Origin of the sequence: Massilia glaciei (assembly GCF_003011895.2) — a bacterium.
Lineage (GTDB): Bacteria > Pseudomonadota > Gammaproteobacteria > Burkholderiales > Burkholderiaceae_D > Telluria_A > Telluria_A glaciei.
On record NZ_PXWF02000173.1, the window covers coordinates 1 to 55,962 of the forward strand.

The 55,962-nt window shown below is 65.2% G+C and carries 53 protein-coding genes (1 of these 53 only partly in view); 33 read left to right on the forward strand and 20 right to left on the reverse strand.

The genetic code is table 11. From position 1 onward, the window contains the following. From C7C56_RS30685 to C7C56_RS10825, 4 genes are all read left to right on the forward strand, one after another. On the forward strand, positions 1 to 114 hold a 114-nt coding region (locus tag C7C56_RS30685; RefSeq protein ID WP_229458711.1), incomplete at its 5' end, for a UxaA family hydrolase. A 166-nt stretch (positions 115 to 280) separates the two neighbouring features. Beyond that, complete coding sequence (locus C7C56_RS10815; protein WP_106757416.1) at positions 281 to 1,087, forward strand: NAD-dependent epimerase/dehydratase family protein; 807 nt, start codon at positions 281 to 283, stop codon at positions 1,085 to 1,087. A gap of 7 nt (positions 1,088 to 1,094) precedes the next feature. Next, a complete protein-coding gene (locus tag C7C56_RS10820; protein WP_106757417.1) occupies positions 1,095 to 1,982 on the forward strand; it encodes an aldose 1-epimerase in 888 nt (295 codons plus the stop codon). Between the two features lie 64 nt (positions 1,983 to 2,046). Further along, positions 2,047 to 3,639: a glycoside hydrolase family 43 protein gene (locus tag C7C56_RS10825; RefSeq protein WP_106757418.1), complete on the forward strand. Its 1,593-nt coding sequence runs from the start codon at positions 2,047 to 2,049 to the stop codon at positions 3,637 to 3,639. 76 nt (positions 3,640 to 3,715) lie between these two features. Here C7C56_RS10825 and C7C56_RS10830 read toward each other — a convergent pair whose 3' ends face one another. The 3 genes from C7C56_RS10830 to C7C56_RS10840 all read right to left on the reverse strand — a co-directional run bounded on the left by C7C56_RS10830 (position 3,716) and on the right by C7C56_RS10840 (position 7,797). Continuing rightward, positions 3,716 to 5,794 (reverse strand): serine hydrolase, encoded by a 2,079-nt coding sequence (locus C7C56_RS10830; protein WP_106757419.1) that lies wholly within the window; start codon positions 5,792 to 5,794, stop codon positions 3,716 to 3,718. Between the two features lie 212 nt (positions 5,795 to 6,006). Further along, a complete protein-coding gene (locus tag C7C56_RS10835; RefSeq protein ID WP_106757420.1) occupies positions 6,007 to 6,780 on the reverse strand; it encodes a rhamnogalacturonan acetylesterase in 774 nt (257 codons plus the stop codon). Between the two features lie 228 nt (positions 6,781 to 7,008). Beyond that, the gene (locus tag C7C56_RS10840; protein WP_181373121.1) at positions 7,009 to 7,797 is read right to left on the reverse strand and encodes a substrate-binding periplasmic protein; all 789 of its coding nucleotides are present in this window, start codon (positions 7,795 to 7,797) and stop codon (positions 7,009 to 7,011) included. 386 nt (positions 7,798 to 8,183) lie between these two features. Between C7C56_RS10840 and C7C56_RS10845 the strand changes: the two genes are divergently transcribed. Beyond that, positions 8,184 to 8,447, forward strand: a complete 264-nt coding sequence (locus tag C7C56_RS10845) for a hypothetical protein (RefSeq protein WP_146204418.1) — start codon at positions 8,184 to 8,186, stop codon at positions 8,445 to 8,447. A 4-nt stretch (positions 8,448 to 8,451) separates the two neighbouring features. Here C7C56_RS10845 and C7C56_RS10850 read toward each other — a convergent pair whose 3' ends face one another. After that, on the reverse strand, positions 8,452 to 9,261 hold the full coding sequence (locus tag C7C56_RS10850; RefSeq protein ID WP_106757423.1) for an isocitrate lyase/PEP mutase family protein: 810 nt from the start codon (positions 9,259 to 9,261) through the stop codon (positions 8,452 to 8,454). 89 nt (positions 9,262 to 9,350) lie between these two features. Here C7C56_RS10850 and C7C56_RS10855 point away from each other — a divergent pair, with 89 nt between their 5' ends. Then, the gene (locus C7C56_RS10855; protein WP_106757424.1) at positions 9,351 to 10,259 is read left to right on the forward strand and encodes a LysR family transcriptional regulator; all 909 of its coding nucleotides are present in this window, start codon (positions 9,351 to 9,353) and stop codon (positions 10,257 to 10,259) included. Positions 10,260 to 10,261: 2 nt separating this feature from the next. On the opposite strand, the gene C7C56_RS10860 is transcribed toward C7C56_RS10855, so the two are convergent. After that, positions 10,262 to 11,230 (reverse strand): hypothetical protein, encoded by a 969-nt coding sequence (locus C7C56_RS10860; protein WP_106757425.1) that lies wholly within the window; start codon positions 11,228 to 11,230, stop codon positions 10,262 to 10,264. Between the two features lie 156 nt (positions 11,231 to 11,386). Then, positions 11,387 to 13,087, reverse strand: a complete 1,701-nt coding sequence (locus C7C56_RS10865) for a L,D-transpeptidase family protein (RefSeq protein ID WP_181373122.1) — start codon at positions 13,085 to 13,087, stop codon at positions 11,387 to 11,389. Between the two features lie 290 nt (positions 13,088 to 13,377). Between C7C56_RS10865 and C7C56_RS10875 the strand changes: the two genes are divergently transcribed. Further along, positions 13,378 to 14,517, forward strand: a complete 1,140-nt coding sequence (locus C7C56_RS10875; protein WP_370660199.1) for a polyamine ABC transporter substrate-binding protein — start codon at positions 13,378 to 13,380, stop codon at positions 14,515 to 14,517. A gap of 374 nt (positions 14,518 to 14,891) precedes the next feature. On the opposite strand, the gene C7C56_RS10880 is transcribed toward C7C56_RS10875, so the two are convergent. From C7C56_RS10880 to ppk1, 3 genes are all read right to left on the reverse strand, one after another. After that, complete coding sequence (locus C7C56_RS10880; protein ID WP_106757428.1) at positions 14,892 to 15,305, reverse strand: hypothetical protein; 414 nt, start codon at positions 15,303 to 15,305, stop codon at positions 14,892 to 14,894. A gap of 136 nt (positions 15,306 to 15,441) precedes the next feature. Beyond that, positions 15,442 to 15,894, reverse strand: coding sequence for a phosphohistidine phosphatase SixA (gene sixA / locus C7C56_RS10885; RefSeq protein ID WP_106757429.1), 453 nt, complete (start codon positions 15,892 to 15,894; stop codon positions 15,442 to 15,444). Between the two features lie 54 nt (positions 15,895 to 15,948). After that, positions 15,949 to 18,033 (reverse strand): polyphosphate kinase 1, encoded by a 2,085-nt coding sequence (ppk1, locus tag C7C56_RS10890; RefSeq protein WP_106757462.1) that lies wholly within the window; start codon positions 18,031 to 18,033, stop codon positions 15,949 to 15,951. A 323-nt stretch (positions 18,034 to 18,356) separates the two neighbouring features. Here ppk1 and pstS point away from each other — a divergent pair, with 323 nt between their 5' ends. From pstS to phoR, 7 genes are all read left to right on the forward strand, one after another. After that, the gene (gene pstS / locus C7C56_RS10895) at positions 18,357 to 19,394 is read left to right on the forward strand and encodes a phosphate ABC transporter substrate-binding protein PstS (protein WP_106757430.1); all 1,038 of its coding nucleotides are present in this window, start codon (positions 18,357 to 18,359) and stop codon (positions 19,392 to 19,394) included. Positions 19,395 to 19,510: 116 nt separating this feature from the next. Continuing rightward, positions 19,511 to 20,551, forward strand: a complete 1,041-nt coding sequence (gene pstC / locus C7C56_RS10900; protein ID WP_106757431.1) for a phosphate ABC transporter permease subunit PstC — start codon at positions 19,511 to 19,513, stop codon at positions 20,549 to 20,551. Then, positions 20,548 to 21,426, forward strand: coding sequence for a phosphate ABC transporter permease PstA (pstA, locus tag C7C56_RS10905; protein WP_106757432.1), 879 nt, complete (start codon positions 20,548 to 20,550; stop codon positions 21,424 to 21,426). The genes pstC and pstA overlap by 4 nt, the downstream gene beginning before the upstream one ends. Before the next feature lie 18 nt (positions 21,427 to 21,444). After that, entirely contained in the window at positions 21,445 to 22,233 is a 789-nt protein-coding gene (gene pstB, locus C7C56_RS10910) for a phosphate ABC transporter ATP-binding protein PstB (protein ID WP_106757433.1), read from the forward strand. A gap of 91 nt (positions 22,234 to 22,324) precedes the next feature. Continuing rightward, positions 22,325 to 23,035 (forward strand): phosphate signaling complex protein PhoU, encoded by a 711-nt coding sequence (phoU, locus tag C7C56_RS10915; protein ID WP_106757434.1) that lies wholly within the window; start codon positions 22,325 to 22,327, stop codon positions 23,033 to 23,035. A gap of 4 nt (positions 23,036 to 23,039) precedes the next feature. Beyond that, positions 23,040 to 23,729 (forward strand): response regulator, encoded by a 690-nt coding sequence (locus C7C56_RS10920; protein WP_106757435.1) that lies wholly within the window; start codon positions 23,040 to 23,042, stop codon positions 23,727 to 23,729. Positions 23,730 to 23,736: 7 nt separating this feature from the next. After that, positions 23,737 to 25,017: a phosphate regulon sensor histidine kinase PhoR gene (gene phoR, locus C7C56_RS10925; RefSeq protein WP_106757436.1), complete on the forward strand. Its 1,281-nt coding sequence runs from the start codon at positions 23,737 to 23,739 to the stop codon at positions 25,015 to 25,017. A 568-nt stretch (positions 25,018 to 25,585) separates the two neighbouring features. Here the strand turns inward: phoR and C7C56_RS29305 are convergent. Beyond that, positions 25,586 to 25,927 (reverse strand): carboxymuconolactone decarboxylase family protein, encoded by a 342-nt coding sequence (locus C7C56_RS29305; RefSeq protein WP_219933138.1) that lies wholly within the window; start codon positions 25,925 to 25,927, stop codon positions 25,586 to 25,588. Next, entirely contained in the window at positions 25,893 to 26,129 is a 237-nt protein-coding gene (locus tag C7C56_RS29310) for a hypothetical protein (RefSeq protein WP_219933139.1), read from the reverse strand. Before C7C56_RS29310 ends, C7C56_RS29305 begins: the two co-directional genes overlap by 35 nt. Before the next feature lie 89 nt (positions 26,130 to 26,218). On the opposite strand from C7C56_RS29310, the gene C7C56_RS10935 reads away from it, so the two are divergent. The 3 genes from C7C56_RS10935 to C7C56_RS10945 all read left to right on the forward strand — a co-directional run bounded on the left by C7C56_RS10935 (position 26,219) and on the right by C7C56_RS10945 (position 28,664). Beyond that, positions 26,219 to 26,572, forward strand: a complete 354-nt coding sequence (locus tag C7C56_RS10935; RefSeq protein ID WP_106757437.1) for a winged helix-turn-helix transcriptional regulator — start codon at positions 26,219 to 26,221, stop codon at positions 26,570 to 26,572. Positions 26,573 to 26,813: 241 nt separating this feature from the next. Further along, complete coding sequence (locus tag C7C56_RS10940; RefSeq protein WP_106757438.1) at positions 26,814 to 27,308, forward strand: hypothetical protein; 495 nt, start codon at positions 26,814 to 26,816, stop codon at positions 27,306 to 27,308. 69 nt (positions 27,309 to 27,377) lie between these two features. Next, positions 27,378 to 28,664, forward strand: coding sequence for a GNAT family N-acetyltransferase (locus tag C7C56_RS10945; RefSeq protein ID WP_106757439.1), 1,287 nt, complete (start codon positions 27,378 to 27,380; stop codon positions 28,662 to 28,664). A 175-nt stretch (positions 28,665 to 28,839) separates the two neighbouring features. Here the strand turns inward: C7C56_RS10945 and C7C56_RS10950 are convergent, their stop codons facing one another. From C7C56_RS10950 to C7C56_RS10965, 4 genes are all read right to left on the reverse strand, one after another. After that, a complete protein-coding gene (locus C7C56_RS10950) occupies positions 28,840 to 30,093 on the reverse strand; it encodes a DUF2252 domain-containing protein (RefSeq protein ID WP_106757463.1) in 1,254 nt (417 codons plus the stop codon). Positions 30,094 to 30,353: 260 nt separating this feature from the next. Then, positions 30,354 to 31,976, reverse strand: coding sequence for a choice-of-anchor I family protein (locus C7C56_RS10955; RefSeq protein ID WP_106757440.1), 1,623 nt, complete (start codon positions 31,974 to 31,976; stop codon positions 30,354 to 30,356). Between the two features lie 129 nt (positions 31,977 to 32,105). After that, entirely contained in the window at positions 32,106 to 32,474 is a 369-nt protein-coding gene (locus C7C56_RS10960; protein WP_146204420.1) for an HMA2 domain-containing protein, read from the reverse strand. A gap of 92 nt (positions 32,475 to 32,566) precedes the next feature. Then, the gene (locus tag C7C56_RS10965; RefSeq protein ID WP_370660200.1) at positions 32,567 to 33,763 is read right to left on the reverse strand and encodes a benzoate/H(+) symporter BenE family transporter; all 1,197 of its coding nucleotides are present in this window, start codon (positions 33,761 to 33,763) and stop codon (positions 32,567 to 32,569) included. Positions 33,764 to 33,859: 96 nt separating this feature from the next. On the opposite strand from C7C56_RS10965, the gene C7C56_RS10970 reads away from it, so the two are divergent. Then, positions 33,860 to 34,462: a helix-turn-helix domain-containing protein gene (locus C7C56_RS10970; protein WP_106757442.1), complete on the forward strand. Its 603-nt coding sequence runs from the start codon at positions 33,860 to 33,862 to the stop codon at positions 34,460 to 34,462. Between the two features lie 99 nt (positions 34,463 to 34,561). On the opposite strand, the gene C7C56_RS10975 is transcribed toward C7C56_RS10970, so the two are convergent. Continuing rightward, entirely contained in the window at positions 34,562 to 35,158 is a 597-nt protein-coding gene (locus tag C7C56_RS10975; RefSeq protein WP_106757443.1) for a hypothetical protein, read from the reverse strand. Between the two features lie 8 nt (positions 35,159 to 35,166). Then, entirely contained in the window at positions 35,167 to 35,832 is a 666-nt protein-coding gene (locus C7C56_RS10980; protein ID WP_106757444.1) for a hypothetical protein, read from the reverse strand. Between the two features lie 236 nt (positions 35,833 to 36,068). Here C7C56_RS10980 and C7C56_RS28765 point away from each other — a divergent pair, with 236 nt between their 5' ends. The 7 genes from C7C56_RS28765 (at position 36,069) to C7C56_RS11010 (ending at position 43,336) form a co-directional block, all read left to right on the forward strand. Then, positions 36,069 to 36,497, forward strand: coding sequence for a hypothetical protein (locus C7C56_RS28765; protein WP_181373124.1), 429 nt, complete (start codon positions 36,069 to 36,071; stop codon positions 36,495 to 36,497). 104 nt (positions 36,498 to 36,601) lie between these two features. Beyond that, positions 36,602 to 37,294 (forward strand): RNA polymerase sigma factor, encoded by a 693-nt coding sequence (locus tag C7C56_RS28770; protein WP_181373125.1) that lies wholly within the window; start codon positions 36,602 to 36,604, stop codon positions 37,292 to 37,294. Next, on the forward strand, positions 37,291 to 37,926 hold the full coding sequence (locus C7C56_RS10990; protein ID WP_106757446.1) for a hypothetical protein: 636 nt from the start codon (positions 37,291 to 37,293) through the stop codon (positions 37,924 to 37,926). Before C7C56_RS28770 ends, C7C56_RS10990 begins: the two co-directional genes overlap by 4 nt. Beyond that, positions 37,923 to 39,305 carry a caspase family protein gene (locus C7C56_RS10995; RefSeq protein WP_106757447.1) on the forward strand — a complete coding sequence of 461 codons (1,383 nt, stop codon included), beginning with the start codon at positions 37,923 to 37,925 and terminating at the stop codon, positions 39,303 to 39,305. The genes C7C56_RS10990 and C7C56_RS10995 overlap by 4 nt, the downstream gene beginning before the upstream one ends. Before the next feature lie 176 nt (positions 39,306 to 39,481). Next, the gene (locus C7C56_RS11000; RefSeq protein WP_106757448.1) at positions 39,482 to 41,899 is read left to right on the forward strand and encodes an AAA family ATPase; all 2,418 of its coding nucleotides are present in this window, start codon (positions 39,482 to 39,484) and stop codon (positions 41,897 to 41,899) included. Between the two features lie 98 nt (positions 41,900 to 41,997). Beyond that, entirely contained in the window at positions 41,998 to 42,315 is a 318-nt protein-coding gene (locus C7C56_RS11005) for a metalloregulator ArsR/SmtB family transcription factor (RefSeq protein WP_106757449.1), read from the forward strand. 37 nt (positions 42,316 to 42,352) lie between these two features. After that, positions 42,353 to 43,336, forward strand: a complete 984-nt coding sequence (locus tag C7C56_RS11010; RefSeq protein WP_106757450.1) for an acyl-CoA desaturase — start codon at positions 42,353 to 42,355, stop codon at positions 43,334 to 43,336. 99 nt (positions 43,337 to 43,435) lie between these two features. Here C7C56_RS11010 and C7C56_RS28130 read toward each other — a convergent pair whose 3' ends face one another. Then, a complete protein-coding gene (locus C7C56_RS28130; protein ID WP_146204421.1) occupies positions 43,436 to 43,663 on the reverse strand; it encodes a hypothetical protein in 228 nt (75 codons plus the stop codon). Positions 43,664 to 43,894: 231 nt separating this feature from the next. Continuing rightward, positions 43,895 to 45,511 carry an alpha-amylase gene (locus tag C7C56_RS11015; protein WP_219933140.1) on the reverse strand — a complete coding sequence of 539 codons (1,617 nt, stop codon included), beginning with the start codon at positions 45,509 to 45,511 and terminating at the stop codon, positions 43,895 to 43,897. A 309-nt stretch (positions 45,512 to 45,820) separates the two neighbouring features. Between C7C56_RS11015 and C7C56_RS11020 the strand changes: the two genes are divergently transcribed. The 6 genes from C7C56_RS11020 (at position 45,821) to C7C56_RS11045 (ending at position 53,182) form a co-directional block, all read left to right on the forward strand. Next, a complete protein-coding gene (locus C7C56_RS11020) occupies positions 45,821 to 46,726 on the forward strand; it encodes a patatin-like phospholipase family protein (RefSeq protein WP_106757451.1) in 906 nt (301 codons plus the stop codon). A 322-nt stretch (positions 46,727 to 47,048) separates the two neighbouring features. Next, positions 47,049 to 47,456 (forward strand): GlcG/HbpS family heme-binding protein, encoded by a 408-nt coding sequence (locus tag C7C56_RS11025; RefSeq protein WP_106757452.1) that lies wholly within the window; start codon positions 47,049 to 47,051, stop codon positions 47,454 to 47,456. A gap of 270 nt (positions 47,457 to 47,726) precedes the next feature. Beyond that, entirely contained in the window at positions 47,727 to 48,890 is a 1,164-nt protein-coding gene (gene carA / locus C7C56_RS11030; protein WP_106757453.1) for a glutamine-hydrolyzing carbamoyl-phosphate synthase small subunit, read from the forward strand. Further along, positions 48,891 to 52,121: a carbamoyl-phosphate synthase large subunit gene (gene carB, locus C7C56_RS11035; RefSeq protein ID WP_106757454.1), complete on the forward strand. Its 3,231-nt coding sequence runs from the start codon at positions 48,891 to 48,893 to the stop codon at positions 52,119 to 52,121. A gap of 126 nt (positions 52,122 to 52,247) precedes the next feature. Then, complete coding sequence (greA, locus tag C7C56_RS11040; RefSeq protein WP_106757455.1) at positions 52,248 to 52,727, forward strand: transcription elongation factor GreA; 480 nt, start codon at positions 52,248 to 52,250, stop codon at positions 52,725 to 52,727. Continuing rightward, complete coding sequence (locus tag C7C56_RS11045; RefSeq protein ID WP_106757456.1) at positions 52,727 to 53,182, forward strand: DUF4149 domain-containing protein; 456 nt, start codon at positions 52,727 to 52,729, stop codon at positions 53,180 to 53,182. Before greA ends, C7C56_RS11045 begins: the two co-directional genes overlap by 1 nt. Before the next feature lie 338 nt (positions 53,183 to 53,520). Here the strand turns inward: C7C56_RS11045 and yhbY are convergent, their stop codons facing one another. Beyond that, complete coding sequence (gene yhbY / locus C7C56_RS11050) at positions 53,521 to 53,991, reverse strand: ribosome assembly RNA-binding protein YhbY (protein ID WP_106757457.1); 471 nt, start codon at positions 53,989 to 53,991, stop codon at positions 53,521 to 53,523. 41 nt (positions 53,992 to 54,032) lie between these two features. Here yhbY and C7C56_RS11055 point away from each other — a divergent pair, with 41 nt between their 5' ends. Then, the gene (locus C7C56_RS11055; protein WP_106757458.1) at positions 54,033 to 54,728 is read left to right on the forward strand and encodes an RlmE family RNA methyltransferase; all 696 of its coding nucleotides are present in this window, start codon (positions 54,033 to 54,035) and stop codon (positions 54,726 to 54,728) included. Between the two features lie 175 nt (positions 54,729 to 54,903). Beyond that, a protein-coding gene (gene ftsH / locus C7C56_RS11060) for an ATP-dependent zinc metalloprotease FtsH (RefSeq protein WP_106757459.1) crosses the window boundary here: on the forward strand, positions 54,904 to 55,962 show its 5' portion. 828 nt of this gene lie beyond the right edge of the window; the window shows 1,059 of its 1,887 coding nt (coding positions 1-1,059); it begins with the start codon at positions 54,904 to 54,906; the stop codon falls past the right edge of the window.

The window sequence follows — 55,962 nt, forward strand, 5'->3', positions numbered from 1 at the left end:
GGCTGGGAGCTGTTCGAGATGATGCTCGCGGTCGCGAGCGGGAAGAAAACCTGGGCGGAGCACTGGAGGTTGCACAACGCGCTGACGTTGTTCAACCCGGCTCCGGTGACATAACAAACACGTCGTTCCCGCGGATGCGGGGATCCATACTGTGCACGCAGTTGCGCGCATCGCGAGAGACTGGAAAAAAGGTTCGCGTTGCGCGTACGGGCAAACTCAGCATGGGGCAAACGCATGCGTTTGCGCGTTCGCGGGGATGACGTTGGTACGAAAGCAAACAATGACAAAACCATTCAAACGCATTTTACTGACCGGCGCCGCCGGCGGCCTGGGCAAGGTTCTGCGCGAGCGCATCAAACCATGGGCCGACATCGTGCGCCTGTCCGACCTGTCCGATATGGGCGAGCCGGGCGAAGGCGAGGAGATCGTGCGCTGCGACCTGGCCGACAAGCAGGCCGTGCTGGCGCTGATGGACGGCGTCGACGCGGTGCTCCATTTCGGCGGCATTTCGACCGAGGCGCCGTTCGACGCCATCATGCAGGCCAATATCCTCGGCGTGGCCAACCTGTACGAGGCGGTCCACAAGGCCGGTGTCAAGCGCGTGGTGTTCGCCAGCTCCAACCACGCGGTCGGCTACTACCGCACCACCGACATGGTCGACGCCAGCATGCCGACCCGCCCCGACAGCATGTACGGCGTGAGCAAGTGCTTCGGCGAGTCGCTGTCGCGCTATTACTACGACCGCTTCGGCATCGAGACTGTCTGCCTGCGCATCGGGTCGAGCTTTCCGGCGCCGCTCAACAAGCGCATGATGACCACCTACTTCAGCTACGACGACCTGGTCGAGTGCCTGCGCTGCTGCCTAGCCGCGCCGCGCGTCGGCCACACGATCGCGTTTGGCATGTCGGACAACGCGAGCGCGTGGTGGGACAACCGCCACGCCGCCTTCCTCGGATACAAGGCGAAAGACAGCTCGTCCCGGTTCGACGGCATGTTCCCCGATTCGGGCGACTACCCCGCCGCCGACGACATCACCGCCACCTACCAGGGCGGCAAGTTCCTGCTGGACGGCCCGCAGTACAACTAGGCCGGCCATGACTGCCGTCTCTCTGCGCAACGCCCACCTGCACGCGCAGGTGTTGCCGGACATTGGAGGCGGCCTGGCCCGCCTCGACGCGATCTTTGATGGGAACGACCACCAGGTGCTGCGCGGGCTCGAGCGGCCGCCGGGCGCGCCGGCGCCCACGCCGTCCCAGTTGGCCTGCTTCCCTTTGCTGCCGTGGTCGAACCGCATCGGCGGCGGCGGCTTCGTGTTCGAGGGCAGGGCCATCGCGCTGGTGCCCAACCGCGCCGGCGAGCCTTGCCCGATCCATGGCGAAGGCTGGCAGCGGCCGTGGGAGGTCGCCTTCCAGACCGGCACCAGCGTCCACCTGGCGCTGGACCGGCGCCACGGCGCGCCGTTCTCGTACCGCGCGCAACTGCGCTACACGCTGCGCGACACCATGCTCGAGGTGGCGCTCGAAGTGCAAAACTGCGGGTCTGCGGCGCTGCCGTTCGGTCTGGGCCTGCATCCGTGGCTGCCGCGCACCGAAGGCGTGACGCTGCGCGCGCGCGCGCACGCCACGTGGCGGCGCGGCGACGACGGCCTGCCTCTGGAGCGCATCGCCATCCCCGGCGACTGGGACTTCAACTCCCCGCGCCCGCTGCCCGCGCAAGGCGTCGACAATGTGTTTGACGGCTGGGACGGGGAGGCCGAGATCTCGTGGCCCGAGACCGGCGTGCGGCTGCGCATATGCGCCGGCATGGCTTACTACATCGTCTACACAAAGCCGGGCGCCGACTTTTTTTGTTTCGAACCGGTCGACCATCTGATCAACGCCCACAACCTGCCGGGTGGACCCGCGGCCAACGGACTGAGCCTGCTGGGGCCGGGGCAATCGCTCGCGCGCACGGTGACATTCTCGGCCGGCGCGCTGGCCTGAAGTTGGTCCTGTGTCTTGCGATCGACACATTCTTTAACCAAAATATGAAACAGGGACAGGCCCGATGAAACCGCACCGTTTTGCGCTCGCATTGCCCATTTTGCTGGCCGCGTGCCAGGCCGCGCCGCCACAACCGTGGATCGCCGACCTGGGCAACGGCAGCTACCGCAACCCGATCCTGCATGCCGACTATTCCGATCCCGATGCGATCCGGGTCGGCGACAGCTACTACATGACGTCGTCGAGCTTCAGCAATGTGCCCGGCCTGCCGCTGCTGACCTCCAAGGACATGGTCAACTGGACGCTGGTGGGCCACGCCTTGCCACGGTTGGTGCCGGCCGCCGCGTTCGCGGCGCCGCAGCCGGGCAAGGGCGTGTGGGCGCCATGCCTGCGCTTCCATGATGGCAAATTCTGGATCTTCTATCCCGACCCCGACTTCGGCATTTACGTGATAACCGCCGAGCGCTTCGACGGGCCATGGAGCGCCCCGCACCTGCTGCTGCCGGGCAGGGGCATCATCGACCCGACCCCCTTGTGGGATGACGACGGCAAGGCCTGGCTGCTGCACGGCTGGGCCAAGAGCCGCGCCGGTTTCAACAATGTGCTGACCCTGCGCCCGATGTCGCCGGACGCGCGCCGCATCACGGGCGAGGGCAGGGTGCTCATCGACGGCAACCGGCTGCCCGGCTACACCACGCTCGAAGGTCCCAAGTTCTACAAGCGCGACAGCTACTACTACGTGTTCGCGCCGGCGGGCGGGGTCGAGGCGGGCTGGCAGTCGGTGTTCCGGTCGCGTCGGCTCGACGGTCCGTACGAGGACCAGATCGTGCTGGCGCGGGGTGGCACGAACGTCAATGGCCCGCACCAGGGCGCATGGGTGAGGGCCGCCGACGGCAGCGACTGGTTCCTCCATTTCCAGGACAAGCGCGCCTACGGGCGCGTCGTGCACCTGCAGCCAATGTCGTGGAACGCGGGCTGGCCTTTGATCGGCGCGCCGTCCGCCAAGCCGGGCGTCGGCGAGCCGGTAGCGGTCCACCGCAAGCCGCAAGGCTCGGGCGCCGCGGCTGCGCCGCCGACCGGCGACGAGTTCTCGCGCAGCGCGCTTGGCCTGCAATGGCAATGGAGCGCCAATTGGCAGGCGCACTGGTATTCGTTGGCCGCCCGTCCGGGCTTTTTGCGCCTGATGGCGCAGCCTCCCGCCCGGCAGGGGCTGCGCGCAACGGCGTCGGTGCTGTCGCAAAAGCCGCCCGCCCCCGAGTTCGGCGCCGAGGCGCTGGTCGAATTGCGCGCGCAGGGCGATGGCGACAGCGCCGGCCTGCTCCTCAATGGCTTGACCTATGCCTGGCTCGGTTTGCGCCGCAGCGGCGGCGCCACGCAGATCGTGTTTGCCCGCTGCGACACGCCGGCCACAAAATGCATCGAGGTGGTCGAAGCGCTCGGACCGGCCGGCACCGGGCCGGTCGCGCTTCGCGTGCAAGTGGCAGAGGGCGGTGTGGCGCGCTTTTCGTACAGCCTGGACCGGGGCAGTTTCACACCCGCGGGAGAACCGTTCAAGGCGGGCATGGGGCGCTGGGTCGGGGCCCAGCTGGGGCTGTTCGCGCATGGCCAGCCCGGCGCGTTCGCCGATGTCGATTATCTCCGGGTGGCGCCGCCCTGAGGCACCCTGGGGCCTGTGGACCAGCAGCGCGTCGCCAGCACTTTTTTCGCTTCGACTCCCTAAGCCGGACAGCCTTTTAGGGCGTCACCGACACGGAGATCTGCGGCACTCTCGGTTCCGCCGTATCGAGCACGAACGCGTAGGTCGCCTTTGCCGGCGCCTCGATCACCATGTTGGCGCCAACGGCTTCGAGCCGCTTCGGCTTGCCGAGCGCGATCGACTGGTCCTGGTGGAAGGCGCCAAAGTCGATCTGCTGGAAGTCCTCGGACCCGACCTTGAATTCATGGCGTCCCTTGTCGAGAACGAGCTTCGCCTCGAAGCGGCCGTTGCCCGCCTTTTCCAGCTTGTTGGCCAGGCTCCAGCCGTTCATGCTGCCGCGGACGTAGACCGCCTGGGTCGCAAACGGTGGCGCCGGCTCGGGTGCCAGCGGCGCCAGCGCAGCGATGTTCCTGCTCGCTTCGGCGGCGCCCGCGGCGCTGATGTGCACCTTGGTGAACTGGAGGTTGCGCACGCGCCCATTGCTGATCGTGAAACCGGTGCAGCCCTCGCCGTCGCGGCACTGGTATTCGACGCGCCCGAACGGATAGTCGCCGTTGAACGATGTCGGCCCCAGCTTGTCGAGCGCGACCTGCCCGCGCGAAAAGCTCAGCGTCAGCTTGCCGTCCTTGGCCGCCATCGTGTACAGCACGTGCAGCTCGTCGCTGTAGTATTCGCCCTCGAAGGCCCGCGCTTCGGCCATGCTCATGGTCGCACGTTCGACCCGCTTTGCCGGCATGGCGCGGCCATGCTGGTGCAGCACGCCGGAAGCGACCACGCCGCCGGCCGCTGGCGCGTCGAAAATGAACCGTGCATCGGCCGCCTTCAGGAAGAAGGCGCGCTCGCCGGTTGCGGCCAGCCGGTACTTCGGCTGCCCCGTCGCTTGCGCCATCAACTGGCCGTTCTCCTTGGTGAAAGTGATGACGAACTGCGGCGCGAGCGCGAAAGCGCCGACGAAGGCGTCGAGTTTCGCCGGGTCGATGGCAACTTCGGCGGGCGCCGGTTGCTTCGCTGGAGTCGCGCCGGCCGGTTTCGGCCCGAGCTGTTTCGCAAGGTAGATGTCGGCGACTTGGTTGACCAGCGCGGTGAAGTCGAAGTCGCCGGCATTGGCCAGGACCGCCACCGAAAAACGCTGGTCGGGGAAGCGCACCAGCTGGCTGCGGTAGCCGGCGTCCCCGCCCGCATGCTGGACCACGTTCAGGCCCCGGTATTTGTCGATGTCGAGGCCGGCCGCGTACCGGAGCGGGCGGCCGCCGGCGAGCGTGCCGACCTTTTGGACGTCCGCCAGCAGCGCTTTGCCGCCTACCTTGCCGTCGTAGAAATTACGGTCCCACAGCGCCAGGTCTTCGACCGTCGTGAACAGGCTGGTCGCGCCCACGTTCGAATACGACAGCGCGATGTACTGGTAGCCGCCGGCGGGCAGCGGGTCGTACGACATCGCGCGGCCCTTGACCAGCGTGCCGTAGTTGTCGTGGAAGTGCGTGTGCTTCATGCCCAGCGGGCCGAAGATGCGCTCCTGCGCGAACGCCGGCAGCGCCTTGCCCGAGACGCGCTTGACGATCAGCGCGAGCAGGGTGTAGCCGGTGTTCGAATACGCGAACTCCCTGCCCGGCGCGAAATTGAGCGACTGCTGGCGCTGCAGCAGGCGGAACACGTCGTCCTCGGTGATCACGTCCTCGAGGCGCCAGCCGGCCATGGCCAGCAGGTTCCACTGGTCGCGCAAGCCGCTCGTGTGGTGGATCAGTTGGGCGATCGTGATGACCTTGCCGAAGTCGCGCATCTCGGGCAGGTGTTTGCGGATGTCGTCGCCTAGCGACAGCTTGCCGTCCTGCGCCAGCAGGTGGACCGCGAACGCGGTGAACTGCTTCGACATCGACGCCACGTGGAACACGGTGGTCGGCTTGTTCGGCGCATCGTGCTCGATGTTGGCCATGCCGACGCCGCGCCGGTAGACGATTTTTCCGTCCTGGATCACGGCGACGGCGGCGCCCGGCATGCCGGGCTTGTCCCACTTTTCCAGTAGTTGGTCGACTTGCTTCGATGGGGGCAGCGGGGCGCTGCATGCGGCAGGGGTGATGGCGAGGAACGAAACGAGGAGCGAAAGCGTGAGTTTTCTCATGGTGCCGGATGGTTGGATTGGTCTGTCGCCCGCATGCGCTCATCAAAAGACATGCGGTGCAACACGACTATACCGCTGCGCGCCGGCTCAAGGCATGAAAATTTTCACTGGGCCGGTCATCCCACGTATGCATGCGACGCCTCCCCGCTGGCCGGTCCAGCCGTGCGCAAACTGGCCCGGGCGGCGCCGCGCCGGCCAGCGCCGCAGCGCGTTCACGGCTGGCGCAGCGTCGCCGCCAGCTCGGGGCGCAGGCGCACCAGTTCGCCAGCCACCATCGCCGAGAACAGCGCCGAGCCCTTGGCGCCAAGGTGGGTGCGGTCGAATTTGCTTTTTGGCGCGCCTTGCGGTTCGACGCCGGCTGCCGCCGCCTCGGCCGCCGCCGGCACCACCGGCGGCGGCTCCTGCGCCAGCAGGTCGGCTTGCCGCGTGCCCATCGCCTGCACCGCCGCGATGCTCATGGCGTTCAGGTCGAGCAGGTCGACCCCGGCGCCGCGCGCCACCCGCCGCACCGCCGCCGACCATGGCGCCAGGTCGTCGTGCAGCCAGCGTCCGCGGAAGCTGCGGCGCGTGAGCGGCGTCACCAGCACCGGCACCGCGCCCAGCGCGCGCACCTCGTCGGCATAGCGCGCCATGTTGGCGGGGAACTGGTGCACCAGGTCGGTCGAGCGGCCCGGCTTGCCCGGCTGGTCGTTGTGCCCGAACTGGACCAGCACGTAGGTGGCGCCGGGCGGGGTGCCGTCGGAAAGCAGCGCCTGCACCTCCTTCCACCTGACCTCGGCGCGGAAGCTGCCCGAACTGCGCCCGCCGCGCGCCAGATTGATGCAGGCGACCTCGGGCCGGAATCGCGCGCACAAGGCGTCGCCGTAGCCGGAGCGCGTGGCCATCGTCGAGTCGCCGACGAGGATCAGGCGCACCGGGGCGGCCGTTTGGGCGTGCGCCGCGGGCGCGAGGAGAAATAATGACAACCACAGGGCGGAACGGTGCATGCTGTCCTTCGGGGTGAGTGTGGCGGAAGGCGCGCGCGGCACGCCGGTTCGGTCGTCCTGGCGTCCGGTTCTGCATGCGGGGCAGAAACGGTGGCGCCTGGATGGTCGACCAATTTTAAACTGGTCGGACCACTCAGGCAAGCCTGGGCGGGGCGCAGTCGGCCGCGCGAGAAGGTGCGGGCGAGCAGCTGTCGTGTGTTGGCGCGCCAAAACATCGCCGGCGCGGCATCAGGGGCAGCCGAGCACCTTGATGTCCGGCGTGCAGCGCAGGTAGCGGGCGCGTATTTTCCGGTAGTTGCCGTCCGCGATCATGCCCTCGATGGCATTGTTGAAGTCGGCGAGGAAATGCGGCGAGACCGATTGTTTGCTGAATGCGAACATGGCCGTGTTGGTCGACACCACCACGCGGCTCGGACGCAACACTTCGCCAAGTCCCAACTGGCGTAGCTCGAGCTCGGCGCTGGCCTGGTCCGCGATCAAGCCGTCGATGCGTCCAAGCGCCATTATTTTCCACGCGTTGCGCCGCAAGGTGATGGGGGAAAGATTGCCCTTGAAGCGCGGGTTGGCCTTGATCGCATCGAATTTGTCGCCATACGAAACGCCGATTTGCACGCCTAGCCTGAAATTGGTGCCAAGCAGATACTCGAGCCGCGCGAAGCGGTACTTGGCGGCGACGCCCGGGCCCAGGTACAGCACATTGGGCGACTGTAGCGTCGGCGCCGAAAAATGCGCGAAGCGTTCGCGCTGCTCGCTGCGGAAACTGCTCGGCAGCACGTCGAGCCGGCCGGCCTCGAGTTCGACCAGCGCCCGCGCCCACGGCAGTTCGACGAACCTGGCCTTGCAGCCCACCCGCGCGAGCGCGGCGCGCGCGAGATCGGCGTCGAAGCCGCCGATCCGGCCGTCGCTGTCGCGGAAGGAATAGGGCGCGTCGTCAAACCAGCGGACGGTCTTGGTGCAAGCGAGCGCGTTGGCGGTGGGCAGCAGTGCCAGTATCAGTATTGCCGCGATTGTTTGCATGCGCGCCATGCTTGCGCCTCCCCATTGCATGCCACGCCGCGCCAACTGCGGCGATGGAGCCGTCATTGTACAGGGTGGCGGTGCTTGGCTGGAGGCAAGCGCGGCCCGTGCTCATGCAAAAATTTGGCCAACCGAACTATGCGCGGGCTCTTTGTCATTCCGCTCGGAGTGGAGATTTCAACGGCCGCAACTGGCGTTTCGGTATCGCGGCGGCGAACATGAGCACGCGCGCGGCGGCTTCAGCCTGCCGGCCGCGCAGCTAAGGCTCGCGCCTTGTTTTTTGACAGCGAATTCTCTATCATCCGCGGTGATTGATTTGTAGAAATGCAAATGACGATTGCTTGCGGTATTTTTCGGACGCCGCCTTTTGTGGAGAGTTCTTCAAGATGGAACAGCAACACGGTCCTGGCGCCCTGCGCACAAATCTTTATTGGTGGCTTTGCGTCGCCCTGCTCGGTGCCGCGGTCGCCATCGATGCCTACGATGGAGAACCGCTAAAGCTGGGCACCAGTTTGCTGCTGTTTGCCGGCTGCCTGCTCAATGCCTTGGTGCGCCCGCCCAGGTCGCGCGCCGTCAAGGCGGGCACGGGTGCCCTGTTGCTTGGCGCCGCCGGGTTGATGATTTACCGCCTTGTTGGTCCAGGCCTTTGACGCGTCACGGCGGCAAAGACGAGGCGGCGAAAGCCGCATTGATGGCGGCATACGGCGCCGCCGCCGCGAACAGGGGCTCGGAGCGGCCATCGGCGAGGAAGCCTGTGACCAGCGCCGTGGTGTGCGCCCACAGCGTTTGCGGGATCCACGAGCCGGCGCTGACCCGCCGCACGCCGAGCGCGCCCAGTTCGGGCGCCGAAGGCAAACCGGGCCAGGCGATCACGTTGAGCAACAGCTCGGTGCCGCCGGCGACCGCGCGCGTCTGGACCGGGTCGGCCAGACCGAGCGGGAACAGGCCGTCGGCGCCGGCGTCGCGGTAGCGCGCGGCCCGCGCCAGGGTTTCCGCGACGCGCGCTTCGGGCGGCACCAGCGCGCGGTAGAAGACATCGGTGCGGGCGTTGATGTAGAGCGATACGCCGAGGCGGTCGGCGGCGCGGCGGGCCGCGCCGATCTTTACGCAAAGCAGGTCGGGATGCGCGGCGCCGTTCTGGAGATTGATCCCCGCCACGCCCAGATCGATCAGGCGGGCGACCATCGCGCCGACCTCGGACGGGTCATCGGAATAGCAGCCCTCGATATCGGCACTCAGCGGGATCGTGATCACGCGGGCGATCGCGCCGATGCCGGCCACGTGCAAGTCGACCGGCAACAGGTCGCCGTCGCGATAGCCGAGCGACCAGGCGAGGTCGGCACTGGTGGTGGCGATCGCGCGCGCCCCGAGGCTTTCGATCAAGCGGGCGCTGCCGGCATCCCAGGCGTTCGGGAGCATCAGGGGTTGGGCTCGTTGGTGCAGGGCGTGGAAGGCGGGGGACATGGCTTCTCCATAGAAAAGCCCAGTGTAACAATGGCGCTGCCGGATGATAATGGCTATAAAATGCTTACATTCATTCGTATGGGGAAGCAATGAGGGAGCCACCATTCCATCTGGTCCGTGCGTTCGTCGCCGTCGTGGAGCACCACAGTTTTGCCGGCGCGGCCAAGGAACTCAATATGACGGCCTCGTCGGTCAGCCGGCTGGTCAAGGCGCTCGAGTCGCAGGTGGGCGCCAAGCTGATCAACCGGACCACGCGGGCGATGTCGTTGACCGAACCGAGGCAGCGCTATTTCGACGATTGCGCGGGCGCCTTCGAACGGCTGCGCGGGGCCTACGAGTGCCTGCGCGACGAGCAAGTGCTGCCGCGCGGCACGCTCAAGCTCAGTGTTCCCGTCGCGTTCGGGCGGACCCAGGTCGTCCCCCATTTGTCGGCCTTCATGCAGGCGTTTCCGTGCGTCGAGATCGATCTGCTGGTGACCGACCGCTACGTCGACATCGTCGCCGAGGGCGTCACCGTGGCGATCCGGATCGGCAGCATGCCCGACTCGACCTTGGTCGCGCGCAAATTGCTGAGGAACCGCAGGATACTGGTCGCGGCGCCGGCCTACCTGGCGCGCCACGGCGTTCCCGCCAGCGTCGACGAACTCGGCGGGCACCAGTGCCTCGTCTCGACGGCCAGCCACGACGGCGAGCATTGGCGCCTGAGCGGGCCCGGCGGAGAACGCCTGTTCGCGCCGCGCGGCAGGCTGCGCTCGGACAGCGGCGACGCCGTCAAGCGCCTCGCCATCGACGGACTCGGGATCGCCTTCCATTCCGCCGTCACGATGGCCGATGCGATCGGCTCGGGCGAGCTGGTGCAAATTCTTGGCCAGTGGAGCGGCAGGGAAACCGGTGTGTATTGCGTGTTTCCGCCGCGCGCGCCCGGCGCCGCCGCGCTCGCCTTTGTCGATTTTTTGCAAGGCCGCTGGCACGACAGTTTCGCGCCGGACTTCCTTTGAACTTAAACGCCGCCCTTGGCGAGCAGCGCCATCGCGTCGTACCGGGCCGCGGCCCTGGCGAAGGCTGCGTTGGGTGTAGCCGCCGCGCCCGGGCCGAATTCCTTTTGCACGGCCGCCTTGTTGGCGTCGATCCAGTGCACCGCGCGCTCCAGATTGGCCATCTGGCGCTGTTGCGCGTGGCCCGTCGCGGTCAGGCTGTCGACGGTGCCGACGAACGCGGTCGCAAAATCGGTGATTGCCGCGGCATGGCCGGCCTTGTTGTCGGCCAGCGCCGCGTCCAGTTTGGCGTGGTCGACCGCGGCCATCCCGGTCTTGGGATCGGTGCTGATGCCCAGCGTCGCCAGGCCGCCCCTGACGCCGGCGCCATGGCCGTTGAGGATGTGGCCGATGTCGCGCGCGGTCGCGAAGCGCGCCCGTGCGGCCTCCCAGCTGCCCTCGAGGATGCCGCCGGCGGCGAGCTCGGGCGAGAAGCGTTCGACGCCGCCGTTATAGCTGGCCACAAAGTTGTCGAGCGCGCCCTTGAGTTGCGCGTTTGGGGTGTGCGCGTCGACGCCAGTCAATTGGCGCGCGGCGTCCTGTTGCAGCGCCAGGCTGGTGCGCATCTGCGCGAGCTCGGAAAATTGCGCCTTGAAGCTCACTTCGACGCGGTTGAGCACCGTCACCATGTTTTGCCCGGGCTGGCTGAACGGGCGCGACGAGTCGAGCCCCGTCGGCGTGGTCGGGGTCGGCAACCCGAGCGCCGTGAACAGGGCGCTGTATCGGTCGAGCACGCCGCGGAAATCCGCGCCACCCGCAGGCGCGGGCAGGGTGCCGCTGAAGCGATCTGGCAGCGCGCCTTCGCCGAAGCCGCCGGCGGCCGGCGGCGGGGAGCGGCCCTGGGCGGCCGTGTTGAACAGCGACGCCAGCGCCTGGCCCTTGAACTGGGCCAGGTTGACCGACAGCGCGGCGGCGTTGATGGGTGAAATCGGCATCGGAACTCCCTCGGCGCGAAGCGCACGGTTCTGCATTGCAATTGCATTCGAGCATACGCCGCGGGCAGGCCGGATTCGTTACGATTGTGTAAGTGAACGTTGCAGGGCGGTATTCGCCCCGCCGGGGCATCCTTCCCCACTTGCTTGCTTCCCTCCTTATTTGCGCATCTGCAGGGCCAGTTCGAGCTTGGGGTCGAGCTTGTAGATGTCGTCCGAAAACAGCGCGCGTCCGGTTTGATCGCTCATGGCCGTCGCGTAAAACAGCACCACCGGGATCACCTCCTTGAGCTTGACGGTCTTCAACGGGCCAGGTTGCATCGCCGCTTCGACGTTTTCCTGGCTCCACTGGGCCGCGTCGCCGAGCACGAAGGCGGCGAGTTCCACCGGACGCTCGACCCGGATGCAGCCGTGGCTCAGGTCGCGGCGTGCGCGGCTGAACAGTTGCGGCGCCGACGTCGAATGCAGGTAGATGTTGTCGGAATTGGGCATGGCGAACTTGACGGCGCCGAGCACGTTTTGCTCGCCCGGGCGTTGCCGCACGCGCACCCTGGCGCTTTTGATCGCCTCCAGAGCGCCGTCCGCGCCGACCGTCTCGACCTTCCCGCCGCTGCGCGAGACCAGTTCCATGTCGTTCTCCTCGAGGTACCGGGGATTGCTCGCCAGCTTGGGAATGATCTCCCCGAGCTCGATGCTGCGCGGAACGTTCCAATACGGATTGAACTCGAGATAGCGCATCTGGCCGATGAACAGGGGCGTCTGCGTCTTGACGGCGGTGCCGACGATGACGCGCATCTCGAGCGGTTCGGCCTTGGTGGTGCTGTCGAAGGCCCACAGGCGGTAGGACGGCAGGTTGACCGCAATGGTGCGGCCCGGCCGCAGTTGTGGCAGCACGCGCAGGCGCTCGAGCGTCAGTGCCAGCTGGCGCGCGCGCTGGTCGGGCGGCACGGCGAGCGCCTTCATGGTCGCGGGGCCGAGGGTGCCGTCCTCTTCGAGTCCGTGGCGCGACTGGAAGCGCTTGAGCGCGTCGGATAGCTCGGCGGTGTAGGCGTCATCCTTCTCGGGCGCGGCGCCGGCGGGCAGGTCGCCGAACAGGGCCAGGCGCGCGCGCAGGGTTGGCGCGCCTTCATACGGGGTGCCGGCGACCAGCTTCTTGCCGCGCTTGATCGGCGGCAGCGCCTGCCAGTCCGGGTTGGCCGAGGCCAGTTGCCGGTACTGGCCCAGGGTCGTCATCACGCGCCGGTACAGTGGAAACGGCGGCTCCGCCGCCCCTGAGAGCTGCGCCACGCCGTTGGCCTTGATGGCCGCCTTGATCTGTTCGACGGGATCGAACGCGACCAGCCGCGCGTCCTCCGGCTGGGCCGCGAAGCCCGACTTGAGGCGGCCGAAGCGCAAGTCGCCCAGATATTGCATCACCGCGGTGCTCAGGGCGATCTCGACTTCAGCCGAGTTGGCCGGGGTCAATCCGTTGAGTTGGGCGGAAATGGCGTCGACTTGGTAGTCGGCGCGCGCGAGGCCGTGCGCCTCGGCCTCCTGCAGCAGTGACAGCGCCGCCTTCGCCTGCTTGAGGCCGTCGCCGATCCACAGCGGCGAGTAGGCGCCGGCCTCGTACAGCCGCGGCAACAGCTTCTGGGCGTCGAGGGGGCGGCTGGGGAAACGGTGGGGTTTTTGGCTGGCGGCGGCGGCGCGTTGTTGTATCTCGGCGTTGAGGGCGGGGACGGGGACGGGAGCGGCGGCGGCCGGCGCGGCGGCGGGGGCCGGGGCGGGCTTTGGCGCGGCCGTGGCTGGCGCTGCGGGCGCCTGCGACGCCAGCAGCAACAGAAGGAGGCCGCTGATGACGCTTTTGCTAACTGCTTGCATGCCGGATGTTGGCTTCGTATGGTCCATATTCTTAGTCTCTCGTGGACGATTGCTTCGGGGGCCCGCGCGGGTGCGCGTGTTTTAGTTGGGACAAAGCTCAGTGCTTGTGCCACTCAGCAACTAGTATCAGGCATGCAAATACATTTGCCAAATAAGATTGTTTCCAATTGAATCCATGTGGTTTTGCGGAAAGTGAAAGAGGGCTTTTCCGGCGCTTGCAATCGTCGCCACAATGCCCGATCATTCTGCCCAGACGTTCCGACCGGGACGACCAACTCACGGAGGCATCAATGGTGGCAGTAAATCGGGACATGCTTGGCGGCAAAAAACTTGCCGGCATGTTCGTCGCATTGGCAATGGCGATCGGTTTCGGCGCGTCCGCGTCGGCGGCCCCGGCCGAGGAGAAAGTGCTCAACATTTACAACTGGTCCGACTACATCGCCGACGACACCATCAAGAATTTCGAGAGGGAGTACGGCATCAAGGTACGCTACGACAATTTCGACAGCAACGAAGTGCTCAACTCGAAATTGGTCGCGGGCCGCACCGGCTACGACATCGTGGTGCCGACGGCGCAATGGGCGCGCCAGCAGATCGACGCCAAGCTGTTGCGCAAGCTCGACAAATCGAAGTTGAGCAACCTGGGCAACCTCGATCCTGCGATCCAGGCCAAGCTGGCCGCGCTCGACCCGGGCAACGAACACCTGGTCGACTGGCTGTGGGGCTACACCACGGTCGGCATCAACGTCGGCAAGGTCAAGGCCGCGTTGGGGGGCATGCCGATGCCCGGGAGCGCGTGGGAGCTGCTGTACAACCCGAAATACGTGTCCAAGCTCAAGTCGTGCGGCGTGTCGTTCCTCGATTCCCCGTCGGAAGTGCTGCCGACGGCCTTGCACTACCTGGGCAAGCCGGCCTATTCGACCAACGCGGCCGACTACGCCGAGGCCGGCAAGTTGTTGAAGGCGGTGCGCCCCAGCGTGACCTTGTTCAGTTCGTCGGGCTACATCAACGACCTGAGCAACGGCGCCCTGTGCGTGGTGCTGGGCTGGTCGGGCGACATCAACATCGCGCGCCAGCGCGCCCTCGACGCCAAGAACGGGCAGGTGATCGAGGCGCTGGTGCCGAAGACGGGCGCGCCGCTGGTGTTCGACACCATGGCGATCCCGGCCGACGCGCCGCACCCGGACAACGCGCACCTGTTCATCAACTACATCCTGCGCGGCCCGGTCCACGCGAGCCTGACGAACAAGGTGTTCTACGCCAATCCGAACAAGGCGGCGACCAAGCATGTGCGCAAGGACATCGCCGGCAACAAGAGCGTGTTCCTGGCGCCGGACGACTTGAAGCGGATGATCGCGCCGGCGGCCGTGCCGAACGACATCCGCCGCGTGATGACGCGCACCTTCACCCGCTTCAAGACCGGCCGCTAAACGGGCGGTTTGGAAAGCGAAAGCGGCAAGCGCCCCGGGGCCTTGCCGCTTTTTTTCTCCCCAATGTTCCGCAACCCCAATCTTTCAAAACAACCGGGGTCTGACCCCACTTAAGGAACACAATGTTCCGCAACCCCAATCTTTCAAAACAACCGGGGTCTGACCCCACTTAAGGAACATTTAGCAAGTGGGGCAGACCCCGGTTGTTGAAAGCGAGGGCGCCGGACGCATCGCGCCCCTGTCGGCCTTGATTTGGTTTAACATTTCGTAACCGGGGTCTGACCCCAGTTACGCAGTTACGAAACATTTAACCATCGGAACCATCGGGGCAAGCCCCGATGCAATCCGTAACCGGCCGGCATCCTGTGTCGCGTCTACATGCGCGGCGCGCCGAGCACGGGTTCGGGCACCGGCTCGCATTGCAGGTAGGAGGTCTTCCCCAGTATGCTGTAGCTGGCGGTCATTTGACCTGTGCGTCTGTTTATGATCTGCTCCTGGACGCCTTGCGCCCTTCCTAAATTGGTGATTGTTCGCCAAACGTATTCGTCGGGCGAGATCGAGCATTCCCTTCTCTCGAAGGCCAGCACACTGATGCATTCGTTTTCGCGCCACCCCTTGCCCGGATTCCAGTGCTGGACGACATTCTGGTCGATCTTGTAGATGCCAATCGCACCAAGGTCGATATCAACGCCCGGCTTGGCCTTGCATTGCACATACGATGGCGCCGCCAACACACTCGCCGCCGTCATCGAAAGCGCGAGAAACAGGGTGTTTTTCAGATTGTGCATGAGCAGTGTGTGAGTGAGTTCGTGGCTGCATTCTTTTTCAAAAATGCAACTTAACGCTACACCAATCCCGGGTCGAGTCAAGCCCCCCGAAAGGCGGGCTGGAGCTGGGCCGCGAGGCCGCAGGCGCGCTTCGCTTTCAGACCAGTTCGGGCGACATCACCGCGCGCAGGCTCAAGCCCTCGGGGTCCTGCGGCTCGCGCTGCACGAACCACCAGGCGTTTGCCTGCTTCATGTTCCAGTACTGGGGCGCGCCCGACAGCAGCAGCGCCGCGACCTGGCCCAGCGTCGGCTGGTGCCCGACGATGAGCACCGGATCCTTGTTCGACGGCCAGTTGGCCACCTGCAGCACCTGCTCGCAGCCCGCGCCCGGCGCCAGGCCCGGGTGGATCTTGAATTTGCGCCCCAGCCCCTCGGCCGTCTGCACCGCGCGCAGGGCGGGACTGACCAGGATGCGGCAACTTTCGGGCAGCTGGGAGTTGAGCCATTCGCCCATGCGGCGCGCCTGCTTGTGGCCCTTGGCCGTCAGCGGGCGCTGCAGGTCTGGCTCGCCAAAATCGGCTTCCGCGTGCCGCAACAAGATCAGATCCATGCCGTTCTCCCGGTTCGTTTGCGCTGGTGTTGCCTCGGTTTTCAGTCAGTCTGTTCAATCGGCCTCGGTCGCGCGCGCCCCGAGCGCCTGCATCAGATGGCGTTGCGCCGAAAACGCGAGTTGCTTGCCGCGCACCCGGCGCCGTTTGTATTGGCCGTCGGGTCCAAGCTCCCACGCGTTCGAGTTGTCCTTGAGGTAGGGGGTCAATCCCTCCGTGATGACACGCTTCTTGAGCGCCGGGTCGAGCACGGGGAAGGCGACCTCGATGCGGCGGAACAGGTTGCGGCTCATCCAGTCGGCGCTGGCCAGGTAGACGTCGTGCGCCAAGTCGTTGCGGAAATAGTATATCCGGCTGTGCTCGAGGAAGCGCCCGATGATCGAGCGCACCTTGATGTTCTCCGACAGGCCCGGCACGCCCGGCTTGAGGGTGCACGCGCCGCGCACGATCAGGTCGATCTTGACCCCCTCGTGCGAGGCCGAGTACAGCGCCCGGATCACCGAGTCGTCGACCAGCGCGTTGACCTTGACGATGATGCGCCCGGGCCGCCCGGCGCGGGCGATCTTGGCCTCGTTGCGGATCGCCTTGATGATCTCGCTTTGCAGCGCGAACGGGGCCAGCCACAGGTGGGTGAGCTTGTGCGGCTTGGTCAGGCTGGTCAGGTGGATGAACACCTCGTTGACCTCCTGGCACATGGCCTGGTGCGCCGTGAGCAGGCCGAAGTCGGTGTACAGGCGCGTGGTGGTCAGATGGTAGTTGCCGGTGCCGAGGTGGCCGTAGAAATGTAATCCCTCCGGCTCGCGCCGGATCACGAGCGCGAGCTTGGCGTGCGTCTTGAGGCCGACCACGCCGTACACGACCTGCGCGCCGGCCTGCTCGAGCTTGTCGGCCCAATTGATGTTGGCCTCCTCGTCGAAGCGCGCCATCAGTTCGAGGATCACGGTCACCTCCTTGCCCGCGCGCGCGGCCGCCATGAGCGCCTCCATCAGGTCCGAGTGCATGCCGGTGCGGTAGATGGTCTGCTTGATGGCGACCACGTCCGGGTCGTGCGCGGCCAGGCGCACGAAGTCGACCACGGTCTGGAACGACTCGAACGGGTGGTGCAGCAAGATGTCCTGCTTGCGCAGCTGGGAGAACAGGTCGCTGTGGGCGACCTTTTGCGGCGCGCCCGGGAAGAACGGCGCAAAGCGCAGCGAGGGCTCCTTGACATGGTCGATCAGCTCGGCCAGGCGCACCAGGTTGACCGGGCCGTCGACCGCGTACAGGCGGCTTTGTTCGAGGTTGAACTGGTCGAGCAGGAACTGCGACAGCTCGGCCGGGCAGTTGCGCGCGACCTCGAGCCGCACCGAGGTGCCGAACTGGCGCCCGGTCAACTCCCCCTTGAGCGCCTGGCGCAGGTTCTTGACCTCGTCCTCGTCGACCCACAGGTCGGAGTCGCGCGTGACCCGGAACTGGGAATAGGCGAGCACCTCGCGCCCGGTGAACAGGTCCTCGATGTGCGAGTGGATGATCGACGAGAGCAGGCAGAACGAGGCGCCGCCCTCGGACAGTTCGTCGGGCAGGCGGATCACGCGCGGCAGCACCCGCGGGGCCTTGACGATGGCGATCGCGCTGCCGCGCCCGAAGGCGTCCTTGCCGCTCAGCGCGATGATGAAGTTGAGGCTCTTGTTGACCACCTGCGGGAACGGATGGGCCGGGTCGAGCCCGATCGGGGTCAGCAGCGGGCGCACCTGGCTCTCGAAATAGTCCTTGACCCAGGCGCGCTGGGCGGGGTTGCGGTCGGTGTGGCGCACCAAGCGCACGCCCTTGGCCTGCAGCTGGGGCAGGATCTCGGTGTTGAGCAGCGCGTACTGGCGCTCGACCAGTGCGTGGCATTCCTCGCCGATGCGCGCCAGCGTGGCCACCAGCGAGGGGTGGGCCAGGGCGCCGTCGGCGCTGCCCTGGGCCAGGATGCTGGCCACGCGCACCTCGAAGAACTCGTCGAGGTTGTTGCTCACTATACAAAGGTAGCGCAGCCGCTCGAGCAGCGGGATGGCGCGGTCCTCGGCCTGGGCCAGCACGCGCCGGTTGAACATGAGCTGCGACAGCTCGCGGTCCAGAAAGATGGCTGGTCTGGGTGTTTCCGGGGGCGCGTTCTTCATTTTTTTCTTCATGGTGGGGACTATCGTAGCGCAAGTTCCGCCGTGTTGTCCTAAAAGCATGGATCCTTGTCGCATTTCGATCCTGCCATAGGGAAAGCCTCGGGGGTGCGCCGCCTGAAATTGTAGTGTAGTGGGGAAATATGACTCCGCCGTGACGCGGCGCGCCCATCGTGTGACAAAAATTTCACGGGGGGAGGGCGGCGGGAGCGATTAAAATTGCGATGTCACGCTATTTGGATCATGTCATAAACCCGTCATATTCGCCCGGTAGACTGCGCAGCATTGGCGGGAATCATCCCTCCACAACCCAAAGGACTTGGAAAATGCGAATCAAACTGTTGCTAGCCTCCTTCGTAGTCGGTGCCTCCGCGGCCACGGCGCCCTCATTCGCCGCCGACGTGACCGGCGCCGGCGCGACGTTTCCTTACCCAATCTATGCCAAGTGGGCTGAATCCTACAAAAAAGCCACCGGCAACGGCATGAATTACCAATCGGTCGGTTCGGGCGCCGGCATCAAGCAGATCAAGGCCAAGACGGTCGACTTCGGCGCGTCCGACATGCCGCTCAAGGCGGAAGACCTCGACGCCGCCGGCCTGATGCAGTTCCCCGCCATCATGGGCGGCGTGGTGCCGATCATCAACCTCGAGGGCGTCGCCCCGGGCCAGCTCAAGCTGACCGGCCCCGTCGTCGGCGACATCTACCTGGGCAAAATCCTCAAGTGGAACGCGCCGCAGATCGCCGCGCTCAACCCCGGCGTCAAGCTGCCCGACGACGACATCACCGTGGTGCACCGCGCCGACGGCTCGGGCACGACCTTCCTGTTCACCGACTACGTCTCGAAGACCAATCCGGAATTCAAGACCACGATCGGCAGCGGCACCGCCGTCAAGTGGGCCACCGGCGTCGGCGGCAAGGGCAACGAGGGCGTCGCCGCCCAGGTGCAGCGCATCAAGGGCGCGATCGGCTACGTCGAATGGGCCTACGCCAAGAAGAACAAGATCGCCCACACCCAGCTCAAGAACAAGGACGGCGTCTACCTGCAGCCTGACGACGACAGCTTCAAGGCCGCAGCCGCTTCGGCCGATTGGACCAAGACCCCGGGCTTCGGCGTGGTGCTGACCGACATGCCGGGCAAGGCCAGCTGGCCGATCACGGGTGCCTCGTACATCCTGATGTACAAGAACCAGGCCGACGCCGCCAAGGCGCGCGAAGTGCTCAAGTTCTTCGACTGGTCGTTCAAGAATGGTGACGCGGCCGCCGTCGAACTCGAATACGTGCCACTGCCCGACAGCGTGACCAAGCTGGTCTCCGACGCCTGGAAGGCGAACCTGAAAGATGCTTCCGGCAAAGCAATCTGGTAAGCACAACAGTTAAAAAGCGGTAACCGGGGCGCCAAGCCTGACTGCCTTGAACGGCGGCCAGGTCTGGTGCCCCGCACTAACATTCCGATCCAAAACTGTCTGTTTTAGAAGATACAATGAGTGCACATACAACAATGACCTTGAACACCATGCGCGAATTGCCCGACACCGAACAGGCCAGGACCGAACAGGCCAGGACCGAAACCGCCAAGTTGCAGTCGACCATGCGCAGGCAGCGCTGGCAAGATTTTATTTTTCATAAAGTGACGATGCTGTTCGCGGCCTCCGTGCTGCTGGTGCTGCTCGGCATCATCGCCTCGCTCGTCGTCAGAGCCGCCCCCGCGTTCAGCGAATTCGGCCCCGGCTTCATCACCACCATCGAGTGGGATCCCGTCAACGACAAGTACGGCGCCCTGATCGCCATCTTCGGCACCGTCGTCACCTCCTTCATCGCCCTGCTGGTTGCGTTTCCGATCAGCTTCGGCATCGCCCTGTTCCTGACCGAGATCTGCCCGGTCTGGTTGCGCCGCCCGATGGGCACCGCGGTCGAACTGCTCGCCGGCGTGCCGTCGATCATCTACGGCATGTGGGGCTTGTTCGTGTTCGCGCCGCTGTTCGCCGACCATGTGCAGCCGCTGCTCAAGAGCACCCTCGGCGAGCTGCCATTCATCGGCGTCCTCTTCAGCGGCCCGACCATGGGCATCGGCATGCTCACCGCCGGCCTGATCCTGGCCATCATGATCATCCCCTTCATCGCCTCGGTGATGCGCGACGTGTTCGAAACCGTGCCCGCCGTGCTCAAGGAATCGGCCTACGGCCTCGGCTGCACCAAGTGGGAGGTGATGCGCAAGATCGTGCTGCCCTACACCAAGATCGGCGTCGTCGGCGGCGTCATGCTCGGCCTCGGGCGCGCGCTCGGCGAAACCATGGCGGTCACCTTCGTGATTGGCAACGCCAACAAATTGTCATGGTCGCTGTTTGCGGCCGGCAACTCGATCTCGTCGACGCTGGCCAACGAATTCGGCGAGGCCGAGTCGGCGCTGCACGTGTCGTCCCTGTTCGCGCTGGCGCTGATCCTGTTCGCGATCACCTTCGTCGTCCTGTCGGCGGCGAAAATCATGTTGGCGGGCATGTCCCGCAAAGAAGGTGTCAAATGAGCCAGGCCGCCATCAAACCCCAAATCAACCGGGTCTACCGCAAACGGCTGCTGGTCCACCGCTTCGGCATCGCGCTGTCGGTGCTTGCGATGACGATCGGCCTGGCCTTCCTGATGTGGATCCTGTGGACGCTGCTGCTCAAGGGCATCGTCGGGATCGAGGGCCTCGGACTGACCTTGTTCACCGTGGACACCCCGGCGCCGGGCAGCGCCGGCGGCCTGCGCAACGCCATCGTCGGCAGCCTCATGATGGTCGGGCTGTCGACGCTGATCAGCACCCCGATCGGCATCCTGGCGGGCATCTACCTGGCCGAGTACGGCGAGACCAACAAGTTCGCGCAGCTCACGCGCTTCGTCACCGACATCATGCTGTCGGCGCCGTCGATCGTGATCGGCCTGTTCGTGTACGCGCTGTACGTGGCCAAGGTCAGCCATTTCTCGGGTTACGCCGGCTCGATCGCGCTCACGATCATCGCCGTCCCCGTGGTGGTGCGCACCACCGACAACATGCTGCGCCTGGTGCCCAACAGCCTGCTCGAGGCCGCGTTCGCGCTCGGCGCGCCGCGCTGGAAGGTGGCCACGCTGGTGCGCCTGCGCGCCGTCAAGGCCGGCGTGATCACCGGCGCGCTGCTGGCGCTGGCGCGCATCGCCGGCGAAACGGCGCCCTTGCTGTTTACCGCGCTTAACAACCAGTTCTTCAGCCTGAACATGAACGCGCCGATGGCCAACCTGCCCGTGGTGATCAACCAGTTCGCGATGAGCCCGTACGACGACTGGCGCGACCTGGCCTGGGCCGGCGCGCTGATCGTCACCTTCAGCGTGCTGTTGCTAAACATCCTCTCGCGCACCGTGTTCTCCCAGAAGACCCCGAAATAATTTTTGCGGACAAAAACCATGAATAGCCAAATGCCCACCATCGCGCCGGTCAAGAACAAGACGATCGAGATCTCCAAACTTGACTTTTTCTATGGCAAGACGCAAAGCCTGAGCAACGTCAACCTCGACATCCACGAGAAACAGGTCACGGCCTTCATCGGCCCGTCCGGCTGCGGCAAGTCGACCCTGCTGCGCACGCTCAACCGCATGTACGACCTGTACCCGGGCCAGCGCGCCACCGGCAGCGTGCTCTACCGCGGCAAGAACATCCTCGACGCCGACCAGGACGTCAACAGCCTGCGCGCCAAGGTCGGCATGGTGTTCCAGAAACCGACCCCGTTCCCGATGTCGATCTACGAGAACATCGCCTTCGGCGTGCGCCTGTACGAGGACATGTCCAAGGGCGAGATGGACGAGCGGGTCGAATGGGCGCTCAAGAAGGCGGCGCTGTGGGGCGAGGTCAAGGACAAGCTCGGCAAGAGCGGCCTGTCGCTGTCGGGCGGCCAGCAGCAGCGCCTGTGCATCGCGCGCGGCGTCGCCGTCAAGCCCGACGTCCTGCTGCTCGACGAGCCGACCTCGGCGCTCGACCCGATCTCGACGGCCAAGGTCGAGGAGCTCATCAGCGAACTGAAGCAGGACTACACGATCGCCATCGTGACCCACAACATGCAGCAGGCGGCGCGCTGCTCCGACTACACGGCCTACATGTATTTGGGCGAGCTCGTTGAATTCGGCGAGACCGACCAGATATTCATGAACCCGGCGCGCAAGGAAACCCAGGATTACATCACCGGGCGCTTCGGCTGATGGACGGACAGGGCGCGCGGCGCCCCGCACCGCAGCACGCACCGCACGCAACGCACGCACAGCACAACAAGACCCCACGACGGAGAGCAGCATGATAGGCGAACATTCATCCAAACAGTACGACCACGAATTAGAAACGATCCGCTCCAAGGTGTTGCTCATGGGCGGCATCGTCGAGACCCAGTTCCTCGACGCGATGGCGTGCTTTCGCATCGGCAACCCGGAGCGCGCCGACCGCGTGATCGCCGAGGACGACGTCGTCAACCAGCTCGAGGTCTCGCTCGACGACGCCTGCAGCCACCTGATCGTCAAGCGCCAGCCGACCGCCAACGACCTGCGCACCGTGATGGCCACGATCAAGGTCATCACCGACCTCGAGCGCATCGGCGACGAGGCCGCGAAAATCGCGCGCACCGCCAAGAGCCTGCACGGGCGCGGCACCCCCGGCCTGAACCATTTCGAGATGGTGCGCACGATCTCGACGGCCACCTCCGACATGCTGCACGACGCGCTCGACGCCTTCGCCCGGCTCGACGGCAAGGTCGCGCTGCAACTGATCGCGCGCGACGCCGTGATCGACCACGAGTTCCGCTCGATCATGCGCAACCTGATCACCTTCATGATGGAGGACCCGCGCACCATCTCGTCCGCGCTCGACACGCTGTGGGTGGCCAAGGCCATCGAGCGGATCGGCGACCATGCCAAGAACATCGCCGAGTACGTGATCTACGTGGTCGAGGGCAAGGACATCCGCCACACCAAGCCGAGCGCGCCGGTGCTGCCGGACCAAGGGGCGAACTGAGCCGATGGCGACCGGAAAAACCACCGTACTGATCGTCGAGGACGAGCCCGCGATCGTCGAGCTCGTCAAGTTCTCGCTGCGCGAGGCCGGCTGGGACCTGTGCGCCGTCTCGAGCGTGTCCGAGGCCTGGGATTTCCTGCTCCAGCGCACGCCGCAGATGATCTTCCTCGACTGGATGCTGCCCGACCAGACCGGCCTGCGCCTGCTCTCGCGCATCCGGCTCGACCGCAACTTCCAGGACATCCCGGTGATCATGCTCACCGCCAAGAGCATGGAGGAGGACAAGCTCGCCGGCCTCGACACCGGCGCCGACGACTATGTGACCAAGCCGTTCTCCCCGCGCGAATTGCTGGCGCGCTCGAAGGCGCTGCTGCGCCGCAAGAGCCCCGAGCACGCGCAGATGGTGATGTCGGCCGGCACGGTCGAACTCGACCCGGTCAGCTGCTCGGTGAGCATCGGCGGCGAGCGCATCGACATCGGCCACGCCGAGTTCAAGCTGCTCAAGTTTTTACTGGCGCACCGCGAGCGCGTGTTTTCGCGCAGCCAGCTGCTCGACAAGGTGTGGGGCGACCACGCCGTGATCGAGGAGCGCACCGTCGACGTCCACGTGCTGCGCCTGCGCAAGGCGCTCAAGGCCTCGGAGGGACTGATCAAGACCGTGCGCAGCGTCGGCTACATGCTGTCCGAGAAGTAGGGCCGGCGTGAATCCGACCCTGCTGTTCTGGATACCCGCGCTGTTGCGCATGGGCCTGATACTGGCCGGCGCGGCCGTGCTGTGGTGGCTGTTCGGGCTGGTCTACGGGCTCGCCGCGGCGCTGCTGGCGGTCATTTTTCTGCTGTTCGTGCAGTTGCGCTACCTGAACCAGCTCGGGGTCTGGCTCGACGAGCCGCACAGCGCGCGCCTGCCCGACGGCTGGGGTTCGTGGACCGAGATCTTCGCGCGCCTTTACCGCCTGCGACGCGACGACGAGCGCAACAAGGCCGAGCTGACCGAATGGCTGGCGCGCTTCCGCCAGGCCATGCATCTGCTGCCCGACGGCGTGGCCATCATGGACGACGTGCTGTTCCTCGAATGGTGCAACCCGGCCGCCGAGCGCCACCTCGGGCTCACGCTCGAGCGCGACAAGGGCATGCGCGTGACCAACCTGATCCGCCATCCCGACTTCATCGACTACATCATCCTCGGGCGCTACGAGCAGCCGCTCACGCTGGCTTTTCGCGACCGCAAGCTGATCTGCCAGATCATCCCGTTCGAGAACCGGCGCCAGATCCTGGTCACGCACGACGTCACCGAGACCGTGCGCATCGAGGAGATGCGGCGCGACTTCATCGCCAACGCCTCGCACGAGCTGCGCACGCCGCTGACGGTGATCGTCGGCTTCCTCGAGATCGCCTCGAGCGACATGATGATCGACGCCGAGACGCGCGCCGCGCACCTCAAACTGATGACCGAGCAGGGGCACCGGATGCAGCGCCTGATCGAAGACATGCTGACCTTGTCGCGGCTCGAATCGGTCGACTATCCGCTGCGGCGCGAGCGCGTCGACATGCGCGCGCTGGTCGAGGAGATCCTGGGCGAGGCGCGCGCGCTGTCGGGCGGGCGCCACACCATCGGCGCCACCGTCGACGGGCCCGACGTCAACGGCAGCGCCGAGGAGTTGCGCAGCGCCTTCGGCAACCTGGCCTCGAACGCGGTGCGCTACACGCCCGAGGGCGGCAGCATCGCGCTGGCATGGCGCGACGGGCCGGGCGGGCCGCGCTTCGTCGTCACCGACACCGGCATCGGCATCGACCAGTCGCACATCTCGCGCCTGACCGAACGCTTCTACCGGGTCGACAAGAGCCGTTCGCGCGAGACCAAGGGCACCGGGCTCGGGCTGGCGATCGTCAAACACGTGCTGCTGCGCCACGGCGGCAACCTGAGCATCACGTCGGAGGCGGGCAAGGGCAGCAGCTTCATCGCCAACCTGCCGGGCGGCTAGCCGGCCGCCGGGGGCTTGCGCAGCTTGCAATCGCAAGCTTGACGCCTTGCGGCGGCGACCGGGAGCGACACATGGCGATTGCCGCCAAGCCCTACCTGCAATCGATCTCGATCCGCGCCGATGCGCAGCCCGACTTCGACTCCCACCCGGCATCCCATGAGCGCAGGCATTGTTTTGTAACCGGGGTCTGACCCCACTTACGAACTGTTCCGCTATCGGGGTCAGACCCCGGTTGCGAAACATTGCTTGCGCGGGAGGGACATCGTCTCTACCAGCCCTTGAATCCAATGACTTTTTACCGTCCAGCAAGCCGCGTGCGCTATCGGGGTCTGACCCCGATTAGGGAAGATTGCATAACTGGGGTCAGACCCCGGTTACAAAACACGGTCGACTTCGAAGCAAGTGCCAGTTTTTTTTACTTGCAGTTTATAAAAGATTTTTCCAGGCGTGGGGAGAACGGTGCGGTCAAGCGTTTTGCCGTGGTGTTGAAATCGCGCCAACCGGCGAATCCGCCAAAATGCGGTGGGCTCGGCGCGTCGTCTGCGCCGGCCTCGCCATCGGTGGCCGGTCACGCCTGGTTGAAGCGCGGCGCGAACGGCTCCAGGTCCACCCTGGCGGCGTTCGCGATGAAGGAAACCGCGTGGTAGTTGCCGACCAAGGCGATCAGTTCGATGATTTGCGCCGGAGAATAATGCAGCGCCATCTCACTCCACAGGCCGTCCAAAATGGTTGAGCTGTCGTGCAGTTCGTCGGCGGCCTTGAGCAACATCGCCTCGTGTGCGGGCAGGTCGTTCGGTCCGTTCGTCAACGTTGCCGCCACATCGGCCGCGCTCAATGTCGCCTGTTTCGTGAACAAGGCGACGTGTACGCCCCATTCATACTCCGAGCCGCAACGGGCGCAGGTGCGCATGATGAGCAATTCGCGCGCGCACGTCGATCGACCCCTTGTCGAGCAAATTGCTGGCGAACATGCGCTCGATCACGCGCGGATTGTGTGCCTGCGTCCGGAAAATTTTCAGCGGCTCCATGCCGGGAGGCAGGAACTTGGCGAATGCCGCCGCGACCGGATCGGCAAACGGGGCTTCAAGCGGGACTATTCTGGTGCTCGACATACGGATCTCCCTGAGGTGGATGCTACAATCGGATAATGCTACGAATAGTGTAGCATTACGCTACGCTTAACGTAGCATCGGGAGAGTTGATGGCCGCACCAAAACCAGGCGCGCCGGTGCGCTGCTCCGACACCGGACGGCCGATCATGGCCTTGCTCGATCTGCTGGGCCGGCGCTGGGCGATGCGCATCATCTGGGAGTTGCGCGACACCCCCCTGACGTTCCGGCAATTGCGCGAGCGCTGCGACGCGATGTCGCCGACGGTGCTCAATCAGCGCCTGCACGAGCTGCGCGAGACCCTCATCATCGAAACGGCGCAGGCGGGCGGCTACACCCTGAGCCAGTCCGGAAAAAGCTTACTGAAGGCCATGATGCCCTTGCTGCAATGGTCCGAGGAATGGCAGAAAATGCTGGTCTCGGCAGAATCGGAGACGGATCTATAACTTCCAAACAGCGGTGCGCCCATGCGAAGCGGGTCGCCGCCGCGCGTTGTTTACGCCCGAATCGATTGGCAAAAAAATGGCAAGCGCCACGCGTGCGGGGGCGCGGGTATTTTTATGGCAGCACTATGGAAACGTTTATAATTTAACTATTGATCCAGATGGTTCCGAGGGAAACTCGACCAGCTGGATGAATATTTAAGACCCGAAGCCGTTCTTAACCCAGCAAACAACCAGGACATTCATGAAAATTTCGCACATCGCCATCGCTACTGCTTTATCCGTCGCCGCCGGCCTCGCATGCGCCCAGGCGCCAGGCGCCTCGTGCGACACCAAGAGCAGCGCCACGCAGCGTGTCGCCCGTTTTGACGCCGATATGAACGACCTGCGCGCAGCACAAAAGCAGCGCGAAACCGTCGTGCAAAAACAAATGGACGACATCGGGAACAGGATGGTCGCCAGCAAACGCTGGACCAAAGCGCAACGTGGAAGCTTTCTGGTCAACGTAATGGGCGAGCCGGCGATCGCGAAATTCGAAAGCGACAAAATGGCGATGTTCGGGAAGTTCATGGAGGCCGGTCCCGCATTCGAGAAATCCAAGAAGCAGGGCGATCCGACCAAGGCCTGTGCGGCCGCCAACAGCATGTATTCCATGCTCGAGCAAATCGGCAAGATCAACGACCAGGAGTATGCCCTGATGCTCGAATCGATGCAAAAGGCCGAATCCGGCAAGAAGTAATCCGAAGGCAGGGCGCGGCGATGCCGCTGCGCCTGGCCTGGCCGTCCCCTCTTAAAGGAAAGCGACTCCATGAACATTCCAGAGAAACTGCGGTCGATCACATCGTCGCTGACCGAGCGCAGCAGCGAGCGCAAGCGCTTGCGCGGTCCGGCCAATCTGTATTACGCGATCGCCGATTCGATCGGCATGCTCGACGCGCAGGCTTGGAAAAACCTGGGCGACGCGTCCGGGTTCTTCATGTCGCACGCCTATCTCAAGGCCTTGGAGCATGTGCTGCCGACGAACTTGTCGCCCCGGTACGCGATGATCTATAGCGGCGAGGGCGCCGACCGGGTGGCGGTGGCGGCGCTCTATATGCAGATCGCCGAGATCAGCCTGGCGCAGGCGCGCCCCGAGAAGAACTGCGCCGATGCCGTCGCCACCCCGCTGGAACAGTTCGCCCAAAAGGCCAAGCAGCGCGTGCTCACCTGCGGCAACTTGCTGACATTCGGCCAGCACGGCATCGCGTTCGCGCAGGGCGTCGATCCGAAGCTTGCCTGGCACGGCGTGGCCGAGGTGCTGTACCGCGTGCGCCAGGCCGAAAAGCTCGCCGGAAAAACCCAGTTCATCATGATCAAGGACTTGCACGCGCCATTCCTCGAGCAAGCCGCGCATCTGGAGAACCTCAGTTACCGCTACGTGGAAACCGAGCCCAATATGTTGTTGACGCTCGACGCGGGGTGGAAGAACCACGACGACTACCTCGCCAGCCTCGCGTCCAAATACCGGACCAAGGTGCGCAACGCCATTTTCAAGACGATGGAGGAGGCGGGCTGCACGGTCGAACATGTGTCGGACCTGGCGGCGATCCAGGACCAGATCCACCTGCTTTACAAGGCGGTCCAGGTGAACGCCGATTTCCGCCCGATCGAATTGCAGCCGCATTATTTTCCCGCCTTGCAGAAGGTCGCGGGCGAGCGCTTCCGCTGCAGCGTGGTCAAGCGCAAGGACGCGCTGTTGGGCTTTTTGATCTCGGTGGCCGATGGCGACACCTCGATCGCCTACCACATCGGATTCGACCGCGCGGCGGCGGCCGAATTGCCGATCTATTTGCGCCTGCTGCACGCGGGCATCGCCGATGCGATCGGCATGGGGTGCAAATCGATCTCGTATGGCAGGACGGCGCTGGAACCGAAGGCCTCCCTCGGCGCCAAGCCGCAGACATTCGGCGTCATGGTGCGCCATACCCAGCCGATCCTGAACAAGGCGATCAAGCACTTCCTGCTCAACATCGATCACGACGACGCGCCGGAACGCAGCCCGTTCAAGAAGGCGGCCAAGGCGGGCGTCGACGCCGCCGGCGCCGAGTCGGTTTGACGGTATCGCGCGTCACGCGCCCGTCATACGCGGGAGGCAAAATGGGGCATTCGAGTTGGACGCTTGAATATCTCCTTTCAGCCCGCGCCCGCAATGGCGCGGGCGTTTTTTTGCGCGCCTGATATTGCTTGAGCGTCCAGGTCGATGGGCTGCCGCCGCGGCGCCGGGGAATCGTTCAGCGCTTCGGATTTTTTTTCGGCGTCTGCCGCGCGCGCGCCTTGTGCGCAGCCTGGAACGCGGTTCTATATTGCTTCCAGTCGGCGATGACCTGGTCGCGGTAGCTATGCGCATAGGCGAGCAGCGGCGGGCGCCAGGAGGCGGCGTCGGCGGCATGGGCGATCCACGCGTCGGCATCGGCCGCGCCCTCGCGCCCGCCGGCGCGCAACTGGCCCCAGGCCAGGATCTCGCCCATGCTGCGCATCACGCCTTCGAGACGCTGCGGTTTGCCGTCCCAGGTGTCGAGGGCCAACCGGTCTTGGCTGGGCAGCAATTCTTGCAGCACGTAGGAGCGGGTGCCGATGCTGACGGCCTCGAGGAATGCCGGCTCGATCGCTTGGACCCGCTGCCCGATGGCGACCACGCGCTGCGCCTGGCTGCCCCATGCCGGCTGCTGGTGGGGCAGATACGGCGCGAGGGCAGATTCGGGCGTGTACTTCAGGTCGAGCAGAAAATGGCCCTCCGGGGCGCCGCGCCCGCGTACCAGAATGACGTAGCGCTCCAGTCCAAGGCTGCCCGTGCCGGCGATGCGGCGCGCGACGTCGAGGACCTTGAAAAAAGCCGGGTCCTGTTGCCGCTGCGCGTAAGTGGCCATGAATGCAGCGACTTTTTCACGCTCGGCTTTGGTGACGGGCAAGGCCTTGGCGGGGTCGAGCCGCAATGTGCGCTTGCCGTCGACGAGTTTGCTGCGCTCGTTCAAGAAACCGACGCGGCCGCGCGTCTTCACACTTTGCAGCAGTTCCTTCACCATGCCCCTTGCCACGGGCCGCTCGACCCAGCGCGGCTTGCCTTTGGCCAGCGCGGCCACGTAGGCGTCCAGAAAGCAATTGCACAGGTCGGTCGGCAATTCCGGGCCCAGCCCCAGCGACTCCGCGGCGACCAGCACGCTGACCAGGAAGCGGGACAGTTCCCAGTTCGCCGGCGCCAGCACCGCCTCGCCGAAGTCGTTGATGTCGAAATAGGTCAGGCGGTTGTCGCCCTTGTAGCTGCCGAAGTTCTCCAAATGGAGGTCGCCGCAGATCCAGGCCAGCGGCGCCTGGCCCTGTTTCATGGAGTCGGGAAAATCCTGGTAGAACAGATGGCATGTGCCGCGCAGGAAGGTGAACGGGTCCTTGGCGAGGGCCTTGTATTTCAGGCCGACCCGTTCGGGCTCGCGGTCGGCGTTGAAGGCGGCGACGAGGCCGGCGACATTGCGTTCTTGTATTTTATGCATCGTGTTGTCCTTGATGAGCAATGCCGAAATGACAGGGTACACGCTTCGGTCCTTGCAGCGCCGCGCGCGCTTATTTGAATGCGCCGGCCGGCGCGCCCGGGCGTCCGATCATTGGTGGGTCTCGGATTGCGGGGCGCTGCCGCGGCCGCCCAGCATGGCGCCACCGGCAAGGATGGTAACGAGCACGCGATGGAGGCGCGATGGCGACTTGTCGATGATGGTGGAGTGGATTCGCGTGTGTGCCGCTGGCATGGGTCCCGTCAGTACGTCAGGTTCAGCTGGTAGATCGCGGTGGTGCCGCTGACCTCGTTGCCGACGATCAGAAGCGGCTTGCCGTTCGGGGATTTATCGGCCATCACCAGTGCCAGACCCTCGGGGCCGCGGTCGCCCGTCGCGCCGGTGCGGGTGTTGAGGTAGGTCGCGAACACCGGCGCGGTGGGAACGCTCACGTCGTACACGGCCACGCCGCCGATGCGCTCGAGGCCGACGAAGGCGAAGGTCTTGTCGCCGAACGCGCCGACCACGACGCCTTCTGGCTCCGGTCCCTTGCTGGCGCTGCGCCCGTCGAGGCTGTTGTTGTCGTGGCTGGCGTTGAACGCGACATTGGACAAGGCCTTGGTGCGCTGCTCGAGTTCGTCGCCGGAATCGTAGACCCGCACGATGTCGGTCGACCAGATCGAGAACGAGCGCGCCCCGAACGAAAACAATTCGCTGCATTGGCCGAGCGCGTTCTTGCCCGTCTTGCCGCCGTTCGGGGTGCTCGTCACGCGCAGCCGGCCCAGGTTCGAATCGAACAGCAGATTGGCCGCGTCGGCGCCGAACACGGCCGGGTCGAGCCCGAGCGGGCAATGCGCGCGCACCCGTACCTCTTCATCGAAGCCAGGCCAGTCGGCGCGCGCGTCGCCCTCGTTGGCGGTGATCAGATAGCTGCCGCCTTTGACGCTGAACATGGCCATGCCGTCGGGCAGGTACATGCCCTTTACCGGCTGCGGCGCGATCTTGATGGCGGGTGTGCCCGAGTTGGTGTTGGTGCCGCCGTCCTCGTCGCTCGCATCCATGCCGGCGCCGGCCACGTTGTGGTTCTTGAAGCCGAGCGGCTTGACCGAGGTGATCTTGGCGCCGGCGATGTCGACGAGCGCGATCGCATTGTTCTCCTGCAGCGTGACATAGGCGGTCTTGCCGTCGGCGGCGACCACGATGTACTCGGGCTCGAGGTCCTGGGCCGCGTTCGCGCCCGGTCCGTAAAGGCGCACGCCGGCGTTGCGCAGGTCCGCCTCGCGGCCGATGAAGTCCTTGAAATGGGCCGTCGCGACGGTCGGGGTGCCGCCGCGGTTGACCGTGATGACGCTGACCGAGCCCTCCGGATCGACCGAGTCGGCCAGGCCGTAGCTGTTCGGCTCGCCCTCGTTGGCGACGAGCACGCTCTTGCCGTCGGGCGTGAACGCGACCATGTCGGGCAGGGCGCCGACGCCGACGGCGTGCAGGAATTTGAGGTCGGCCGCGTTGTAGAAGGCGACCACGCCGGGCGCGGTCTTGACCTTGGCCTCGACCGCCAGCGCGACCAGGCCGTCGTGGATCGCCACGCTGTTGACGCCGCCGCCGAGCGCGGCCACGCTGATGGTGCCGAGCAGTTTTGGCGCCGATGGCGTGGCCAGGTCGAGCACGTCGACCGAGCCGTTGGCGCCGTTGACGACGAACAGGCGCTTGCTGGGCGGGTCGTAGGCGGTGATTTCGGCCGCGCCGGCCGCGGCGCCGTCGTAGGCGCCGATCTTTTCGAGCGACAGCGACGTCGGTGTCGGCGCCACGTCGCTGCCGCCGCAGGAGGCGAGCATGGTCAGTGGGAACAGCATTGCCAGCAGGTGGCGGCGGGTGGGGATGGTCATCGTGTAAGCCTTGCGCAGTGGTCGAAAACTGCGATTATTGCAACGCTCGATGACGTGCTTATGACATCGGCCAAGGTCTTTCGGCGGGCGACGGCGAACGCAGTCGGCGCTAGCGGAATATGGCGCGCTTTAAAATGCGGCCGCGGCCAGCACCCTTGCCGAGCGTTGCAAAATGCCAACCGCGGGAACATCGGTGGCGCCGGCTGCGCCATGGCCGAACGCCGTGGCCGGCCTGCGGCGCCGGGTCGGCCACAGGTCTTGCTGCAGCCGGTGGGCCGCGAGGACATGCTCGACCTCGTCCCAGAATTTGCGTGTGTTGCCTTTGATGGCGTCGTAGTAGATCAGCATGCCGCCGGTGATGGCGTTGGCGCCGACCGAGATCACGCCGTCGACATTGGCGAGCGCGGCGAGCACCCGCTGGCGCCGTCCCGCATCGTGTTTGAGCTCGCTGAAGCGAAGCCGTAGGCGTCCAGCCTGCTGTTGGGGGTGTCCGTTCATGTCGTTCCTCCTTTGCGTGCCACCACAGTAGCAAGGCAAGATGACGCGGACATGACAGATGCAATTATTTGGCGGGGGCGCTCGCGGTCAAGTCATCGCGTTGGCCTCGGGCGCTGCAGGCGGGTGATGGCGATGCCCATCAGCAGGCCCCAGAAGGCGCCGCCGACCCCGAACAGGGTCAGGCCCGAGGCCGTCACCAGAAAAGTCACCAGGGCCGCGTCGCGCCCGGCCTCGTCGGCCAGCGCCGTCGCCAGGCTGTTGCCGATGGTCGAGAGCAGGGCCAGGCCGGCGATGGCGAGGATCAGCGATTGCGGGAACGCGATGAGCAGGCCGGCCACGGTCGCGCCGAACACCCCGGTGGCAAGATAAAAGGCGCCGGCCCAGATGGCTGCCCGGTAGCGCCGCGCCGGGTCGGGGTCGGCGTCCCGGCTCATGCAGATGGCCGCCGTGATCGCGGCCAGGTTGAACGAAAAGCCGCCGAACGGGGCCAGCACGAGGCCGGTCAGGCCGGTCCAGCCGATCAGCGGGGCGGCCGGGGTCTGGTAGCCGTTGGCGCGCAGCACGGCCAGCCCGGGCAGGTTCTGCGAGGCGAGCGTGACGATAAACAGCGGCACCCCGACCCCGACCATGGCCGCCGGCGAGAACACCGGCATGGTCCACACGGGCGCGGCCAGTTGCCAGCGCACTTGGTCCATGCGGACCGCGCCGCCGGCGAAGGCGACCGCCAGGCCGGCCAGCAGGGTCAACGGCACGGCGTAGCGCGGCAGCCAGCGGCGCGCGGCGAAGAAGGTGGCGATCATCAGCGCGACGAGCAGCTTGTCGGCGGCGAGCGCGCCGAACGCCGAGGTGCCGAAGCGCAGCAGCACGCCGGCGAGCATCGCCGCGGCGACCGCGTTCGGGATGCAACGCATGATGCGTTCGAAGCCGCCGCTGACGCCGGCGATGGTCATCAGGGCCGATGCGAGCATGAAGGCGCCGATCGCCTCGGCCATCGGCACGCCCACCAGGCTGGTCGCGAGCAGGGCGGCGCCAGGGGTCGACCAGGCGGTCAGGACCGGGCTGCGGGTGGCCAGCGACAGGCCGATGCAACTGAGCCCCATGCCGATCCCGAGCGCCCACAGCCACGACGATAGCTGCCCGGGCGTCGCCCCGGCCGCGTTGGCGGCCTGGAACACGACCGCGGCCGAACTCGTGTAGCCGACCAGCACGGCGATGAAACCGGCCGATATGTGTGAAAAATGCTGGTTGCGCGCGGCGCGGGAGGGTGATTCGCTCATGACGGTATCCATCTGGTTGACTAAAACGTGCGTTATAGCGCACGAAATCAGCATAGCATCGTGCGTTATACTGCACAACGATCCAGCCTCAATAATTTGCCCCGCACCATGTCCGAAACCAGCCCGAGCGCGCTATCGTCGTATTTGTCGCAAACCTTGCGGGCCCTGCGTGCGGCGCGGGTCTGGAGCCTGGAGCGCGCCGCGCGTGAGACCGGCGTGAGCAAGGCGATGCTGGGCCAGATCGAGCGCGGCGAATCGAGTCCGACGATCGCCACGCTTTGGAAGATCGCGACCGGCTTCCAGTGTTCCCTGTCCGCGTTTCTGGCGCCGTCGGCCGGGCAGGCGCCGGCCACCTTGTTGCGTTCGGCATCTAGTCTTCGCGGCAAGCCGGCGAGCGATGAAATGCTGCTCGCCCCTTTGTTCCCGTACGACGCCGGTTTGGGTTTCGAGATGCTGGAGCTGACGCTCGGTCCCGGCTATGAGCGCCTGTCGGATCCACACGCGGCCGGCGTGATCGAGCATGTCATCGTTGTGCGCGGCGCGATCGAAGTACTGTTTGACGGGGGGTGGCAAGCCTTGGCCGAGGGCGACGCCGTGCGTTTTGCGGCCGACCGTCCGCACGGCTACCGCAATACCGGAACGTTGCCGGCGCTGTGCCACAACCTGATTTGCTATCTGGGTAGCACGGCACCGCCAATTTATTTTCCATAAACCACCGGATTCAACAAAATCCCTTGGATGGGCTCCGACCCGGGCTCCGACCCGGGGTCAGACCCGGGGTCAGACCCGGGGTCAGACCCCGGTGGCGCGTCAGGCGGCGACGCCCTTCAAGCCGGCAGCCACCTTCACCATGGCCTGGTTCTTTTCCTTGACCAGCGCGTCCAGTTGGACCATGAGTTTTCTCGCCGCTTCGGCTTGCTTGGCGCTCTTGACCTTGACCGCGAAGCGCTTTTTGATCACGCCGTCCTTGCCTTTCGGGTCGACGGTGTTGAAGGAAAAGACCAGCTCCTTTCCCACCGTGACCTCATGGCTGCCGCCGGTCGCGGTTTTGTGCGTGACCGTCTGCGGCGGTATGTAGGTCCCGTCCGAGGCGTGGGTGCCGCTCGTGGAACTGGTCGAATAGCTGTAATTGAGGCGCGTTTCCTTGATGTTTTCGACGCTCATGCTTGCCGAGAAGGGCGTTGCGAAGTACCGCTTGCCGTCGAAAAATAGGGCGATCGGGGAGACCGCCTGGCGCGGATCGATCACGATCTTCAGCTTGCCCACGAAGCAAAAAACGGTATTGCCCCGGTAGGTTTTTTGATAGCTTTTTTTATCGCGGATGCAGAACAACACCAATGCCAGGCCCAACAGCGTTGCCTGTATCGTGCTTGGGAAGGTGAGAACGTAGAGCAGCAGGAGATCCATATCGACTTTCAACGGTAACGCACAAGGCGCAGCAGCAGCACCACGGCGATCGTGCCGAGGTTGATCATCAGCGTCACATACAGCCAGTGGAAAATGGTGCCCCGGTTGGCCTCGGGCGCGGCCAGGTTGGTCAGCTCGCAGCGGCTGGTTTTCTCCTTGCCGATCGGTGTCGCGGCGACCAGTTTGTAGTCGGGCGCGATGCCATATTGGCTGTCCTGGCCGGCGAGCATGCGGCAAACGTCGTTGGCGGCGGTCGCGGGCGACTTCAGGGCGCTCGGGTTGTTGCGGATGCTTTCGAGCGGCAGGTAGCAAAGCGGCTTCTTCCCGCGGGTGCAGCGCCTGAGCTTTTTATAGGCCGCCTGCGAGGTGAACAGCTTCGCGAGCGCGGGTTTGGCGAGAATGGCCCGTTCCTGCGGCGCCAAGTTGGGGCGCTCGATCATCGCCATCGGGTCGTACAAGGTGGCGGTGTAGGCCGCGGCCGCAAAGCCGGCCAGAAGTACCCAGCGCGATAGCAGATTGGACGGGGGAGCCTTGAACTTGCCGCTGTTGTGCGTCGGGTACAGATCGGCATAGGGCTCGCTGTGGCGGGGCGCCAGTTCGACCGTTTTGATATAGCTGTTTTGCAGGGCCAGGATGTAATGCTTCCTGATCGTCTCATCGGTTGGGCCAAACATGGGGTTCCTGATCCTGAAGGTGTCGTCGGCGTGCGCCTATTGCGCCATATGATGCACGAGACCATGATAAATTGTCAATCTGGCATTGATGATGTCTGCCGCGAGCGTCCCGACCCGAAAATTTTTTTCCGGTTTCCGGCCCGGCCCGCGAATAGTGGTTATCCCGCCGCGCTTTCGTGTGCGCGCGGGTCGATCAACCATCAACCATCAACCATCAACCACTATCAGGAGCCCGTATGGACGCGAACGTTCAAACCCTGCTGGACCATTTTGAATCCGAGGGATTCCGCACCGAACTCGATAGCGACGGCGATATCCGCTTCAAATGCGAGGGCCTGGGTTTTGTGCTGTGCTTCGACGCCAAGGATCCCGGTTTCGGCAAGCTGGTCCTGGCCAATGTGTGGGAAATCGAAACCCCGGCCGAGTTGCAATTGGCACTCGCGGTGCTCGACAACATCAACCGCAAGGTCAAGGTCGTCAAAGGCCACACCCAGCGCGACCAGGTCTGGTTCACGGTGGAGCTGTGGTTCGACCAGCAGGCGCGCTGGACCGAGTATCTGCGGCGCGCCATCCGCGGCCTCGGCCATGCGTTGACGATGTTCGCCGCACAGATGCAGGAGGCCAATGCTGCCAGCCGCGCGGCGGTGGCAAAACGTGCAAACTGATTGTTTTGGCCATTTCATGTCAATGTCTTACAATTGTCGCGAAGAAAAACACATCGATGGCCCAGCGGGCGCCGCCGCCATTCTCCAGGAGCCTAGAAGCATGCATGAGCAGCCTTACCCCACAGCCCGGACAGGTTGCGGCCGTGTCTGAACCAGATCTGAATAACGCCGAGCTGACCGCGCTGTTGCGCAAGTTCGGCCAACCGCGCGGGCGCGGGCGCGATCTGGACGCGGCGCACACGGCGTTCTACAACTGCCTCGAGAAAAAGCTGGAAAAGCAGGCCCTGCAGTCGACCCGCTACAACGCCGATGTCGCGAAGGTGGCGGTGCAGGAGGCGTGGGTCAAAATCGTGCGCAGCGCGCACAGCTACGACCCCAAGCTGGCATCGGTCGAAACCTGGGCCAAGCTGATCACGCGGCAATGCGCGATCGACCAGTTGCGCTTGCTGTACAAGGACGGCAAACTGATCGAGGAGGACGGCGGCGACTTCGATTCGTTCGCCTGTCCTTTGCCCCCAAGCGCTGACGCGCTGTACCAGAAACAGGTCGAGCGGGCGGCCGCGCTGTGCATCGAGGCCTTGCCAAGCGGTAAGCGCAATTACCGCCTGGCGCTCGAGTTGGCGCTCGACCCGGATCTGAGCTACGCCGACATGACGTGCCGGCTGCAGGAGCAGGTGCAAGGCGATCTCATTCTCAACACCGAAAGGGTGCGCGGCTGGGTCAGGCATGCTACCGAATTGATGCGTACCTGCCTGGACCAAAAGCTCGGTTGGAACAAGGAAGGGCGCACCACATGAGCGGCGATTCGACGCGTTTCCGGGAGCTGTGCTTCCTGTTCGTCTGCAACAAACTCGACGATGCCGAGACGGCCTGGATGCATTCGATGTTGCTGGCCCTCCCCGCGCTGGCCGCCGAGGTCGCCGACAGCGAGGCCGCCGCCGCGCATGCGCGCGCGGGCCTTGCGCACAGTTACGCCGCGGCCGCGCCCTTGCTGTCGCTCGCCGAAATGATGGCGGCGGTCAATCAGGGCGGGCCGGCCAGGCTGGCGCGCCCGCGCGCCTGGATCGCGCAGGCGTGGCGGGTGGCGCCGTCGCGGGCCTGGGCGGCGGGGGCGGCGGCGATGCTGGCGCTCGGTCTTGGCGTGCAGACCTACCGTCTCGAGACGGTCCGGGTGGACGCGCGCTGGCGCGGCGCGTCCGATTCCGCACAAGCGGGCCGGCAACTGTTGATGGTGGTCTTTAGCGACCAGTTGAGCGTCGGCCAATTGCGCGCGCTGCTGGCCGGGATGAATCTCGAGATCGCGGGTGGACCGGACGAGCAGGGCGTGGTGTGGCTGGCCGTCCCCGACGGCGGCGCCGAACAGGCGCTGGCAAGCTTGCGGGCAAACAAGGCGGTGCTCGACGCGCGCCTTGCGGGGGCGCCCAAATGAGCGCCGCACGCCTGGTCAAATTGGCGCCGGCCGGCGGCCCCGGCGCACGCCTTTGGCGTCGCGGCGCCGCGCTGGCGCTCGCGCTGGTGGCCGCCGCGCCCGCCGCCGTGGCCGCCGCACCAGGCGACGCCGCGGCGCTCGACTACCGCCAGGCGACCAAGCTCGCCCTGGTGGTCGGCAACCAGCGCTACGACGAGGGCTTCTCCCTGCCCAACGCCGAGCGCGACGCGCGCTTGATCGCGGCGCGCCTGCGCGCGGCCGGCTACGCGACCTCGCTGGTGCTCAACGCCGAGCGCGCCACCCTCTACGCCGAGATCGGGAAACTGGCCACCGGACTCAAGGACGGCGGCGTCGGCGCCTTCTATTACGCCGGCCACGGCCTGCAGATCAAGGGCCGCAACTATCTGATCCCGAGCGACGCGCCGATGCGCCGCGCGGCGGCGCTGGCCCCGGCCGCGCTGCCGGTCGACTATCTAATCGCGCGCTTCAAGGACAGCGGCGCGCACCTGTCGATCATCCTGCTCGACGCCTGCCGCAACGAGGCCGCCGCGCTCGGCGGCCGGCCCGTGTATCGCGGCTTCGACAGCACCGGCTTCGTGCCCGAGCGGGCGGCCAACGGCATGCTGGTGGCCTACGCCACCCAGCCGGGCGAGCGCGCGCTCGACGGCAGCGGCGCCAACGGGCCGTTCGCGCTGGCCCTGTCGAACTGGCTGGCGCGTCCCGGCGTGCCGCTCGAGCTGGCGATGAAGCATGTTATGGCCGAGGTGCGCGCCGCGACCGGCGACGCGCAGCGGCCCTGGGTCGCGACCTCGATGGTGGGCGACTTCGCGCTGGTGCCGGCGGCGGCAAGCCGCGCGATGCTGTACCGCCCGCGCGGCCCCGGCGCCGGCGGCGCCTCGCGCGGCGCGCCGCCGGAAGCCGACGGCGGCGTGGCGCAATGGTTCCAGAGCCAGAGCGTGGCCGAACAGATGTTGTTGGCGACGCAAATCAGGCGTGAAGCGAAGGCGCTCAACCGCGATGACCTGCCGCGTCTGGCGCGCCAGGCCAGGGGCGGCAGTGTCGTCGCGCAGGCCGTGCTCGGCGCCGCCCACCGCGACGGCTTCGGCGTCGGCCGGCAGGCCACGCGCAGCAATGCGAAGGCCCTGGCCTGGTACCGGATGGCGGCCGCGCAGATGATGCCGTTCGCGCTCAACGAGCTCGGCGAGATGTATCACCTCGGCCACGGCGTCACCCGCGACGACGGCCGGGCGCGCGGCTATTTCGAAGCCGCCGCCGCGCACGGGTTTCCACCGGCCAAGTTGAACATTCTGCAGATGGGCGCCGAGGGCGGCACGCCCGGGCCGGCGCAGCTGCTTGAAATGCTGCTGCCAAAAAAATAGTTTACCGCTTTCGGACGGCGGCGCCGCTTAGTTGTGCGGGGCCGGTCCGGGTGGCCGTGCGGCCCAATCGGGCCTTCCCGCATTTCTGGTAAACGTTACATATAGGTTATTATTCTTTCCCCGCATCAGGTACCGCGCCCCCGGGCGCGGCCAGACCAACTCCCTCTACCATCGCCATGACCGACACCACCGCGCAGAAGAACAACATCAGCAACCATCTCGACCGGCAGCGCGCCAAGCTCAAGGTCGAACTCGAGAAAGCCGGCGCCGAAATGGCCGCGACCAAGCAAGAGCTGGCACACTTGCTGGCGCCGGCCCAGGCCCAGCTCGCGCAATACAAGGACCGTTTCGGCACGCTTTGCGCGGCCTCCAAGGTCGCGCTTTACAACGAGGCGTTCGACGCCTCGCTCATGCCGTCCCTCACGCTCAAGCCCTTGGCAGACGCGCGCGGCGCGAACCAGCGGGTGCTTGGCCTGGGCCTGATCGCGGCCACCCTGATCGGCGTGTACTACCTGCTCTCGACGCTGGGCTGGCCTGGGCTGGCGGTGCCGCTCGCGGTGTTGTCGGCGGCGCTGCTGTACCGGCACTTCTTCAACAAGTCGCGGGTGCGCTTCGCGCAGGCGCACAGCCAGGCCGAGGTGGCGATGCTGGACCGGCTCGGTCAATACGAACCGGTGCTCATGCAGTTCGACAGCTCGCCGTCCGACGACCAGGCCTACCGCTACAACTGCACCCGCATCGCCCCCGGCTGCGGCGACGACATCGACCGCAGCTGGAATATCGACAAGGCCAAATACGGCGACCTGTTCGGCGCCAGCTTCGTCAGTTTCAACGAGGCGGCCGATTTGAAGGTGCAATCGATCCTGATCCGCCTGCAATGCCCCGAAGACAAGATCGAGATCCTCGACTTCAAAAGCAGCGAGGGCGTCAAGTTCAAGTCGATCAAGACGGCGCTGCTGGCCATGACGCGCGCGCTCGGGCCGGAAATGGCCGCCAGCGTGCTGCCGCTGACGGCGCTGTCCCAGCGCCGCCGCATCGAGCAGAAGAAACTGCGCCTGCTCGAGGCCAGGATGGGCAATTTCGATGCGCAGGAGCAGGCCTGGAGCGAGGTCGCGGTGACGCGCGGGGCGCTCGACGAGATCTTGCTGCAAATCGAATTGTTCAAGCACGGCGGGGCCGGCGCGCCGCGCGGCCTGTTGCTGTACGGCCCGCCGGGAACGGGCAAGACCAGCATCGCGCGCAACCTGGCCGCGTCGTCGGGCTGCCACTTCATGTCCGTCAGCTCGGCCGACCTGAAGGGCCAGCACCAGGGACATACCGCGCCCAAGGTGGCCGCGAGCTGGCAGGCGGCGCGCGCCAAGGCGCCGTGCATCCTGTTCATCGACGAGTGCGAGGGCGTCCTTGGCAAGCGAACATCGGGCGACCATGTCAATTTCAACAATGAGCTGATCGAGGCCTTCCTGGCCGAATGGCACGGCATGAATTCGGTCGCCGGCCAGGTCTTCGTGGTCGGCGCGACCAACCGCCACGAGGGCCTCGACGACGCGGTGGTGTCGCGCTTCAACCAGCTCATCGAGATCGCCTTGCCCGACTTGGAACTGCGCACGCGCATCCTGGTGCTCGAGTTTAAGAAGTGCGGCATCGGCATGCCGGTGTCCGCGCAGATGGCCAAGGACACCGCCGGCATGTCCGGGCGCGACATCCAGAACCTGGTGATGCGCTTCCAGAGCGTGGTGTATTCGGGCGAGCAGAACGAGGCCGAGTTCGCCAACACCGTCAAGCTCATCCGCGGCAAGTCCTCGACCCAGACCGAGGAGGTCAGCTGGGACCAGGTGGTCCTGCCCGAGGCGGTCAAACGCAAGTTGCAGTCGCTGGCAAAGAAGATCAAACGCGCCGAGGAGTACCGCGAGCGCGGCCTGCCTGTGCCCAAGAGCCTGCTGTTGTACGGGCCGCCAGGCACCGGCAAGACCCAGATCGCGCGCGCGCTCGCGAGCGAATCCGGGATCGCCTTCCAGGCCGTGAGCACGGCCGACATCAAGGGCAGCCACCTGGGCGAATCGGGCGCGCGCGTCAAGCAGCTGTTCGCGAAGGCGCGCGCGCAGGCGCCGTGCCTGTTGTTCATCGACGAGATCGACATCGTCACCGGCAGCCGTGGCGGCGCCGACAGTTTCAGCCAGGAGATCGTCGGCCAGCTGTTGCAGGAGATGGACGGCATCGCCTCGCGCGCCGGCAGCGGGCAGGTGTTCATCCTGGCGGCGACCAACTGCCTCGACGACATCGACGCGGCCGTGCTGTCGCGCTTCTCCGACAAGGAGGAGATCGGCTTGCCGGACGCGGCGGCGCGTGCCGACATCCTCAAGGTCCTGCTCACCGGAAAGCCGCTCGGCTTCGAGCTCGCGCCCTCGCTCGCGGCGCTGGCCGAGGCGACCGGGGGCTGCTCCGGGCGCGACCTGGCGTCTCTGGTCAACAGCGCGGCGAGCCGCGCGATGGAGCGCGCCGACGACAACGGCCACGACATCGACGAGGTGCGCATCGTGCTCGACGACCTGCAGCAGTGGTCGGCGCGGCGCGCGCCCGAGCTCCGGCCGGCATAGGACATATTCGAAATATTCGGCCCGGCCTTATGAGCTTGACAAGGCCGCATCCCGGGATTAATCTATTAACAAATTCGTTAATTGCTTAATTCTAAACCATGCACCTTGACCGCGTCTTTGAAGCACTCGCGTCCGGCCCGCGTCGGCAAATCCTGGCCTATCTGTCGGAGGCGCGCTTGTCGACCACCGATCTGGCCGCGCGCTTCGCCATGAGCGCGCCGGCCATTTCGCGCCATCTTTCGGTGCTCGAAAACGCCGGCTTGGTCACGCGCGAGCGCGCGGGCCAGTTCGTCTACTACCAACTCAACCGCGACAGCCTGGTCAACACCCTGACCGGCTACGCGTTCGAGGTTTGCCCGGTCGCCGGGCCGCTCAAGCGCGAGTCGCGCGCACTCAAGAAGCGCGGCGCCGAATAGCGATGTAATCCGCTTTTCAATCCACCAGGGAGTCACCATGACGGAACGGGCTGCGAGCCTGTTGGGGCACCGTGCGCGCTGCGCGCACGCCAACAGCGTTGTTGAAGGCGAGGTGCGGTACGCGCCGGGCAAGTCGCTGTGGTTCATCGCCATGGCATGCGGGGCGGCCGTGGGCGGCGCCTTGACGTTCAGCGTTGCCGCGTTCGCCGTGTTTGTGGGGGCGACCGCGACGGTCTTGCTGTTCGGCCACTCGCTGGGCAGCCACCGCAAGCTCATCCACAACAGCTACCAGTGCCCGCGCTGGCTCGAATACCTGCTGGTGTATTGCGGCGTGCAGGTGGGACTGGCCGGGCCCATCGGCCTGCTGCGCCAGCACGAACTGCGCGATTTCGCGCAGCGCCTGCCCGCCTGCCACGACTACCTGCGCCACGGCGCCGGCCCGTGGACCGATGCGTGGTGGCAGCTCAACTGCGAATTGCGGCTCAAGGACGCGCCCCACATCGAACTCGAGGCGCGCATTGCCAACGACCGCTTCTACCAATTGCTCGAGCGCACATGGATGCTGCAGCAACTGCCGCCGGCGCTGCTGCTGTTCGCGTGGGGCGGGTGGGGCTTTGTGTTCTGGGGCGTGTGCGCGCGCGTGACGGCCGGCGTGTTCGGGCATTGGCTGATCGGCTACTTCGCCCACAACCACGGCGGCATGCATTACGAGGTGCAGGGCGCGGCGGTGCAGGGCAGGAATATCCGTCTGACGTCGCTGCTGACGATGGGCGAATGCTGGCACAACAACCACCACGCCTTCCCGGGCTCGGCGCGGCTCGGCCTGGCCGAGGGTGAATGGGATCCGGGTTGGTGGGCGCTCAAAGGCATGCAATCGGTGGGCCTGGCCTGGGACCTGAAACTGCCGGCGGACCTGGCGCACCGGACCGAGCTCAAGATGGTCGGCCCAACATTCCTGCCCGGGCCGACCGGCACCGGCACGCTGGAGCCGACATGGCGGCGCCGGTTGACGGCGTCGTAAAAAGGCCAGGCCGCCATTTTCGAAAATGTGGCCGATGGTGGCCGGGGCGCTTGCCGGCCAGAGCTGGGCGAGCGCCGCACGTGGGGCTATTATTTTATTTCAGGCATCGTGGCGAATGGCTTGTTCGTGCTGGCCACATTGATGGTCATGATCGAGGGGCTGATCTGCGCGATCCTGATCGTGCCCCTGTTTGCGCTGTTTGGCGCGCTTGACAGTTTGGGCATGGGCGCGGTCTGCCGGATGGCCGATTGGCCAAAGAAACGGCTTGTTTGCAGTATCGCGGCGCTGCCCTTGCTGCGCCGGCAAGACGAGGCTGACGGTGCGCATGCGTTACCGCGTCAGCACCCAATTCAACTGGTATGCGGAGCATGTCGCGCGCGGCCTCATTGGCAACTTCGAAGAGGTGGTCCTCGGCTTGTATGCGAGCCGCGCCGGTTAGACCGGCGTCGGGTTCCTCGACTACGCGCCGAAAATTGAAAATGGAAAAGGGAAAATGGAAAAGGGAAAAGGGAAGGGCAATCGCTTGCGGCCCTTCCCCATGGTTCAAACGGCGCCAGTTTAGCCCGAGTTGCGGCCGAACTTGCCGGTCCGCACCCAGACCGTCACCTTGCCGGCCGGCACCTGGAAATTGCCCCAGCCGTTGGCGTCCGCGCACACGGTCGCCGTGGTGGCGCCGGTGACGTCGTTGAAGCACTGGTTCGCGTGCCCCGAGCCGACCTTCATCCACTTCGAGCCCGCGCTGCTGCGGTTGTCGTTGAGCAGCACGGCCATGCCGTACCAGTGCGCCGCATTGCCCTCATGCGTCCAGCCGACCACGTTGCTGTTGTCGAAGTAGTTGTTCTGCACGCCGTACACATGGAACTTGCGTCCCGTGAGCATCTTGTCGATCACCCAGCTATGGTTGGCGACCTTGCCGGGCACGCCCTCGTAGTCGCCGAGGAACACGGTCGGGTAGCCGCCCTGGCGCAGCAGGATGGACGCGTAGGCGAGCGGCTTGAACCAGTCCTGCACCTTCGAGTACAGCGCGCGGCCCTCGAGCGTGTCGTGGTTGTCGACGAAGGTGGCCGCGCGCGTCGGTTGCGCCGCCACCAGGGTGTTGTTGAACAGCGAGCCCATGTCGAAGCCGCCGTTGGCGTCGGCCGCCTGCTGGAAGCGGGCGTGCAGTGGCACGTCGAACGCCGACATCTTGTCGTTGGACGTGCCGTTGACGCTGTTGACGTAGTTGTTGAGCTCGTTGATGTCGGACGACCAGTATTCGCTCACGGCGAAGGCGCCGGTCTTGCCGGTCGACTGGCGCACGTGGTACAGCCACTCGTTGAAAAAGCTGGCCGAGATGTGCTTGGTGGCGTCGATGCGGAAGCCGTCGAGCTTGGCCGTGTTGGTGTACCACACGCCCCAGGTCTTGAGGTGGCTGCGCACGTCGGGATGCGCGAAATCGAGGTCGGCGCCCATCAGGTAGTCGTAGTTGCCCTTCTCGGTGCTGACCCCGGTGTCCCACGCCTTGCCGGTGCCGCGGAACTTGTAGATGCGGCAGTTGGTGCAGCCGTCGGCGCCCAGGTTCTGCGCGTAGTCGACGCCGTCGAAGTGGTACCAGTTCCACTTGAAGTTGTTGTATTTGAGCGTGCCGTCGGCCTGCAGCCGGCCCGGGAAGGTGAACTTGGTCCAGGTCTGCAGGCTGACGTCGCCGCCGTATTCGGTGTTGCGGTTGTTCTGGTCGACCCGCACGCCGGTGGTCCATTCGGTCAGGTCGGCGCTGGTCTTGTGGTTGAGGACGATGTCGCCGTAGACCTGGATGCCGGCCGCGTGGGCGGCGTCGATGGCGGCGATGTACTCGGCCTTGGTGCCCCAGCGGGTGCGCACGCTGCCCTTCTGGTTGAATTCGCCGAGGTCCCAGATGTCGTAGACACCATAGCCGACGTCGCTGGCGCCGGCGCCGCCCTTGTAGGCGGGCGGCAGCCAGAAGGCGGTGATGCCCTTCGTGGCCCAGCTGGCCGAACTGTTCTTGACGCGGTTCCAGTGCTGGCCGTCGCCGTTCGAGTCCCAGTCAAAATACTGCAGCATGGTGCCGTTGGTCTGGGCCATGGCCGATGTGGCCGACAGCACGAGGGCGGCGGCCAGCAGGATGCGGGGCATGCGGCGGGCGTTGCGCGGTACTTTTTTGTTTGTTGCTTGCATTTTCGTCTCCGATGGTTTTTTTATATTTACTCATGGTTAATGCTGAAGCAGGGAAAGGTGGGGTGGGGCGCTCCGATCTTGGTTTGTGGAAAATATTCGTACTATTGCTACCATTTTGGCTGCGACGGCTGTCTCATGGCCTTTTGCAACATACCTATGCTGCTACCAGCTCGCGCCAATGTCAATCGTTTAAGCCGAGTGCAATGTAGTTTTATTTCCATTACAGTGTGTTTCGGGCGCGGCGGTGCTGTTTGCCCCCGCGCGGCAATACTGGGTACAATCGCATTCGCCCATTTCACCTCGACATCTATGCACCCTAAAAGCCTGACCCTGCTTGCCCTTGCCCCGCTGTTGGCCGCGTGCGGCTCGCCGCCGCCCGTGCAGGAGCCGCTCAAGCCGGCCGTCGTCGTGCCCGCCGCGCCGCGCAAAATCAAGATCGGCCTGGCCCTCGGGGGCGGGGCGGCGCGCGGTTTCGCCCACATCGGGGTGATTAAGGCGCTCGAGGCGCAGGGCATCTACCCGGAGATCGTGGCGGGCACCAGCGCCGGCAGCGTGGTGGGCGCCCTTTACGCGGCCGGCAACGACGGCTTCGCGCTGCAAAAGACGGCGATGGAAATGGACGAGGCCAGCATTTCGGACTGGGCCATGCCCTTGTTCGGGAAGACCTCGGGCGTGCTCAAGGGCGAGGCGCTGCAGAATTACGTCAACAAGGCGGTGCGCAACGTCCCGATCGAAAAGCTCAAGCTCAACTTCGGCGTGGTGGCGACCGACCTCAACACGGGCAAGCCGATTCTTTTCCAGCGCGGCAACACGGGCCAGGCGGTGCGCGCCTCGTCGTCGGTGCCGGGCGTGTTCCAGCCGGTCCGGATCGGCGCCAACTCGTATGTGGACGGCGGCTTGGTGGCGCCGGTGCCGGTGCGCTTCGCGCGCGAGATGGGGGCCGACTTCATCATCGCGGTCAACATCTCGACGCAAACCGACGCGCAGGCGGCGGTCAGTTCGATGGAGGTGATCATGCAAACGTTCGCGATCATGGGGCAGAGCCTGAACCAGCACGAGTTGCGCGACGCCGACGTCGTGATCCAGCCGAGCCTGCCGAACATGAAGGGCGGAGACTTCAACGGCCGCAACCTGGCGATCCTGGCGGGCGAGCGCGCGGCGGCGGCGATGATGCCGCAGATCAAGGCCCGCTTGAAGGCGAAGCAACAGCCATAAACCGAGCGCCGCGACCGGCCGCCGCCTAGCGCGCAGGCAAAATTCCTTAACCGGGGTCTGACCCCGGTTAAGGAATTAATGTCGTGCTTGAGGGTAAAACGGCGGCAGCCAGCCCTTGGGCGCGCCATTTTGAGGTTGGCGTGGGGAAGTTGATTTCGATATCGGGGTCAGACCCCGGTTACAAATGGCTGTTGCGCGCCGGTTGCGATTTTGCTTGTCCTTGGTCTTGAATTGTTGCATAGCTAATATATTGACAGTCATATCTTGCAACGCATCGGGCGGCGTAGAATCGGCCGCTAAATTTTATTCAAGGAACGCATCCATGCAAAACAAACCCAGCCTGACCCTCGACGATGTCAAGAAGATCACCGCCGCCGCCGAGGCTGAGGCCGTTGCCAACAATTGGAAGGTCGCCATCGCCGTCGTCTGCGAAGGCGGCCATCTGCTCGGCTTTCAGCGCATGGATGGCGTGGCCCCCGTGTCGTCGCAGCTCGCGCCGGCCAAGGCCAAGACCGCAGCACTCGGCGGCCGCGAGTCGAAGGTTTATGAGGACATCATCAATAACGGCCGCACCTCGTTCCTGAGCGCGCGCTTCCTCGAAGGCATGCTCGAGGGCGGCGTGCCCATCGTCTGCGAAGGCCGCGTCGTCGGCGCCGTCGGCGTCTCGGGCGTGAAGTCGACCGAGGATGTGCAAGTGGCCAAGGCGGGCATCGCCGCGCTCGGCCTGTAGTTCTGCCCCTAAGTTCGTGCCGGGGCGCGCCCGCCAATCGCTGCGGGCGCGTGCAAATCCTGAAATGTGACACTAAAATGTGCCGGCCGGCGATTGCCGGATGCCCCCGTTTGCGCTATAATTCTGAGGTTTAGCCATTCACACACATACCGTAGCGACTACCCACCTCCCTCATTCAAAATGACGTCCCCAGCAGAGCGCAAACGGCTCGGCGCGGGTGCATGTCGGTCTGACGTGGCGCAGCTACGGTAACTTTATCAGGAGTTGCCCTTGCCGCCATTTTTTTCTGGCCCAGCCGTTCCAGCCATTCTCGTACTCGCGGACGGTACCCTCTTTAAAGGCGTTTCCATCGGCGCCGCCGGCCACACCACCGGCGAGGTCGTGTTCAACACGGCCATGACGGGCTATCAGGAAATCCTCACCGATCCCAGCTACACGCGCCAGATCGTGACACTGACCTATCCGCACATCGGCAACACCGGTGTCAATCCGGAAGACGTCGAGTCGGGCAAGATCTGCGCCGCCGGTCTGATCATCCGCGACCTGCCGCTGCTGGCCTCCAATTTCCGCTCCACCCAATCGCTGTCGGACTACCTCAAGAGCGAGAACATCGTCGCCATCGCCGGCATCGACACGCGCAAGCTGACCCGCCTGCTGCGCGAAAAGGGCGCCCAGAGCGGCGCCATCCTGGTCGGCAGCCTCGGCAAGGAGCCGATCGCCGCCCAGGCGCTGGAGTTGGCGCGCTCGTTCCCCGGCCTGTCGGGCATGGACCTGGCCAAGGTCGTCTCGACCAAGGCCGCCTACGAGTTCACCGAGACCGAATGGGTGCTCGGACAAGGCTACGGCAAGCTCGCCGAGCCCAAATTCCACGTGGTCGCGTTCGACTACGGCGTCAAGCGCAACATCCTGCGCATGCTGACCGAGCGTGGCTGCAAGGTCACCGTGCTGCCGGCGCAAGCGTCCGCCGCCGACGCGCTCGCGCTCAACCCGGACGGCATTTTCCTGGCCAACGGCCCGGGCGACCCGCAGCCGTGCGACTACGCCATCGCCGCGGCCAAGGAGCTCATCGAGCGTGGCATCCCGACCTTCGGCATCTGCCTCGGGCACCAGATCATGGCGCTCGCCTCGGGCGCGACGACGCTCAAGATGAAGTTCGGCCACCACGGCGCCAACCACCCGGTGCAGGACCTCGACAGCAACAAGGTCATGATCACCTCGCAGAACCACGGTTTCGCGGTCGACGCCGCGACCCTGCCGGCCAACTGCCGCGTGACCCACGTGTCGCTGTTCGACGGCTCGCTGCAGGGCTTCGCCCGCACCGACAAGCCGGCGTTCTGCTTCCAGGGCCACCCTGAAGCTTCCCCGGGCCCGAACGACGTGGCCTACCTGTTTGACCGCTTCATCAGCCTGATGCAAGCCGCGGAGAAAAATTAAATGCCAAAACGTAGTGACATTAAAAGTATTCTGATCATTGGCGCCGGCCCGATCATCATCGGCCAGGCCTGCGAGTTCGACTATTCCGGCGCCCAGGCCTGCAAGGCGCTGCGCGAGGAGGGCTACAAGGTCATCCTCGTCAACAGCAATCCGGCCACCATCATGACCGACCCCGAAATGGCCGACGTGACCTACATCGAGCCGATCACCTGGAAGGTCGTCGAGCGCATCATCGCCAAGGAGCGCCCCGACGCCATCCTGCCGACCATGGGCGGCCAGACCGCGCTCAACTGCGCGCTCGACCTGCACAACCACGGCGTGCTCAAGCAGTACAACGTCGAACTCATCGGCGCCTCGCCCGAAGCCATCGACAAGGCCGAGGACCGCTCCAAGTTCAAGCAGGCGATGACCAAGATCGGCCTCGGTTCGGCGCGTTCGGGCGTGGCCCACTCGATGGACGAGGCCTGGGTGGTGCAGCGCGAGCTGGGCTTCCCGACCATCATCCGGCCCTCGTTCACGATGGGCGGCACCGGCGGCGGCATCGCCTACAACGCCGAGGAGTTCGAAACCATCTGCAAGCGCGGCCTCGAAGCCTCGCCGACCAAGGAATTGCTCATCGAGGAGTCCCTGATCGGCTGGAAGGAGTACGAGATGGAGGTCGTGCGCGACAAGACCGACAACTGCATCATCATCTGCTCGATCGAGAACCTCGATCCGATGGGCGTGCACACGGGCGACTCGATCACGGTCGCGCCGGCGCAGACGCTCACCGACAAGGAATACCAGATCATGCGCAACGCCTCGCTGGCGGTGCTGCGCGAGATCGGGGTCGACACGGGCGGCTCCAACGTGCAGTTCGCGATCGACCCGGCCGACGGGCGCATGATCGTCATCGAGATGAATCCGCGCGTGTCGCGCTCGTCGGCGCTGGCGTCGAAGGCGACCGGCTTTCCGATCGCCAAAATCGCCGCCAAGCTGGCCGTCGGCTTCACGCTCGACGAGCTGCGCAACGAGATCACCGGCGGCGCGACCCCGGCCTCGTTCGAGCCGTCGATCGATTACGTGGTCGTCAAGGTGCCCCGCTTCACGTTCGAGAAATTCCCCGCCGCCGACCACCACCTGACCACCCAGATGAAATCGGTGGGCGAGGTCATGGCGATCGGGCGCACCTTCCAGGAGGCGTTCCAGAAGGCGCTGCGCGGGCTCGAGGTCGGCGTCGACGGCCTCAACGAGAAAACCCGCGACCGCGAAACCATCGAGGAGGAGCTCGGCGAGCCGGGCCCGGACCGCATCTGGTACGTCGGCGACGCCTTCGCCCAGGGCTTCACGATGGAGGAGGTGCACCAGCTGACCCACATCGATCCGTGGTTCCTGATCCAGATCAAGGAGATCGTCGAGATCGAACTGTGGCTCGACACCCAGAAGTTGGAGGCGCTCGACAAGCCGCTGCTCTACAAGCTCAAGCAAAAGGGCTTCTCGGACCGCCGCCTCGCCTTCCTGCTGCAAACGACCGACACGGCGGTGCGCGAGCGCCGCCACGCGCTCGGCATCCGCCCCGTCTACAAGCGGGTCGACACCTGCGCGGCCGAGTTCTCGACCGACACCGCCTACATGTACTCGACCTACGACGAGGAGTGCGAGTCGAACCCGAGCGACAAGAAGAAGATCATGGTGCTCGGCGGCGGCCCCAACCGCATCGGCCAGGGCATCGAGTTCGACTACTGTTGCGTGCACGCGGCGCTGGCGATGCGCGAGGACGGCTACGAGACCATCATGGTCAACTGCAACCCCGAGACCGTCTCGACCGACTACGACACCTCCGACCGCCTGTACTTCGAGTCGCTCACGCTCGAGGACGTGCTCGAGATCGTCGCGCTCGAAAAGCCGGTCGGCGTGATCGTCCAGTACGGCGGCCAGACCCCGCTCAAGCTCGCGCTCGACCTTGAAAAGAACGGCGTGCCGATCATCGGCACCTCGCCCGACATGATCGACGCGGCCGAGGACCGCGAGCGCTTCCAGCAGATGCTGCACAAGCTCGGCCTGCACCAGCCGCCCAACCGCACCGCGCGCACCGAGCCCGACGCGCTGGCGCTGGCCCAGGAGATCGGCTACCCGCTGGTGGTGCGCCCCTCGTACGTGCTCGGTGGCCGCGCGATGGAGATCGTCCACGACCAGCGCGACCTCGAGCGCTACATGCGCGAGGCGGTCAAGGTCTCGCACGATTCGCCCGTGCTGCTCGACCGCTTCCTCAACGACGCGATCGAGGTCGACGTCGACTGCATCTCCGACGGCGAGACCACCTTCATCGGCGGCGTCATGGAGCACATCGAGCAGGCCGGCGTGCACTCGGGCGACTCGGCCTGCTCGCTGCCGCCGTATTCGCTCAGCCAGGACACCATCGACGAACTCAAGCGCCAGACCTCGCTCATGGCCAAGGGCCTCAACGTCATCGGCCTGATGAACGTGCAGTTCGCGATCCAGAAGCAGGAGCTCGAGGGCAGGATGGTCGACAAGGTGTTCGTGCTCGAGGTGAACCCGCGCGCCTCGCGCACGGTGCCGTTCGTGTCAAAGGCGACCGGCCTGCAACTGGCCAAAATCGCCGCGCGCTGCATGGTCGGCCAGACGCTGGCCTCGCAGGGCGTCACCAAGGAGGTCATCCCGCCGTTCTTCAGCGTCAAGGAGGCAGTGTTCCCGTTCGTCAAATTCCCGGGCGTCGACACCATCCTAGGACCCGAGATGAAGTCGACCGGCGAGGTCATGGGCGTGGGCATGACGTTCGGCGAGGCGTTCGTCAAGTCGCAGCTCGGCGCCGGCATCAACCTGCCGACCTCGGGCAAGGTGTTCCTGTCGGTCAAGGCGTCGGACAAGCCGCGCACCGTGCAGGTGGCGCGCGACCTGGTCGAGATCGGCTTCCAGCTGGTGGCCACCAAGGGCACGGCGGCGGTGATCGCGGCGGCCGGGATTCCGGTGGTGGCGGTCAACAAGATGTCCGAGGGACGCCCGCACGTGGTCGACATGATCAAGAACCAGGAAATCGTGCTGGTCGTGAACACGGTCGAGGAAAAACGCACCGCCATCGTCGACTCGCGCCAGATCCGGATTTCGGCTTTGGCCGCGCGCGTGACGACATACACTACAATTGCGGGTGCGGAGGCGGCGGTCGAGGGCATGCGCCATCTCGACGAGTTGCGGGTCTATGATTTACAAGGCCTGCATAAAACCTTAAACTAGGTGGCAGGCAGTACCTCAACCACAGAGCTCGCACGGCTTTCGTCGTGTGACTCTGTGGTTTTCACTTGGTGCCACCAATAACACAGCCGCTCTTTACACACGGTATTGACACATAAGCAGATAACCATGAATTCAACAGTTCCACTTACCAAATTCGGCGCCGAGCTCCTCAAGAACGAGCTGCACCAGCTCAAGACCAAGGAGCGCCGCATCGTGATCGACGCGATCGCCGAGGCCCGTTCGCACGGGGACCTGTCCGAAAACGCCGAATACGACGCGGCCAAGGAGCGCCAGGCCTTCGTCGAGGGCCGGATCGCGGAACTGGAGGGCAAGCTGGGCGCGGCGCAGGTGATCGACCCGACCACGCTCGACGCCGAGGGGCGCGTGGTGTTCGCGGCGACGGTCGACCTCGAGGACCTCGAGAACGGCCAAAAGGTGACCTACCAGATCGTCGGCCTCGACGAGGCCGATCTGAAGTTGAGCAAGGTGTCGGTGACATCCCCGATCGCGCGCGCGCTGATCGGCAAGTACGCCGGCGACGTGGTCGAGGTGCAGGCGCCGTCCGGCCCGCGCGAATACGAGATCATCGAAGTGCGCTACATCTGATGCTGCTCTCGCGCGTGCGGCTGCTGGTGGCCGCGCTGTGGGCGGGCAGCCTGTGGACGGTCGGCTACCTGGTCGCGCCGACCGCGTTCGCGAGCTTCGAGCGGCCCATGGCGGGCGCGGTGGCGGCGGCCATGTTCCACAGCGAGGCGATGCTCTCGCTCGGCTGCGGCGCGGCGATGCTGCTGTTGCTGTTCGTGGCCAAAGGCTTGGACCCGAAGCGGCGCCGCGGCCTGATGCTGCTGGCGCTGGCGATGCTCGGTTGCACGCTGGTGTCGCACTTCGGCCTGCAGCCGCTGATGGCGGCCTTGCGCGCGGGCTCGCTCGACGGGGTGATGGTTGGGGATGCCAAGGCGCGCTTCGGCATGCTGCACGGCGTCTCGAGCGTGATCTACCTGATCCAGAGCGTGCTGGCCGGTTGGTTGCTTATCAAGAACGCTGAAGAAAAAAGCAATTGATCAAAGCTGAGCAGTAAAAACGAATTAGAACTACGTAGTAAAAAACGAACTAGATCCACGCAGTAAAAAACGACCGGAGCCGGTTCGCCAACCGCTTTCCACCCACCGCCGCAACCAACGTCATCCCCGCGCAGGCGGGGACCCATGCTGAGCTTTCCTTCACGCGACTCTTAGACTTTGCCCACGAAAGTGGCGTAGTAAAAGTAGCCAAAGTTAACAACGTGCCAGTTCAGCATGGGTCCCCGCATTCGCGAGGAGTCGTTTCTGCCAATGGCAGGAATGACGGGGGGCGCGGTGGGCAGGGCATGTCGGCTGATCCAGCCCCGAATTCCAGGCAATTACTTACCCAGAGCACCTTTCTTGGGGCTCGTCTGGCGCGGTTTTGCGCGCTTGATCGTGCCACCCTCGGTGACCCGCTCATTGCCTTTGATCATGACCTTGGTGACGCTCGGACGTTTGGTGCCGCTGGCACTGGCCTTGACGATGGTCACTTCGCGCATGCCCTTGCCGGACTTGCTGCTGCGCTCCTTGACCACCTCTTTTTTGGGGCGGTAGACGACGAGCAGCTTGCCGATGTGCTGGACCGGCGCGGCCTCGAGTTCCTCGCAGATCTGCTCGTAGATGGCGACCCGCGCCTCGCGGTCGTCGCCGAACACGCGCACTTTGATGAGGCCGTGGGAATCGAGGCTGGCCGCGATTTCCTTCATGACCGACGGGGTCAGGCCTGCTTCGCCAATGATGACGACTGGCTTCAGCGCATGGGCTTCAGCGCGCAGTGCGCTGCGCTCGACGGGTGTAAGTTTTTGCATAATTATTTAGATAAATCCTTTAAAAGCAGTATTCTACGCGAATGGCAAAGAACAAATTAAACAAAAACTGGTTGCACGACCACATTAACGACCCCTATGTGAAGTTGGCCCAGAAGGACGGCTACCGCGCGCGCGCCGCCTACAAGCTCAAGGAAATCGACGAGAGCGAGAAACTGATCAAAACCGGCCAGGTCGTCGTCGACCTCGGTTCGACCCCGGGCAGCTGGGGCCAGTACGTGCGCCGCAAGTTCGCCGGCAAGGACGGCGGCGGCATCAACGGCACCATCATCGGGCTCGACATGCTGCCGATGGAGCCGATCGCCGACATGCACTTCATCCTCGGCGACTTCCGCGAGCCGCGCAGCCTGCGCCAGCTCGACACCATCCTGGCCGGGCGCAAGGCCGACGTGGTGCTGTCGGACATGGCGCCGAACCTGTCGGGGATCCCGACGGCCGACTCGGCGCGCATGGAGCATCTGATCGATCTGGCGATCGAATTCTCCCAGTTCCACATGAAGCCGGGCGGCGCGCTGCTGGTCAAGTGTTTTAAAGACATGGGTTTCAGCCAGGTCGTGGAGAAATTCCGGGCCGAATTCAAAACCGTCAAGCAGATCAAGCCCAAGGCGAGCCGCGACAAATCGTCCGAGATCTTCCTGCTCGGGCGCGGTTTGAAGAACCCCACGGAAAATAATCTTGCGATGGAAGACGAATCGGGCCTTGATATTCGCGGCCTGTAGCCGCACATCAAGAGCAGGAGGGCGCCGCGCCACGGGTTCGGCGCCGCTTTGGCTTGAAGGCCGTTGCGGCGGTTTTTCGGCATGTCCGCTGGCGTGCGTGGCATTGCCTGCTTAATGCGAGTAAAATCCGAGTTCTATATCGGTAAAAAGATGCGCCTGCATCGAAGGAGTTTTCGTGAATAATATGTTTTCCAAGTCCGCATTCTGGGTCGTGGCAGCGTTGCTGCTGTTCGTGCTGTTCCAGCGTTTTGACAGCGGCAACGCCGCCGGCGGCGCAACAACGATCAAATATTCCGAGCTGCTCGACCAGGTCAAGGCCCGGAACATCAAAGAAGTGCTCATCGAAGGCTCGGTCATCACCGCCACGCGCAACGACGACTCCAAGGTGCGCGCGACCGCGTCGCACCACGACCGCGGCCTCGTCGGCGACCTCGTCAACAACGGCGTGCGCTTCGACATCAAGCCGCCCGAGGAGCCTGGTTTCCTGTATCAAATCCTGCTCAACTGGTTCCCGATGCTGTTGCTCATCGGCGTGTGGATCTTCTTCATGCGCCAGATGCAGGGCGGCGGCAAGGGCGGCGCGTTCTCCTTCGGCAAGTCGAAGGCGCGCATGATGGACGAGACCAACAACACCGTCACCTTCGGCGATGTCGCCGGTTGCGACGAGGCCAAAGAGGAGGTCAACGAGATCGTCGACTTCCTCAAGGACCCGACCAAGTTCCAAAAGCTCGGCGGGCGCATCCCGCGCGGCGTGCTCATGGTGGGCCCTCCCGGCACCGGTAAAACCCTGCTCGCGCGCGCCATCGCCGGCGAGGCCAAGGTGCCGTTCTTCTCGATCTCCGGCTCCGACTTCGTCGAGATGTTCGTCGGCGTCGGCGCCTCGCGCGTGCGCGACATGTTCGAGAACGCCAAAAAGCATTCGCCCTGCATCATCTTCATCGACGAGATCGACGCCGTCGGCCGCCACCGCGGCGCCGGCATGGGCGGCGGCAACGACGAGCGCGAACAAACCCTGAACCAGCTGCTCGTTGAAATGGACGGCTTCGAGGCGAGCTCCGGCGTCATCGTCGTGGCCGCGACCAACCGCGCCGACGTGCTCGACAAGGCGCTGCTGCGTCCGGGCCGCTTCGATCGCCAGGTCGTCGTCGGCCTGCCCGACATCCGCGGCCGCGAGCAGATACTCAACGTGCACATGCGCAAAGTGCCGATCGGCACCGACGTCAGGGCCGACATC

Excerpts from the sequence above, each read along its gene's own strand:
- C7C56_RS10990 (WP_106757446.1), top strand. The coding sequence starts at position 37,291 with ATGAGCGGCGATTCGACGCGTTTCCGGGAGCTGTGCTTCCTGTTCGTC.
- C7C56_RS10820 (WP_106757417.1), top strand. The coding sequence starts at position 1,095 with ATGACTGCCGTCTCTCTGCGCAACGCCCACCTGCACGCGCAGGTGTTG.
- C7C56_RS10855 (WP_106757424.1), top strand. The coding sequence starts at position 9,351 with ATGAGGGAGCCACCATTCCATCTGGTCCGTGCGTTCGTCGCCGTCGTG.
- C7C56_RS28765 (WP_181373124.1), top strand. The coding sequence starts at position 36,069 with ATGGACGCGAACGTTCAAACCCTGCTGGACCATTTTGAATCCGAGGGA.
- C7C56_RS10830 (WP_106757419.1), bottom strand. The coding sequence starts at position 5,794 with ATGAGAAAACTCACGCTTTCGCTCCTCGTTTCGTTCCTCGCCATCACC.
- C7C56_RS10975 (WP_106757443.1), bottom strand. The coding sequence starts at position 35,158 with ATGGATCTCCTGCTGCTCTACGTTCTCACCTTCCCAAGCACGATACAG.
- C7C56_RS10845 (WP_146204418.1), top strand. The coding sequence starts at position 8,184 with ATGGAACAGCAACACGGTCCTGGCGCCCTGCGCACAAATCTTTATTGG.
- yhbY (WP_106757457.1), bottom strand. The coding sequence starts at position 53,991 with ATGCAAAAACTTACACCCGTCGAGCGCAGCGCACTGCGCGCTGAAGCC.
- C7C56_RS10825 (WP_106757418.1), top strand. The coding sequence starts at position 2,047 with ATGAAACCGCACCGTTTTGCGCTCGCATTGCCCATTTTGCTGGCCGCG.
- C7C56_RS10965 (WP_370660200.1), bottom strand. The coding sequence starts at position 33,763 with ATGGATACCGTCATGAGCGAATCACCCTCCCGCGCCGCGCGCAACCAG.
- C7C56_RS10860 (WP_106757425.1), bottom strand. The coding sequence starts at position 11,230 with ATGCCGATTTCACCCATCAACGCCGCCGCGCTGTCGGTCAACCTGGCC.
- C7C56_RS29305 (WP_219933138.1), bottom strand. The coding sequence starts at position 25,927 with ATGCGCACCTGCGCCCGTTGCGGCTCGGAGTATGAATGGGGCGTACAC.
- C7C56_RS10880 (WP_106757428.1), bottom strand. The coding sequence starts at position 15,305 with ATGCACAATCTGAAAAACACCCTGTTTCTCGCGCTTTCGATGACGGCG.
- C7C56_RS11025 (WP_106757452.1), top strand. The coding sequence starts at position 47,049 with ATGCAAAACAAACCCAGCCTGACCCTCGACGATGTCAAGAAGATCACC.
- C7C56_RS10815 (WP_106757416.1), top strand. The coding sequence starts at position 281 with ATGACAAAACCATTCAAACGCATTTTACTGACCGGCGCCGCCGGCGGC.
- C7C56_RS11010 (WP_106757450.1), top strand. The coding sequence starts at position 42,353 with ATGACGGAACGGGCTGCGAGCCTGTTGGGGCACCGTGCGCGCTGCGCG.
- sixA (WP_106757429.1), bottom strand. The coding sequence starts at position 15,894 with ATGGATCTGATCTTGTTGCGGCACGCGGAAGCCGATTTTGGCGAGCCA.
- C7C56_RS10955 (WP_106757440.1), bottom strand. The coding sequence starts at position 31,976 with ATGACCATCCCCACCCGCCGCCACCTGCTGGCAATGCTGTTCCCACTG.
- C7C56_RS10840 (WP_181373121.1), bottom strand. The coding sequence starts at position 7,797 with ATGCAAACAATCGCGGCAATACTGATACTGGCACTGCTGCCCACCGCC.
- C7C56_RS28130 (WP_146204421.1), bottom strand. The coding sequence starts at position 43,663 with ATGCGCACCGTCAGCCTCGTCTTGCCGGCGCAGCAAGGGCAGCGCCGC.
- C7C56_RS10960 (WP_146204420.1), bottom strand. The coding sequence starts at position 32,474 with ATGAACGGACACCCCCAACAGCAGGCTGGACGCCTACGGCTTCGCTTC.
- C7C56_RS10940 (WP_106757438.1), top strand. The coding sequence starts at position 26,814 with ATGAAAATTTCGCACATCGCCATCGCTACTGCTTTATCCGTCGCCGCC.
- pstA (WP_106757432.1), top strand. The coding sequence starts at position 20,548 with ATGAGCCAGGCCGCCATCAAACCCCAAATCAACCGGGTCTACCGCAAA.
- C7C56_RS11000 (WP_106757448.1), top strand. The coding sequence starts at position 39,482 with ATGACCGACACCACCGCGCAGAAGAACAACATCAGCAACCATCTCGAC.
- C7C56_RS10970 (WP_106757442.1), top strand. The coding sequence starts at position 33,860 with ATGTCCGAAACCAGCCCGAGCGCGCTATCGTCGTATTTGTCGCAAACC.
- C7C56_RS10945 (WP_106757439.1), top strand. The coding sequence starts at position 27,378 with ATGAACATTCCAGAGAAACTGCGGTCGATCACATCGTCGCTGACCGAG.
- carB (WP_106757454.1), top strand. The coding sequence starts at position 48,891 with ATGCCAAAACGTAGTGACATTAAAAGTATTCTGATCATTGGCGCCGGC.
- C7C56_RS11055 (WP_106757458.1), top strand. The coding sequence starts at position 54,033 with ATGGCAAAGAACAAATTAAACAAAAACTGGTTGCACGACCACATTAAC.
- C7C56_RS10920 (WP_106757435.1), top strand. The coding sequence starts at position 23,040 with ATGGCGACCGGAAAAACCACCGTACTGATCGTCGAGGACGAGCCCGCG.
- C7C56_RS28770 (WP_181373125.1), top strand. The coding sequence starts at position 36,602 with ATGAGCAGCCTTACCCCACAGCCCGGACAGGTTGCGGCCGTGTCTGAA.
- phoU (WP_106757434.1), top strand. The coding sequence starts at position 22,325 with ATGATAGGCGAACATTCATCCAAACAGTACGACCACGAATTAGAAACG.
- C7C56_RS29310 (WP_219933139.1), bottom strand. The coding sequence starts at position 26,129 with ATGTCGAGCACCAGAATAGTCCCGCTTGAAGCCCCGTTTGCCGATCCG.
- ppk1 (WP_106757462.1), bottom strand. The coding sequence starts at position 18,033 with ATGAAGAACGCGCCCCCGGAAACACCCAGACCAGCCATCTTTCTGGAC.
- C7C56_RS10835 (WP_106757420.1), bottom strand. The coding sequence starts at position 6,780 with ATGCACCGTTCCGCCCTGTGGTTGTCATTATTTCTCCTCGCGCCCGCG.
- C7C56_RS10850 (WP_106757423.1), bottom strand. The coding sequence starts at position 9,261 with ATGTCCCCCGCCTTCCACGCCCTGCACCAACGAGCCCAACCCCTGATG.
- C7C56_RS10865 (WP_181373122.1), bottom strand. The coding sequence starts at position 13,087 with ATGCAAGCAGTTAGCAAAAGCGTCATCAGCGGCCTCCTTCTGTTGCTG.
- C7C56_RS11015 (WP_219933140.1), bottom strand. The coding sequence starts at position 45,511 with ATGCAAGCAACAAACAAAAAAGTACCGCGCAACGCCCGCCGCATGCCC.
- C7C56_RS10995 (WP_106757447.1), top strand. The coding sequence starts at position 37,923 with ATGAGCGCCGCACGCCTGGTCAAATTGGCGCCGGCCGGCGGCCCCGGC.
- pstC (WP_106757431.1), top strand. The coding sequence starts at position 19,511 with ATGAGTGCACATACAACAATGACCTTGAACACCATGCGCGAATTGCCC.
- C7C56_RS10935 (WP_106757437.1), top strand. The coding sequence starts at position 26,219 with ATGGCCGCACCAAAACCAGGCGCGCCGGTGCGCTGCTCCGACACCGGA.
- pstB (WP_106757433.1), top strand. The coding sequence starts at position 21,445 with ATGAATAGCCAAATGCCCACCATCGCGCCGGTCAAGAACAAGACGATC.
- pstS (WP_106757430.1), top strand. The coding sequence starts at position 18,357 with ATGCGAATCAAACTGTTGCTAGCCTCCTTCGTAGTCGGTGCCTCCGCG.
- C7C56_RS10950 (WP_106757463.1), bottom strand. The coding sequence starts at position 30,093 with ATGCATAAAATACAAGAACGCAATGTCGCCGGCCTCGTCGCCGCCTTC.
- greA (WP_106757455.1), top strand. The coding sequence starts at position 52,248 with ATGAATTCAACAGTTCCACTTACCAAATTCGGCGCCGAGCTCCTCAAG.
- C7C56_RS11045 (WP_106757456.1), top strand. The coding sequence starts at position 52,727 with ATGCTGCTCTCGCGCGTGCGGCTGCTGGTGGCCGCGCTGTGGGCGGGC.
- C7C56_RS11005 (WP_106757449.1), top strand. The coding sequence starts at position 41,998 with ATGCACCTTGACCGCGTCTTTGAAGCACTCGCGTCCGGCCCGCGTCGG.
- C7C56_RS10980 (WP_106757444.1), bottom strand. The coding sequence starts at position 35,832 with ATGTTTGGCCCAACCGATGAGACGATCAGGAAGCATTACATCCTGGCC.
- C7C56_RS11020 (WP_106757451.1), top strand. The coding sequence starts at position 45,821 with ATGCACCCTAAAAGCCTGACCCTGCTTGCCCTTGCCCCGCTGTTGGCC.
- C7C56_RS10875 (WP_370660199.1), top strand. The coding sequence starts at position 13,378 with ATGGTGGCAGTAAATCGGGACATGCTTGGCGGCAAAAAACTTGCCGGC.